29 protein-coding genes are annotated in these 40627 nt (G+C 62.3%); 8 read left to right on the forward strand and 21 right to left on the reverse strand.

Features of this window, described 5'->3' with window-relative positions; all coding sequences use genetic code 11:
- Positions 1 to 503: 503 nt before the first annotated feature.
- The 5 genes from D8U70_RS09050 to D8U70_RS09070 all read right to left on the reverse strand — a co-directional run bounded on the left by D8U70_RS09050 (position 504) and on the right by D8U70_RS09070 (position 5701).
- Positions 504 to 1013 carry a hypothetical protein gene (locus tag D8U70_RS09050; protein ID WP_024013039.1) on the reverse strand — a complete coding sequence of 170 codons (510 nt, stop codon included), beginning with the start codon at positions 1011 to 1013 and terminating at the stop codon, positions 504 to 506.
- An 8-nt stretch (positions 1014 to 1021) separates the two neighbouring features.
- A complete protein-coding gene (locus tag D8U70_RS09055) occupies positions 1022 to 1537 on the reverse strand; it encodes a hypothetical protein (RefSeq protein WP_130928668.1) in 516 nt (171 codons plus the stop codon).
- Complete coding sequence (locus tag D8U70_RS09060; RefSeq protein ID WP_038862158.1) at positions 1534 to 2187, reverse strand: hypothetical protein; 654 nt, start codon at positions 2185 to 2187, stop codon at positions 1534 to 1536. The genes D8U70_RS09055 and D8U70_RS09060 overlap by 4 nt, the downstream gene beginning before the upstream one ends.
- Positions 2188 to 2413: 226 nt before the next feature.
- Positions 2414 to 3709 (reverse strand): OprD family porin, encoded by a 1296-nt coding sequence (locus tag D8U70_RS09065; RefSeq protein WP_130928669.1) that lies wholly within the window; start codon positions 3707 to 3709, stop codon positions 2414 to 2416.
- 288 nt (positions 3710 to 3997) lie between these two features.
- Complete coding sequence (locus D8U70_RS09070) at positions 3998 to 5701, reverse strand: amidase (protein ID WP_130928670.1); 1704 nt, start codon at positions 5699 to 5701, stop codon at positions 3998 to 4000.
- Positions 5702 to 6010: 309 nt separating this feature from the next.
- On the opposite strand from D8U70_RS09070, the gene D8U70_RS09075 reads away from it, so the two are divergent.
- Together D8U70_RS09075 and D8U70_RS09080 are read left to right on the forward strand one after the other, a co-directional pair.
- The gene (locus D8U70_RS09075) at positions 6011 to 7126 is read left to right on the forward strand and encodes an AI-2E family transporter (protein WP_130928671.1); all 1116 of its coding nucleotides are present in this window, start codon (positions 6011 to 6013) and stop codon (positions 7124 to 7126) included.
- A 10-nt stretch (positions 7127 to 7136) separates the two neighbouring features.
- Complete coding sequence (locus D8U70_RS09080) at positions 7137 to 8750, forward strand: mechanosensitive ion channel domain-containing protein (RefSeq protein WP_071172514.1); 1614 nt, start codon at positions 7137 to 7139, stop codon at positions 8748 to 8750.
- A 3-nt stretch (positions 8751 to 8753) separates the two neighbouring features.
- Here the strand turns inward: D8U70_RS09080 and D8U70_RS09085 are convergent, their stop codons facing one another.
- The 6 genes from D8U70_RS09085 to D8U70_RS09115 form a co-directional block, all read right to left on the reverse strand.
- Positions 8754 to 10031 carry an OmpP1/FadL family transporter gene (locus tag D8U70_RS09085; protein WP_130928672.1) on the reverse strand — a complete coding sequence of 426 codons (1278 nt, stop codon included), beginning with the start codon at positions 10029 to 10031 and terminating at the stop codon, positions 8754 to 8756.
- Positions 10032 to 10117: 86 nt separating this feature from the next.
- Positions 10118 to 11620 (reverse strand): glycine betaine/L-proline transporter ProP, encoded by a 1503-nt coding sequence (gene proP, locus D8U70_RS09090; protein ID WP_024013032.1) that lies wholly within the window; start codon positions 11618 to 11620, stop codon positions 10118 to 10120.
- Between the two features lie 378 nt (positions 11621 to 11998).
- Positions 11999 to 13297: a carbohydrate porin gene (locus D8U70_RS09100; protein WP_130928674.1), complete on the reverse strand. Its 1299-nt coding sequence runs from the start codon at positions 13295 to 13297 to the stop codon at positions 11999 to 12001.
- Positions 13298 to 13394: 97 nt separating this feature from the next.
- Positions 13395 to 15800, reverse strand: a complete 2406-nt coding sequence (locus D8U70_RS09105; RefSeq protein WP_130928675.1) for a glucose/quinate/shikimate family membrane-bound PQQ-dependent dehydrogenase — start codon at positions 15798 to 15800, stop codon at positions 13395 to 13397.
- 349 nt (positions 15801 to 16149) lie between these two features.
- Positions 16150 to 17166 (reverse strand): NADP-dependent oxidoreductase, encoded by a 1017-nt coding sequence (locus D8U70_RS09110; RefSeq protein ID WP_130928676.1) that lies wholly within the window; start codon positions 17164 to 17166, stop codon positions 16150 to 16152.
- Between the two features lie 54 nt (positions 17167 to 17220).
- Complete coding sequence (locus tag D8U70_RS09115) at positions 17221 to 18009, reverse strand: SDR family oxidoreductase (RefSeq protein ID WP_130928677.1); 789 nt, start codon at positions 18007 to 18009, stop codon at positions 17221 to 17223.
- Between the two features lie 139 nt (positions 18010 to 18148).
- On the opposite strand from D8U70_RS09115, the gene D8U70_RS09120 reads away from it, so the two are divergent.
- Complete coding sequence (locus tag D8U70_RS09120) at positions 18149 to 18751, forward strand: TetR family transcriptional regulator (RefSeq protein ID WP_122746523.1); 603 nt, start codon at positions 18149 to 18151, stop codon at positions 18749 to 18751.
- Positions 18752 to 18756: 5 nt separating this feature from the next.
- Here D8U70_RS09120 and D8U70_RS09125 read toward each other — a convergent pair whose 3' ends face one another.
- Positions 18757 to 19158, reverse strand: coding sequence for a response regulator (locus tag D8U70_RS09125; protein WP_241150576.1), 402 nt, complete (start codon positions 19156 to 19158; stop codon positions 18757 to 18759).
- The gene (locus tag D8U70_RS09130) at positions 19155 to 20144 is read right to left on the reverse strand and encodes a response regulator (protein ID WP_130928678.1); all 990 of its coding nucleotides are present in this window, start codon (positions 20142 to 20144) and stop codon (positions 19155 to 19157) included. Before D8U70_RS09130 ends, D8U70_RS09125 begins: the two co-directional genes overlap by 4 nt.
- Positions 20145 to 20406: 262 nt before the next feature.
- Here D8U70_RS09130 and D8U70_RS09135 point away from each other — a divergent pair, with 262 nt between their 5' ends.
- The gene (locus D8U70_RS09135; protein WP_241664639.1) at positions 20407 to 25656 is read left to right on the forward strand and encodes an AAA family ATPase; all 5250 of its coding nucleotides are present in this window, start codon (positions 20407 to 20409) and stop codon (positions 25654 to 25656) included.
- A gap of 244 nt (positions 25657 to 25900) precedes the next feature.
- Here the strand turns inward: D8U70_RS09135 and D8U70_RS09140 are convergent, their stop codons facing one another.
- The 5 genes from D8U70_RS09140 to D8U70_RS09160 form a co-directional block, all read right to left on the reverse strand.
- Positions 25901 to 26377 carry an AraC family transcriptional regulator gene (locus D8U70_RS09140; RefSeq protein ID WP_110600507.1) on the reverse strand — a complete coding sequence of 159 codons (477 nt, stop codon included), beginning with the start codon at positions 26375 to 26377 and terminating at the stop codon, positions 25901 to 25903.
- An 88-nt stretch (positions 26378 to 26465) separates the two neighbouring features.
- The gene (locus D8U70_RS09145) at positions 26466 to 27578 is read right to left on the reverse strand and encodes an alkene reductase (protein ID WP_130928679.1); all 1113 of its coding nucleotides are present in this window, start codon (positions 27576 to 27578) and stop codon (positions 26466 to 26468) included.
- 171 nt (positions 27579 to 27749) lie between these two features.
- On the reverse strand, positions 27750 to 29984 hold the full coding sequence (locus tag D8U70_RS09150) for a molybdopterin cofactor-binding domain-containing protein (protein ID WP_130928680.1): 2235 nt from the start codon (positions 29982 to 29984) through the stop codon (positions 27750 to 27752).
- The gene (locus tag D8U70_RS09155; protein ID WP_130928681.1) at positions 29981 to 30454 is read right to left on the reverse strand and encodes a (2Fe-2S)-binding protein; all 474 of its coding nucleotides are present in this window, start codon (positions 30452 to 30454) and stop codon (positions 29981 to 29983) included. The genes D8U70_RS09150 and D8U70_RS09155 overlap by 4 nt, the downstream gene beginning before the upstream one ends.
- On the reverse strand, positions 30451 to 31731 hold the full coding sequence (locus D8U70_RS09160; protein WP_130928790.1) for a c-type cytochrome: 1281 nt from the start codon (positions 31729 to 31731) through the stop codon (positions 30451 to 30453). The genes D8U70_RS09155 and D8U70_RS09160 overlap by 4 nt, the downstream gene beginning before the upstream one ends.
- A gap of 285 nt (positions 31732 to 32016) precedes the next feature.
- Between D8U70_RS09160 and D8U70_RS09165 the strand changes: the two genes are divergently transcribed.
- The 3 genes from D8U70_RS09165 to D8U70_RS09175 all read left to right on the forward strand — a co-directional run bounded on the left by D8U70_RS09165 (position 32017) and on the right by D8U70_RS09175 (position 35858).
- A complete protein-coding gene (locus D8U70_RS09165; RefSeq protein ID WP_076562840.1) occupies positions 32017 to 33216 on the forward strand; it encodes an MFS transporter in 1200 nt (399 codons plus the stop codon).
- A 94-nt stretch (positions 33217 to 33310) separates the two neighbouring features.
- Positions 33311 to 34225 (forward strand): LysR family transcriptional regulator, encoded by a 915-nt coding sequence (locus tag D8U70_RS09170; RefSeq protein WP_130928682.1) that lies wholly within the window; start codon positions 33311 to 33313, stop codon positions 34223 to 34225.
- Positions 34226 to 34355: 130 nt separating this feature from the next.
- Positions 34356 to 35858: a sensor domain-containing diguanylate cyclase gene (locus tag D8U70_RS09175; RefSeq protein ID WP_130928683.1), complete on the forward strand. Its 1503-nt coding sequence runs from the start codon at positions 34356 to 34358 to the stop codon at positions 35856 to 35858.
- Positions 35859 to 35864: 6 nt separating this feature from the next.
- On the opposite strand, the gene D8U70_RS09180 is transcribed toward D8U70_RS09175, so the two are convergent.
- The 3 genes from D8U70_RS09180 to D8U70_RS09190 form a co-directional block, all read right to left on the reverse strand.
- Positions 35865 to 37403 carry a cryptochrome/photolyase family protein gene (locus D8U70_RS09180; protein ID WP_130928684.1) on the reverse strand — a complete coding sequence of 513 codons (1539 nt, stop codon included), beginning with the start codon at positions 37401 to 37403 and terminating at the stop codon, positions 35865 to 35867.
- Between the two features lie 194 nt (positions 37404 to 37597).
- Positions 37598 to 38719 (reverse strand): alkene reductase, encoded by a 1122-nt coding sequence (locus D8U70_RS09185; protein ID WP_130928685.1) that lies wholly within the window; start codon positions 38717 to 38719, stop codon positions 37598 to 37600.
- 102 nt (positions 38720 to 38821) lie between these two features.
- Positions 38822 to 39499 (reverse strand): type 1 glutamine amidotransferase domain-containing protein, encoded by a 678-nt coding sequence (locus D8U70_RS09190; protein ID WP_122692540.1) that lies wholly within the window; start codon positions 39497 to 39499, stop codon positions 38822 to 38824.
- A gap of 212 nt (positions 39500 to 39711) precedes the next feature.
- On the opposite strand from D8U70_RS09190, the gene D8U70_RS09195 reads away from it, so the two are divergent.
- Entirely contained in the window at positions 39712 to 40296 is a 585-nt protein-coding gene (locus tag D8U70_RS09195; RefSeq protein WP_016770670.1) for a TetR/AcrR family transcriptional regulator, read from the forward strand.
- Positions 40297 to 40627: the final 331 nt, after the last annotated feature.

The following is a 40627-nucleotide window of genomic DNA, read 5'->3' on the forward strand; positions in this document are numbered from 1 at the left end:
AGTGTGTATAAGAGACAGGGGTGGGTTGGGTGTTGGTTTGATCATGATAAAGCTCCTATTAAGTGGAGCCGTCAGGCACTGTCGCTAAACAGTAGGTGGCGGCTGTACGCAGGTTAGCGAACCGGTTATAGGCACCCGGCAGACCCGAAGGTCTCCCGCATACAGCCACCATAGCGCAGTCGCAGAATTGAACCTGCGACGAAGCATGGACCGCTGATGCACCTAATTAAGATCCGGGTCGCTAAACCCGATCGCTGATTCGTCAGCGACCGCACCACAATAGAACCCGCCCTCAAGGTGCACAAGCCGGCGGATTCTGGCGTAGCTGTAGGCAACGGCGCAAGGATTTGTAGCCTTGAGACCGTATCAGCAGGTGTCTTTTAAACAGCTTCGTTTAAATCGAAGAATTGCGCCGAACCTGATGGCCTCTTCGCGAGCAGGCTCGCTCCCACATTGCAATGCATTGCGCCGCAGTCCACCGCACCAGCCCACATCACCCAACCTTATGGTTGATACGGAATCAACTTGTCCCGGTCCATTTCCACCAACAACTGGTCGAGCATCTGCCGTTTGTTCTCGACCCCGGGAATCGGCACATACCACGTCATCACGCTCCAGCCTTCGCGGGAGTAGTTGTAGGTTTTGAGCAGTTGGCCATCCTTGAAGACCGAGCCGCGCAGGTTGTCCTGGTAGTGGTAGGGCATCGGGAAGGTGAACAGGGTGAAGACGTTGACCAGCGCCAGCCAGTTGACCTTGCCGTCGCTGGGTTCGGTGATCAACAGGCTGTAGCCGTTGCGGGTGTAACCGCCGTCGAGCATCGAGAACGCGCCGGTCTTTTTCAGGACGCTGACGGTTTCGCGCTGATGCTGCTCGTCGATGCGCGTATACGCCGGCCCCATGCCGAGCGTGACCGGCACGTAGGCCTGATCGGCATGGTAATCGAGCGGTTGCAAGGTGTTGGCGCAGCCGCCCAGCATCAGTGAGGCACAGAGCAGGCCGGCGACTTTTATCATCGCGCGGTTCATTGCGCGACTGCCGGGATCAGCCGGTCCTGCTGCACATCCTGCGCGAAGGCGCGGGCGATGCGGCCGAGGTTCTGTTCGCGCATCTCGCCGCCCTGATCCAATAGCCAGACGTATTTTTGAGTGATGTTGCGATAGGTGTATTGCTTCAGTCGCTTGTCACCCTGGTACACGGTGAATTCGGTTTGCGTATCGAATTCGTTCGACAGCGGCAGCAAGAACAACGTCGCGGTGCTCAGCAGAATCACCGGAAACGGCGGTAGGTGACGTTCCACATTGAGTTTGACCTTCACGTTGTACTCGTCAGCTTTACCGCTGCCGGTTTCGATAGTGCGGAACACACCGGTCTGACGCAGGTGGTTGCGCAGGCTGGAGCCGTTTTCCGGATCATCGACCATAACGTGAATCGGCTGCAGATAATCCTGAGCGTCCGTAAGCGTGCGCTCGGGCAAGGTGTTGGTCGCCGCGCAACCGGTCAACAGAGCAGCGGCGGTGAGGGCGATGATTTTTTTCATGGTTTGGCATCCACGGCAATACCCGGAATGGGGCCGGTGAAGATGTAGGGCTGAGCACGGTTGAGGTCGAGTTTCAGCGGTTGCAGCGTTGGCAATCCTGGCGCCAGACGTTGCGCAATCAGCGCATCGCGGGCGTTCTGATCACTCCAGCGGAACGCGCAGAAACCGGCTGTCAGGCAGAACGAGCGGAACTCGCCGATGTAATAGGCCTTGCCGGGTTCCAGGCGCATCGGCAGGTTGAATTTCTCCCGCGCCTCTCTCGAGGTGAAAACAGTGCCTAGCCCAGGTTGATAACGTGCGGAAAAGAACTGGAAATCATAGAACTCGTAATCGCCCGGCTTCAGGGGAAGCACGAATACGCTCGCTGCGCCGACACCGTCCTGAACATCCTGCGGCGTGGAGTAAGCGCCGGCCATTTTCCAGACGCCGGCCGCACCGTATTCGGAACCGCGTTTGCGGAAAAAGATTCGCTGGTTGTCAGCGGCTGATTGCTTGAGTGATTGCGGCCCGATTGAGCCAACGAGATAACTGACTGGCTCGCTTGCCTTGGGTTGCAAGGGTTCGCTGACCCAGGAAGCGCTTTCGGTAATGCAGCCGCTGAGCGTCGCGGCGAGCACGACGGCCGCTCCGAGTTTGAATAGCTGAAACATGTACATCCCTGAATCTGCTTGCGTTGATTGACTACAAACAGGAAGGTCAATCAATGCCTTCCTGGCTTGGCTTTTTATGCGGGGGCGCAGAATAAACGAGGTGATGGCACTTGGCTAGCCGCTGTAGGCGCTGCGGTACGCTGAAATCATTTGATTTTGATCTCAAGGAGCAAACTCATGGTTTGTGGCCGACGCAGGAACCTGTGGGCGGGTTGATCGTGTTACCTCAAAAACCCAACGGGTACTGAACGACCACGTAAATCCGGTCAATGTCATCCCCGGCCTGTGCCTCGTTGGCGCGGTGGGTGACGTGCGATAGCTGCACCGACAGATCCTTCGCGGCGCCGGATTGCACGACATATTTCAGGTCGATATCGCGTTCCCAGTGCTTGCCGCCGCTGCCTTGTTGCGGTTGATAGTCGCCGCTGTCGGCGTCGAAGGGGTTGTAGGCGCCGCCCTTGGGCGCGTGCGTTCCGTCGATGTGGCTGCCGCTGACGTAGCGGGTCATGAAGTTCAGGCCGGGGATGCCGAAGGCGCCGAGGTCGAGGTCGTAGCGGGCTTGCCAGGAGCGTTCGTTGGCGCCGTTGAAGTCGGCGTATTTGATCGAGTTGGCGAGGTAGATCGAGTCGCCGCCGACGAAATCGAACGGCGTGTCGCCATTGATCCGTTGCCAGCCGAGCATCACCGTGTGCGCGCCGAAGCTGTATTTGCCGGAAAGGCTGAAGGCGCTGTTGTCGATCTCGCCGGCCAGTGCGCGGCCGGTGTCGCGGGTGTGGTAGAGGTTGGCGTCGAGCAGCACGCCGGACTGTTTGAAGTGCAGATTGCCGTAATACTGGTGCCAGGTGTCGCTCAGTTCTGAGGCGTAGAGTGCGCCGCCGACCGGGCTGGAGCTGAACAGGTCGGCACCGATGAAGCTGATGCCCCCCGCTTCGGTGTTGGCGCCGTAGCCGTAGAAGTTGCCCTGGCCGGAAGAGCTGTCCTGGTTCTTGAATGCAGTGAAATGCCCGGCGACCAGATTGACGTTGTCGAGCTCGGCGCTGTTGAGCAAAAAGCCTGTGGCGTATTCCGGTTGCAGACGTTTGTCGGAGGTGTCGAAAACCGGGGTTTCTACGGTCATTTCGCCGAAAGCCAGAGTGGTGCGCGAGACCTTCAGCTTGAACGCACCGCCAGCGCTGGAATAGTTGTTTTCACTGCGACCATCGCTGTCGACCGGTAACAGACCGGTGCCGGAATGGCCCTTGCCGCCGTCGAGTTTCAGGCCGGCGAAAGCGTGCGCGTCGATGCCGAAACCGACTGTGCCCTCGGTGAAACCGGATGAGAAGTTGCCGATAAAGCCTTGTGCCCATTCCTGTTTGTAGTTTTTCCCGGAGGGCGTGGGCGAGCGGTAGTCGTTGCTGAGGTAGAAGTTGCGCAGCAGGACATCGCTTTTGGCGTCGTCGAAAAAGCCGCTGGCATGGGCGGTGCCGGTCAGACCGCAGAGCATGGCGAGCAGAGTGAGGCGGGAGGGGGCGCGGTTGATCATGGTCAGTGCCGGTGGTCATCAGGATGGCGCTGATGATCGGCGGATTGGCCTGGTAAGGATTGGGCCGGTGTGCTGAGTTGGCAGCCCTCACACCAAACCCTGTGGGAGCGAGCCTGCTCGCGAATGCGGAGTGTCAGTTAACGAAAATGCTGACTGACACAGCGCATTCGCGAGCAGGCTCACTCCTACAATTTGAGTCGGGGTAGTCAGGTAAAACTGTGGCGGCTGTCAGGCCGCCATCGCTGGCAAGCCAGCTCCCACAGAGATTGTGGGAGCTGACACAGTACATTAAGCCAGCGGCGGTGTACGCGGTGGGATCTGGCGTTTGCTGCCGGTGGATTCGAAGGCGGCGGCGAAGCGCAGCAGGTTCGAGTCGTCATAAGCGCGGCCGGCGAAGGTCAGGCCGACGGGCATGCCGATGTCGGCCATCACACCCATGGGCACGGTGACGGTCGGCACGCCGAGGTGGCGGATCGCGAGGTTGCCGTTGGCCACCCAGACGCCGTTGCTCCAGGCGATGTCGGCCGAAGCAGGATTGACATCCGCATCGGCCGGACCGACGTCGGCGACGGTCGGGAACAGCACGGCGTCGAGGCCGAGGTTATCCATCCAGTCTTCAAGGTCGATGCGTCGGGTCTGCTCCAGACCGCGCAAGCCATCAGGCACGGTTGGGATTTCATTCCACGGCGTGATGCCGCGCTCGGCCATGCGCACGTATTCGTCCATGCCGGCGGCCAGATCGCCTTCGCGGTTGGGCAGGGTGCCCGGGTCGTGCGGGAAGATCTTCGGCCCGTCGACGTCAACCAGACGATTGAGTTTCGGGTCGCCATTGGCTTGCAGGAAGTCGTCGAACGCCCAGGCAGTCAGATCCCACAGTTCATGATGCAGAAACTCTTTCGACACCAGCCCACGGGTGAACACGGTTGGCGCGCCAGGGCGGTCGCCCTCGCAGTTGGAAACCAGCGGGAAATCGGTTTCGATGACTTCGGCGCCAGCGGCCTCAAGGGCCTGACGCGCCTGTTTCCACAAATCGATCACGGACGCGCGGGTGTTGATGCGCTGACCGGTCGGGCCGCCAATGCCGGGGGCTTCGCTGGTGCCGGCGTGCGGATCGGCATTGATGTACATGCGCGGGATGGCGAAGCGTTTGCCGGCCAGGGCTTTGGCGTCGGCGGCCAGTTCACTGTACGCAGCCGGGCGCACTTCGCTGACGCGCGGGATCGGCACCCACGGTTGCAGGCGCCAGAGGTCGCCACGGGTGTCGGTATCTTCGGCGACGACCACGTCGAGCACTTCGAGCAGGTCGGCCATGGTCCGCGCGAATGGCACGACGACGTCCATGGTCGGGGTCAACGGCCAGTTGCCGCGCACCGAAATTACGCCGCGCGACGGGGTGTAGGCGCACAGGCCGTTGTTCGACGCAGGGCCACGACCGCTCGACCAGGTTTCCTCGGCCAGACCGAACGCAGCAAAACTCGCAGCGGTCGCGGTGCCGGCGCCGTTGGACGAGCCGGAGGCGAACGGTGCGGTGAGGTAAGCGGCGTTGTACGGGCTTTCAGCGCGGCCATAGACGCCGCGTTGCATGCCGCCATTGGCCATCGGCGGCATGTTGGTCTTGCCCAGGCAGATCGCCCCGGCAGCGCGCAGACGCTCGATGGTGAAGGCGTCGCGATGGGCAACCAGATCGGCGAACGCCGGACTGCCGGAGGCGGCGGTCAGGCCCTTGACCAGATAGCTGTCCTTGGCGGTGTAGGGGATGCCATCGAGCGGGCCGAGGGTTTTACCTTTGGCGCGGCGGGCATCGGAGGCGCGGGCTTCGTTCAGCGCTTCGGGGTTGCGCACGACGACGGCGTTGAGTGCGGTCGGGGTGTCGGCGCCATCGTAGGCATCAATGCGCGCCAGATAGGCTTGCACCAGTTCCACGGCAGTGGTCTGGCCGGACTCGAGGGCGGCGCGCAGTTGGGCGATGGAGACTTCGGTGACTTCGATCATGGGGTCACCTGTTGAGCGTGGATGTTCTGGGCAGGGGTTTTCATAGCGGTTCTCGTTGCACGGCTTGAAGCGACAAGGTCGGGACTGGCGCCTATTTAACACCATGCGGCGGGCGGAGTAATCGGTGGGGTGATGGTTTTGTTGGTAGATGGCCTGAGCATCCGTGCTGCCTGACCTTGCGCTTTCGCGAGCAGGCTCGCTCCCACACCGTGATGCGTAAAGCGATAATGCCGCGCCCCACAGGAAGACCAGCCGAACATGTTCTAGGCTCAGCGCATCCCGAATGCTGCACCGCTCAGGAATGTTGCCATGGAAGAAAAGCCGCTGATTGCCTTCAACAGTTCCAAAGCCTTGCTCGACGTGCTGATCCGCGCCGGGTTGATCGCGACCCTGATGCTGTTCTGCTACGACATTTTCCATCCGTTTCTCAATGTGATGCTGTGGGCGCTGATCCTCGCAGTCACGCTGTACCCGCTGAACCAGAAACTCGGCGCAAAACTCGGCAACCGCTACGGTTGGGCGGCGATTGTGCTGGTATTGCTGGGGCTGGTGATCCTGATGGTGCCGCTGAGCCTGCTCGGCGCATCCGTGGCCGATTCGGTGAAGGTGGGCATGCAAACCGTGGAAGCGGGGCAGTTCGAGATTCCGCCGCCACCCGCCAATGTCGCCGACTGGCCGCTGATCGGCGCGCCGTTGTATGGCATCTGGATGCACGCTTCGCAGGACCTGAGCTGGGTGTTCAAGGAACTGGCGCCGCACCTGACCAGTTGGGGCCGGGTGCTGTTGCATCAGGCCGCCGGCGTCGGCGCAGGCATCGTGGTGTTTGTCGTTGCACTGATTGTCGCTGGACTGATCATGACCCACGGCGAACGCGGCCATCGCACAGCGGTGGCGATCACCACGCGGATTTCCGGCCCGGTGCGTGGCCCGCAGATCGCGCAGTTGTGCACCTCGACCATTCGCGCGGTGGCGCAGGGCGTGGTCGGTATCGCCTTTATCCAGATGATCCTGATCGGTGTGGCACTGGTGATCATGGGCGTGCCCGCTGCCGGCGTGCTGGCGTTGATGGTGTTGCTGCTGGGCATCATGCAACTGCCGGTGCTGTTGGTTACCGTGCCGGTGGTGGTGTTCGTTTTTGCCCATGACGGCGTCGGTGCCGGCACGATCATTTTCGCCGTGTGGATGGTGATCGCCGGGCTTTCCGACAACGTGCTCAAGCCGATGTTGCTCGGCCGTGGCGTTGCCGTGCCGATGCCGGTGGTGCTGATCGGCGCGCTGGGCGGCATGGTCACCAGCGGCATCATCGGCCTGTTCACCGGGCCGGTGATCCTGGCGGTGGGTTATGAATTGTTCATCGGTTGGGTCTATCAGCCGGCCGACGTCAGCGAAGTGCTGGACGAAACCTCCCACGACAATCAGCCATAAGGAACGGCGCATGCGTAACAGGCTGATGGTGCTGGCGATGCTGCTGGCTGCAACACTGTGGTCCGGGCTCGGCCAGGCACTGGAAGACACCACGACAGCAACGGACGAAGCGGTAGAACTGAAAGTGGCCAACCGCAGCATCATGCTGTTTCGCGCGACCATTCTTGGCGAGGCGCCGGCGTCACGGGTCAAGCGGGCGAAGCGGGTGATCAGTGAAGCGCTGGAGGAAGACCCGGAGCTGAAAATCAGCACTGATTCGATCCAGAACAGTTACATGGTGCTGATCGGCAATACCCGTGCGTTCATCGTTGCACCGAAAGACGTCGATAGCCTGGCCTATTCCTCGGTGCAGGAAGCCGCCGAAGGCGCAGCGGAAAAACTGCGCCAGGTGGTCAACGAGACCCGTGAGGCGCGTAACGTGCAGATGATTGTGCGTTCGCTGGCGCTGGCGGCGGTGGCCACGCTGATCTATCTGGCGCTGCTGTGGTGCCTGTCGTGGCTGCGCCACAAGCTGTTGGCGAAACTGCCGGCGCTGATGGATCGCCACACCAAGGCGCTGAAGGTCGGGCGGGTGCAACTGATCGATTCGAATTTTCTCTACCCGTTGGTCAGCCGCTGTCTGTTGTTCCTGCGCTGGTTGCTGATCCTGCTGCTGTCCTACGAATGGCTGGGCTTTGTCCTGTCACGCTTCCCGTATACGCGGCCGTGGGGCGAAAGCCTCAACAACTATTTGGTGGAACTGGCCGGTTATCTGTTACAGGGCATCGTCGATGCGATACCGGGGCTGGGCGTGGCGCTGGCGATTTTCTTTATCGCCCGGGGCGTGACCGCATTTACCCGACGCATCCTGCGCCGGATGGCCGCGCCGGGGACGTTCAGCTGGCTCAACCATGAAACCCTGCAACCGACGCAACGCCTGACGGCACTGGCAGTCTGGCTGTTTGCGCTGGCGATGGCTTATCCCTATCTGCCCGGCGCCGGGACCGATGCGTTCAAAGGCTTGTCGGTGCTGATCGGCCTGATGATTTCCCTTGGCGCCACCAGCGTCGTCGGGCAAGCGGCGGCCGGATTGATCCTGACCTACACGCGGACTTTGCGCCCCGGCGAGTTTGTCAGGATCGGCGAGTACGAAGGCACTGTTACCGAGCTGGGCATGTTCACCACGCGGATTCGCACCGGCCTCGGTGAAGTGCTGACGCTGCCCAACTCGATGATCACCGGCACCGTGACCAAGAACTACTCGCGCACCGTGCAAGGTCCGGGCTACGTGGTCGATACGGTGGTGACCATCGGCTACGACACGCCTTGGCGTCAGGTCGAAGCGATGTTGCTGGAGGCGGCCAAACGCACGCCGGGCGTGCTCGAAGACCCGCCGGCGCAGGTGTTCCAGACCGCGTTGTCGGACTTCTATCCCGAGTATCGACTGGTGGCCCAGGCCATCCCTAGCCAGCCACGTCCGCGCGCGGTGTTGCTGAGCATGCTCCACGCCAATATTCAGGACGTGTTCAACGAATATGGCGTGCAGATCATGTCGCCGCATTACCTGGGCGATCCGCAGCAGGAAAAACGCGTGCCGCCGGAGCAGTGGTTCACCGCACCGGCGCAGGCGCCGAAGGATGAGTGATCCCTAGAAACGCCAGACCACGCCGCCGCCCAGCACATGCAGGGCGGCGTTTTTGTATTCGCCGGAGACCGAGCCGCCGGAGCGTGCTTTGGTCTGTTGCACGTCCATGTCGCCGAGGTAGATCAGCGTGTAGCTCATGTGCACGTCGACATCTTCCTGCAATGCATAGCTGACCCCGGTCGCCAGGCGCCACGCTTCGTTCATCGGGTTGTCGACGGTGCGATCCTTGTCATCCACTGCCGAGGAGTCGTAACCGAGGCCGACGTTCCAGCGCAGTTTCGGGTTGATCTGGTGCTGCGCGCCGATCGAGGCATGCCAGGTGTCCTTGTATTGCCGCTGCGCCGTTCTGGAAGTCGAGCCCAGGCCGGTATCGACTTCCACGCCGACCTTGCCGAAATCGCTCCAGTCCTGCCAGCCGAGGCTGCCGAGCAGCGTCCACTGCGGATCAAGCTGGTAGGACACGCTGGTGGTGACGGTCTGCGGCACGTTCATGTCGACGTTCAGCTGATCGGCGTCGAGACGGTTGAGCGCCAGACGCAGCAGCGGATTGGTGATTTTCTTCAGCTCGGGTTTGTCTTCGAATTTGAGCTTGATCTTGCTGGTCCAGGCCAGCCCGAGCTTTGTGCGCTCGTTGAGGTTGTAGAGCACGCCGACGTTGGCACCCGTGCCCCAGTCGGTGTCCTTGTAGCGCAACTGACCATCCTCGGCGTTGCCCAGACCGAGCACGTTATTGTTGACCGCCACTTCGGTGCGGAAGTAGCCAAGCATGAAGCGTGGGCCGAGGCCGACGGACAGGTCGTCGGTGATCTTGTAGGCATAGGTGGGCTGGAACGACACACCGATAATGGCCGACTCCTGAGCGAAATAGCGCCCGGCCCAGTCATCGTCGTAGTCCAGCGCCAGACCGAAATTGCCGTACATGCCGAAGCCGATCGAGGAGCGCTCATCGAGTTGATGGCTGATGAAGAAGCTGGAGCCGGGCAGGTACTTCAAGGCGTTGCCACCTTCGTTGCCGCCGAAGGTATTGGCGTTGTCGCGGGAGAAGCTGACGTCGCCGAGGATCAACTGCGCGTTGAAGTTGATCTGCGTGCCGGCCAGTTGGCTGATGCCCGCCGGGTTGGTCATCAGAATGCTCGGGTCGCTGGCCATGACCGCAGAGCCGGCGTTGGCCAGCCCGGTGCCTTCGTGGCCGGCCTCGTAAATCATGATGCCGCCGGCTTCGGCCTGGAGGCTGGCGAAGAGCAATCCACCAGCGACCGAACTTTTGATCAGCTTGAACATGTGAACTCCTTGAATGGCATGCAATCCGGTTTCAAGGCTAGCTCAAGCTCGGCGTGGCGTCGGACCGATTGCCGACGCCGCACTGATCAATCGATGCGCGGATGCTGGAGCGCCAGTTCCTTGCGCTTGGCTTCCAGCGCGGCGATTTCGGCATCGATGTCTTCGATTTTCTGCTCGATGTTGTCGTGGTGTTCTTGCAACAACTCCTTGGCCTCTTCGAGGTCGGAAGCCGCCGGGGCCGCGCCGCGCAAGGGCTTGTTGGCGGTTTCCTTCATGGTCACACCAGTGACCAGACCGACCACGGCGATGACCATCAGGTAATACGCAGGCATGTACAGATCGTTGGTGCTTTCCACCAGCCAGGCCACGGCAGTCGGGGTCAGACCGGCGATCAGCACCGAAACGTTGAAGGCACTGGCCAGCGCGCTGTAGCGGATGTGGGTGGGGAACATCGCCGGCAGGGTCGAGGCCATCACGCCGATGAAGAAGTTGAGCAGCACCGCGAGGATCAGCAGGCCGGAGAAGATCAGGCCGATGCTGCCGCTGTTGATCAGCATGAACGCCGGAATGGCGAAGATGAACAGGCCAATGCTGCCGACGACGATGAAGGGTTTGCGGCCGATCTTGTCGCTGATGAAACCGATCAGCGGCTGCACGAAGAGCATGCCGACCATGATCGCGATGATGATCAGCACACCGTGGTTTTCGCTGTAGTGCAGGTTGTGCGTCAGGTAGCTCGGCATGTAGGTGAGCAGCATGTAATAGGTGACGTTGGTCGCCGCCACTACGCCGATGCAGGTCATCAGGCTGCGCCAGTGTTTGGTTGCGACTTCCTTGAACGACACCTTCGGGCCACCAGCGAGGCCTTCGCGGTCGCCTTGTTCGAGTTTTTCCACGTGCTGCTGGAACGCCGGGGTTTCTTCCAGGGCGTGGCGCAGATACAGGCCGATCATGCCCAGCGGCAGGGCGAGGAAGAACGGAATCCGCCAGCCCCATTCTTCGAAGCGCTGTTCGCCGAGAATGGTTGAAATCAGCACCACGACGCCGGCGCCGAAGACGAAACCGGCGATCGAGCCGAAATCCAGCCAACTGCCGAGGAAGCCGCGCTTACGGTCGGGCGCGTATTCAGCGACGAAGATCGAGGCGCCGGTGTATTCGCCACCGACCGAGAAGCCTTGGGCCATTTTCGCCAGCAACAGCAGGATCGGCGCCCAGATGCCGATCGAGGCATAGGACGGAATCAGGCCGATGGCGAAGGTGCTCAGGGACATGATGACGATGGTCGCGGCGAGGACTTTCTGCCGTCCGTATTTGTCGCCGAGCGCACCGAAGAACAAACCGCCAAGCGGACGGATGAGGAAGGGCACGGAGAAGGTCGCCAGCGCGGCGATCATTTGCACGCCGGGATCGGCGCCGGGGAAGAAGACCTTGCCGAGCACATAGGCGACAAAGCCGTAGACGCCAAAGTCGAACCATTCCATGGCGTTGCCCAGTGCGGCGGCGGTGATCGCCTTGCGCATCTTGGCGTCGTCGACAATGGTGATGTCTTTCAAACCGATCGGTTTGACGGTGTTCTTGCGTGATTTCATTGCGCTGTTCCCGCTCGCTGATCCAGATTACCGCTGCGATGCCATCTCCATGATGGCGCCGGCTCTTCTGGCTCAGATACATGCGGACACGAAATAATTCACCGATAGGCTGGAATTAATTTCCTGCCCGCCGCAAATCCTCTGTATCCCGCTACGGCAGCGGCGAATCCAACTCTCCGACCTGACCCAAACCCCCTGTGGGAGCGAGCCTGCTCGCGAAGGCGGCGCTACATTCAACATCGCAGTCGCCTGACCCGGCGCTTTCGCGAGCAGGCTCGCTCCCACAGTGGTTTTGTGTTTTGCAGGGATTTTGCGCACGCCGCCAATCCTGTAGGAGTGAGCCTACTCGCGATGACGGTAGCCCTTTCACCACAAGGCTTAAAGCGCAGCCTTCACCTGCAACCCCACCAGCAGCGCATTATCGATGTCCTGCCCGGAGAACGCGCCCGGTTCGATGATGTATTGCAGATTCGGCCGCAGGGTCAGCCATGGGGTGGCCTGGTAGCCGTAACCCAACTCGATCAACTGTTCGGCACTGTCGAGATGCGGGAACGCAGCACCATTGGCCAGCGCGGCATTCTGCTGCACATCGCGGCTGCGCGGGTTCGGCACGGCGCGGCCATAACCCAGCGCCAGGGTGTCACGCGGGCGGTCTTCGAACGGTTTGTACAAAACCAAGCCGGTGCCGTACCACTTGCTGAACGGTGATGCCGCTTCACTGGCCGCCGAATACTGACCGAACGCATGCAGGCTGCGGCCCTCGGAGGTCGGCGAACGCCATACGGCCTGATCGATCAGCAAATAATGCCCGCCACGTCCGGACACTTCGTCGTCGCTGCCAATGCGTTTGACGTCGGAGCTGTCGTAGTAATAGCCGAGCTTGTACTCACCCGGCAGCTCGCCGGCGTGCTTGTACACCAGCTCGATCGGCACGACGGTGCCGGTGGTGTGCTTCGGCCCCAGATGCCAAGCGCGGCTGGAATTGCCGTTGCTCTCGGGGTCGACGTTGAACGCCGCCACACGCAGCTGCCAGGACGGCGACAGGTCGTATTTGACCCGCACGCCCAGACGCGCGTTGGGGTAGTTGGTCCAGCCGCTGCCGCCGGACATGTTCAGCGGGTGACCGCAGAAACCGGCGTTCATGAAGTTGCACAGAATGCCGCTGTCGAGGCCGCCGAGGTCGTTGCCCATGGCCATGTAGCCGAGCTTCACGTTCAGCGCCGGGGTGAACAGGCTGCGCTCATAACTCAGTTCAGTCAGGCGCGTGTACAGGCCGCCGTAGTTTTCCTGAATCGGCAGGCGGTTGCCGACCAGATCTTCCGAAGCGCTGTTGCCGCGCCGGTCGTTGATGGTCAGTTGCACTTTGCCGGCGTTGTCGACGCCGTAGAGTTTGCTCAGATCAAACTGCACGCCGAGCTTGATGTTCTGCGAGTAGCGCGCCGAACGGTGCAGGCCGCCGTCGGCGTTGTAAGCGGTTTCGCCGCTGTAATCGCCAGTGAACTTGATGCCGTCTTCATCGAGTTGATGACGCAAGCCGCCCCAGTCACCGGTCAAGGTGCTGCGGGTCAGCAGATCGGCATCGCTGGCGGCCAGCGCGGGGAGGGCAGTGGTGCAGCTCAGACCCAGCAACAGGCCAGTGGAAAGCTTGGTACGAGAAAAGCGAACAGCCGATGACATGTGAATCCTTCCTGCTGAAATCTTTAACGCAATAAAACGGCGACGCGGTGCTTTGGGGCACCGCGCGCTTGGGGGAGGTTGGTGGTGCGGCAGCGAGTTACGGCAGGGCGTAAGCCATCACGTAATCGCCACGATCGGTCGACTGGCGTGCGCCGCCAGCGGTGACAACGATGTACTGCTTGCCGGTCTTCGGCGAAACGTAGGTCATCGGGCCGCCCTGGCTGCCGACTGGCAGACGGGCTTTCCAGACTTCTTCGCCGTTGCCGCTGTTGAAGGCGCGCAGGTAGAAGTCCTGGGTGCCGGCAATGAAGATCAGGCCGCCCTGGGTCGACAGGGTGCCGCCGAGGGTTGGCAGACCGATCTTGATCGGCAAGTGCATGCGGATGCCCAGGGGACCGGTGTCTTCAACGGTGCCGACCGGAACTTGCCACGCGACTTTCTGGGTCTTCATGTCGATCGCGGTCAAAGTGCCGAACGGCGGCGCCTGGCACGGAATGCCGGCCACCGACAGGAAGCGGTTCTTGTTCACCGCGTACGGCGTGCCTTTGAGCGGCACAGCGCCCATGCCGGTGTTCAGCGCTTCGCCACCGCCAGCGGCCTGGCCTTTGTTCTGCGACGGGATCATCTGGATCCACAGACCCAGGCGCATGTCGTTGACGAAGATGAAACCGTGCACCGGGTCAGTGGAGATGCTGCCCCAGTTCATGCCGCCCAGCGAACCCGGGAAGCTCAGCGATTTGTCAGTACCCGGCGCGGTGTACAGGCCGTCGTAGCGCATGCTCTTGAAGTCGATGCGGCAGAGCAACTGGTCGTACGGCGTGGCGCCCCACATGTCCGATTCGGTCAGGTGCTGCGCGCCGATCTGCGGCATGCCCACGGATTTCGGCTGAGTCGGCGAGTACGGCTCGTTGGGGATGTTCGCGGCTTTCACCGGTACTTCCTTGACCTCGGTCAGCGGCTTGCCGGTGGCGCGGTCGAGCACATAGATCTGCCCGGCCTTGGTGCCGATGACCAGCGCCGGAACGCTTTGGCCGTCCTTGTCGAAGTCGATCAGGCTCGGCTGCATCGGCAGGTCGAAGTCCCACAGATCGTTGTGCACGGTCTGGAACACCCAGCGTTCTTCACCGGTGCTGGCGTCCAGCGCGAGGATCGAGGCGCCGTACTTGTGGGCCAGTTCGCTACGCTCGACACCATAGATGTCGGTGGACGAGCTGCCCATCGGCAGGAATACGGTGTTGGTCGCCGCGTCGTAAGACATCGGCGCCCAGCTGTTCGGCGTGCTGCGCACGTAGGTTTTGCCGTCGGCCGGCGCGTTGCGATCCTGCGGGTTGCCCGGGTCGAACGCCCAGCGCATGGTGCCGGTGATCACGTCAAAACCACGGATCACACCGCCCGGCATGTCGCTTTGCACGTTATCGGCAACACGACCGCCAACCACCACGGTGGTGCCGGCCATCAATGGCGCGGACGACAACTGATAGTAGCTGTCCGGAACATCACCCAGACCGGCCTTCAGATCGACCTGGCCGTTGTTGCCGAAACCCTGGCAGAACTCGCCGGTGTCGGCATCGACCGCGATCAGGCGGGCATCGATGGTGTTGGTCAGCAGACGACGCTGGCAGTTGGCAGCCGGCGCCGGTTTGGCTTCGATGATCGAAGAGTTGCTCGGCTGAGCGATGGTGACGGTGGCATCGAAATAGGCCATGCCACGGCAGCGCTGCCAGACTTTCGACTGGGCGTTGATCTGGTTTTTCCAGATTTCCTTGCCGGTGTCGGCGTCCAGCGCGATCAGGTTGTTGTGCGGGGTGCAGATGAACACCTTGTTGCCGACCTGCAGCGGGGTGAGCTGGTCTTCGGCGCCGTTGCCATCGCTCTCGGCGACGTCACCGGTGTGGTAGGTCCACGCGACTTTCAATTTGTCGACGTTGTTGCGGTTGATCTGGTCGAGCGCGGCGAAGCGGCTGCCACCTTCGGTGTTGCCGTAGTGCGCCCAGTCTTTCTGCGCCTTGGCCGGCTCGACCGGAGTCAGGCCCGGGCCAGTGCCAGTGGCGGCAACCGTAGGGTGGGCAACGAACATGTTACCGGCGGCAACCGCTACACCCACGGCGAGCACAGCGGCCACGGCATACGCGCCACGACCGGCAGCGCGGCCATTGGCGCGCGCCAGCAGCGGGTAAACCAGCGCGACGACCATGCCGATGGCGCTGAACATGAACAGCCGCGAGAACACCGGCCAGAACACCAGCCCGGCGTCAGCCACGGCCCAGATCGCGGTGGCCACGAGAAATGCGGCGAACAGCCAGGCGCCTGCAGTTTTCTTCAGGGCGATCAGCACACCGGAAACGGTCATCGCCAGACCGCCGACCAGGAAGTACCAGGAACCGCCCAGGCTGACCAGCTTCACACCGCCGACCGCGAGCGCCAGACCGAGCAGGGCGATGATCACGCCAAGGCCGACCAGAATGAACGTTGAAACGCCTGAGACGCGTTGACTGTGGTTCACATTGAAAGTCCCGTTTGAATGAAGCGCGGGATTATAGCGGTAACTAACCATTCAGTTAACCGCAGTTTTGCCATGAAAACGTGCACTTCTGTGAATCAAGCGTGGTGCAGGATGGGCAAAATGCAAGTTGAGAGGGGTTTCTCGACGTCTCGGCGGGGATGGCGAGTCGGGCTTGCAGTTGCAATGCACATATACAAACACCGCGTTGAATTCACCCCTCACCCCAGCCCTCTCCCCGAGGAGAGGGAGCCGATTGGTGGCTTCTCAGAACTTGTGTTCACCTCGGTATTGCAGGTTGGAATCACTCGATCAAACAACTCGGTCAGTTCCTTCTCCCTCCGGGAGAGGGCTAGGGTGAGGGGCTTTTGAGGATGGCCGCGATGGCAACCTTGCCCTTGGCCCGACCTTGTTCGACGTAGTGCAAGGCGTCAGCTATCTGATCGAACGCAAAGATGCGGTCAATCACCGGTTTGATAACTCCAGCCTCGATCAGTGCGGTGATCTTCTGCAACTGAACGCCATCGGCGCGCATGAACAGAAACGAATAATCCACCCCATGCTTGCGCGCCTTGCGCCGAATGCCACTGCTGAGCAGACGCATGACCAGGCCCAGCAGCCAGGACAAACCCTGCTCCCGAGCGAACTGCGCAGTCGGCGGCCCTGACAGGGAAATCAGATGCCCGCCCGGTTTCAACACCTTTAACGATTTCTCCAGCACATCGCCGCCGAGGCTGTTGAGCACCACGTCGTAGTCGCGCAGCTCAATGGCGAAATCCTGCTGCTTGTAATCGATCACCACATCAGCGCCCAGCGCCTTGACCCACGCGACATTCGCCGTGCTGGTCGTAGTCGCAACAAAAGCGCCGAGGTGTTTGGCCAGTTGAATGGCGACCGTGCCAACGCCACCGGAGCCGGCGTGAATCAGCACCTTCTGGCCTTTTTGCAGCCCGGCGACCTCGACCAGGGCCTGCCACGCCGTCAACGCCACCAGCGGCATGCAAGCCGCCTCGGTCATGGCGAGATTGGCGGGTTTCAACGCGATCGCTTGTTCGTCGACAGCGATGCGTTCGGCAAACGTGCCAATCCTGTTTTCAGGCGCACGCGCATAAACCTCATCGCCCGGCTTGAAACGCTTGACCGCCGCACCGGTGCTGAGCACCACACCGGCGACATCGTTGCCCAATATCAAAGGCATTTGATAGGGCAGGATCATCTTGAATTCGCCGCTGCGAATCTTCAGATCCAGCGGGTTGACGCTGCTGGCGCGCACTTCGATCAGCACGTCGTGGGCGCCAACCAGCGGTTCGGGCAGGTCGCCGATCCGGCCGTTCTGCTTGCCGTAGCGCTCGATGAAAAATGCCTTCATTGCGGATGCTCTTTCGGTAGAAACCCGCCGGCATAGCGGCGGGTCTGGATGAGGTCAGGCCTGAGTCAGATAACGTTGCGCCACCGCCGACTGGCGGATCTGCCCCAACAGCCCCTGCCGCGCGGTTTGCATGGCATCCCAGAGCTCGCCTTCGTGCAGCGGCGGGATGGTCACGACTTCGCGACGGTCGAAACCGACCAGCGCGGCATCGACCATATCGCCGACTTCCATGATGTCGGTGAGGGTGTTGATGTCGATACCGGCGCGGTCCCAGATTTCCGTGCGAGTGGCCGCAGGCAATACGGCTTGCACATACACGCCTTGTGGCGACAGTTCCAGGCTCAGGCCCTGGGAGAGGAACAGTACGAACGCCTTGGTCGCGCCATACACCGACATGCCAAACTCCGGCGCCAGGCCCACCACCGAGCCGATGTTGATGATCGCGCCGTCGCCGGCCTTGGCCAGACGCGGGGCGATCGCACTGGCCAAACGCACCAGCGCCGTGGTGTTGAGCGCGACCAGTTGCGCCACGCTGTCGGTGCTCTGCTCGATGAAGGTACCGGAATGCGCCGCGCCGGCATTGTTGACGAGGATACCGATGCGCGCGTCGTCACGCAGACGCGCCTCGACGGTTTGCAGGTCGCTCAGTTGCGTCAGGTCGGCCTGTAGCACTTCGACATTGACGTTGTGTTCAGCGCGCAAACCGGCAGCAAGGGTGTCCAGGCGCGCCTGGTCACGGGCGACCAGCACCAGATCGTGCCCGCGTTGGGCGAAACGTGCGGCGTAGACCGCGCCGATGCCGGTGGAGGCGCCAGTAATCAGAACAGTAGGGCGAGTAGTCATGGTGTGGGCTCTTTGTCAGTTGAAGACTGATTGCGGGCCTTTAGGATGATGATCCAAATCTAAACTGTCAACGGTTTTGATTATGGCCAACATCTATGTATCATCGGCCGATGAATTTTCAGCGCTGGAGGTATTCAACATGCGCGTATCCAAGGCTCAGGCTCAGGCCAATCGCGAGCACATTGTCGAAACGGCATCAGTGATGTTCCGCGAACGCGGTTATGACGGGGTCGGCGTGGCTGACCTGATGGCGGCCGCCGGTTTTACTCACGGCGGTTTCTACAAACACTTCGGCTCCAAGGCCGACCTGATGGCCGAAGCCTCGGCCAACAGCCTGGCGCAGTCCACGGCCGCCGCCGAAAGCATGAGCGTGGAGGATTTCATCGACGTGTACGTGTCGCGAGACCATCGCGACGGCCGCTCCACCGGTTGCACCATGGCAGCGCTGTGCGGCGATGCGGCGCGGCAGTCCGGGGACGTGAAAGCGGCGTTCGCTGAAGGTATCGAGCGCACGTTGCAGACGCTCGGCGAGAAATACCCGACCGCAGCGGATGCACCGCAAGGTGAGGGCCGAACCCGGATGATCGACCTGCTGGCCCGGGCGGTCGGGGCGATCATGCTGTCGCGCGCCTGCCCGGATGATTCGGCGCTGGCCGATGAGATTCTGGCGGTGTGTCACGCTTCGATGACTGAGTCGCTGCCCGCGATCGAAACTGCGCAAGAAGCCACGCAGGACAGCTGAAGCGATCAGTGTTGGCGGTGCAGGGCCTTGTCGAGTGCCGCCAGCAAAACCTCTTCTTCGAAGGGTTTGCACAGGCATTCAAACGCCTGGTAATGCCCGGACTCAGCCAGCGCCGCCTCGTCCCAATGGGCGGACATGCAGATCACCGGAAACTGTCGCGGCAGTTGGCGCATCACGTCGATGCCGGACAGGCCGGGCATGCGCAGATCCAGCAGCAGGCAGGCGATTTCGGCGAAGTCGGCTTCGGCGAGAAACGCTTCGCCACTGGCATAAACCTGCGCGCGATAACCGACCGAACGCAGCAGATTCGACAGGCTTTTGCGCACCGACGCGTCGTCATCGACGATGCAGACAATCGTCGGTCGGGGGTTCTCGATCGCCGTCGGACGACCCGCCGGGGCGCTCACGACAGGCTCGATGGGCCAGGCGAAGGCGCAGCGCTGATCAGTCCGTAGAGTTCGACGAGGTTGACCAGCGAGCGGGTCTGCATCTTCGCCATGATGTGTTTGCGATGAACCTTGGCGGTCACTTCACTGGTGCCCAACTGGTTGGCGATCTGTTTGTTCGACAGGCCACCGACAATCAGCGGCAGCACCTCGCGCTCACGCGGTGTCAGCTGCGCCGCCAATTGCCGCACGTGCTGAACCCGTTGCCATTGATTGAACGCCGTCGCGGCGTGTTGACGGGTGCTGCGCAGAATGCCAAGCAGTTCATCGTCATTGAATGGCTTGGTCAGGAACTCCACCGCGCCGGCCTTCATCGCCTGCACCGACATCGGAATCGTGCCGTGGCCGGTCATGAAGATCACCGGCCACGGCAAGCCGCGCTCGTTCAGCGCCGCCTGCAATTGCAGGCCTGTGGTTTCGGGCAGGCTGACGTCGAGCAGCAGGCACGCCGCGCCGCTGGCGATGTCGGCCTCGAGCAGTTCTTCGGCGGACTGGAAAATCCGGTGCTCGATGCCTTCGGCGCGCAACAAGCGGCTCAATGCGCTGCGCACGCAGGCCTCATCGTCAACGATGAACACCGGCACCGATTGCGTATCGACCAACGGCGGCTGCGCCACCATCGGCGCCGAGGCCAGGGCGTTGAACACGGGCAGTTTGGGTTCGCGGTCTTTCAATAATCGGTAACCTCGACGGGCAACCGTCTGGATGATTTCTTTTTCCCCGAGCAGTTTGCGCAGCGAGGAAATCTGCACTTGCAGATTGTTCTCTTCGACGACGATGTCCGGCCACACCTGATTGATCAGCTCGTTCTTGCTGACGATGCGCCCATCGGCCTGCATCAGTACCGAAAGTATTTCGAACGCCCGCCCTCCCATGCGCAAGGGCCGGCCATCGAGAAAGGCTTCGCGCCGTTCCAAAGAAATCGTGGCTTGGCCGAGTCGGATCATGCGGGCCTCTGCGTTGCGGTGAGAAGGACAGGGCGCGGGCGCCGGGTTATCAGGTTCGTACGCTAGGGGACGGCCTGGCATAAAGCAATTATCCCGAGGGATAAGACGTGCGCTTGTATAGCGCAAGAAACAGCCGCGCAAGGCTCTGGACGGCCATCTTGAGGCTGCAGACGGACATCAGCGCAGCGGCTGGCCCTCTGGCAAAAAAACGCTGGGTATACTTCGCCACCAGCCTGAATCCCATTTCCAGCGGTGAATGCGTATGCCCGGCCAGCCATCCTCCTCTGCAATTTCCCGCGTGGCCGATGCGCCGATGCTCGATGAAGCATGGCTGGAGAGCTGTCGGTTCAGTCTGCTGCGCCGTGACCATGAACTGACCTGGTTCAGCCTCGAAGACAGCCACTCGGGCCAGAGCTGGTTCGCTGTGCGTGCGCCGATCCAGCGTCCGGCGCTGTGCCAGCGGCTGGAGCGCGATTTCCATTTGCAGTTGCCTTCGCAGTGGGCGCTCAACCCGCTCGCGCTGATTCGCTCGGCGGACGGGCCGGTGTTGGTCTACCCGCAATGGGGCGCGCCGCTGGCTGGACTGATCGACGCCGCCGGCTTACCACTCGGACGGGTGCTGAATATCGCCGTCGCCGCCGCGAATGCGCTGGTCCACTCTCGCCATCCGGAATCACCGCAAAACCCTGTGGGAGCGAGCCTGCTCGCGAAAGCGTCATTCCGGCCGACATCACCCTTGACTGACCCACCGCTTTCGCGAGCAGGCTCGCTCCCAAAGTGTTCTTTATTGCCTTGGCATCTGCTGGTCGATGCTGACGACAGCGTCAGGCTGATGGGCTTTCACACCCACGCGCAGGAAACGCCGGCGACCGAACTGCCGAGCCTGGAACACTGGCCTTATCTGGCGCCGGAACAGCTGCAGGGCGACGGCGTCGATTCCGATGAGCGCAGCGACGTCTATGCGCTGTCGGCAATCATCTACGAGGCGCTGACCGGACGCCCGCCGCTGATCGCTCGCGACGCCTCGCAATGGTTGCATGTGCACGCCGCCGTCGAGCCTTTGTCGCCAGCGCAATACCAACCCGACCTGCCGCAAGGCATTTGTCACGTGCTGCTCAAGGGCCTGGCCAAGGAGCCGGACGCGCGCTATCAAAGCATCGAATCGCTGGCCGCCGATCTGACCTGGTGCCTGCGGCAATGGCAGAAAAAAGGCCAGATCGAAGCGTTCCGCCTCGGTGCCTTCGACGCGCGGGCGACGGCCACGCGCGGCGATGTGCTGTTTGGTCGTGATGACGAACGTCAGCAGCTGCTTGAACAGATCCAGCGCGTGCGCAGCGACGGCATCGCTCGCGTGCTGCTGGTTGCCGGCGCACCGGGAGCGGGGAAGTCGACGCTGATCCAGCAAGTCCTGCGTAGCCAGGCACCCGGTTATTGGGCCAGCGGCAAGATCGAACTGCTGAACAATGACCGGCCTTTCGCGCCGCTGGCGCAGATTTTTCAGTCTCTGATCAGCCAAGTGTTGACCAAGCCCACACTGGCCTTGCAGGCCTTGGCCGAGCAACTGCGCGAAACCCTCAAGGGCCGTGGCCGCTTGCTGCTGGACCTGGCACCGGAAGCCGAACTGCTGATCGGCGCCACCGCCGAACTGCCGAACATGCCGGCGCGCCACGCCCTGGATCGGGTCAATCGGGCGCTGCTCGATGTGCTCGAAGTCTTTGCACAACCGGGGCATCCGCTGCTGCTGTTTATCGACGACTTGCAGTGGGCTGACGACTCGACGCAGGCGTTTCTCAAAGCCTTTATCGGCCGACCGACGCGGCATCTGCTGCTGGTTCTGGCGTATCGCGAGGGCGAGTTGACGGAGCATCCGGGCGGCTGGCTCGATGAGATGCGCAGAGCACCCGCGCTGCCAGTCAGTGACCTTCGACTAGGGCCGCTGTCGGTGCAGGCCGTTGCGCAACTGATGGCGGTCGAACTCGATGCTGACGTCGACAACCTCGAGGCGCTGGCCCGCGTCGTGCATTTCAAAACCGCCGGCAATCCGTTGTTCGTCAGCCAGGTGGCGCGCGCGCTGGTGGACGAGCGTCTGCTGCGTTTCGACGCGACGACGCGGCGCTGGGTGTGGAATCTGGCCGAAGTGAACGGCTATCGCTACGCCGACAACGTGGCCGAATTGATGGTGCAACGCTTGCTGCGTCTGCCGGCCAGTGCCCGTGAAGTGTTGCGCACCGCGGGTTACGTCGGTGGCCGCTGTGACGAAACGCTGTTGGGCGATTTGCTGGGGGACGATCCGGCGCAATTGCTGCGTGACGTGGATTATCTGGTCAGCGCCGGATTTCTCCTGCGCGAGCCGGGCCAACTGGTGTTTCCCCACGATCGAGTATTGGAAGCCGCCGCTGCGCTGACCGCACCGGCCGGGCGCTCGGCTGAGCATGCGCGCATCGCTGCCGCCATGCTCGATCAATGCGGCGAGCAGCGGCAGGCGCGGGTCTTCGACATCGCCAGTCAGATTCAGCGCAGCGCCGGCAATGCGCTGCAAGCGCCTCGACGCGCTGAGTTCATCCAGTTATTGCTCGAAGCTGCCGAGCGCGCCCGCGATAGCGCCGCTGTCGAGCAGGCCGTGGATTATCTGCGCAGCGCCGAGGTATTACTTGGCGACAACGGCTGGACGCAGCTCTACCCGCAAGCCTTCGCGGCGCGCTGGCTGGCAGCCGACTGCGCGATGTTGCTGGCGGATCTGCCCGGCGCGCAACAGCGTCTCGACGACTGTCTGGAACACGCTGCCACCGTGCTGGACCGGGCGAAAACCTACCGCCTGCGCGCCAGCCTGCGCACCTTGCATTCCGATTACCACGGCGCAATCGGCGAAGCGCTGGCCGGTCTTGTGTTGCTCGACATCGACCTGCAGCGACACCCATCGAAGGCGCAACTGGGCGAAGCGTTCGAACGGGTTCGGCAATTGGTCGGTGCGCGACGGATCGCTGAGTTGACGGCGTTGCCCAAAGCCAACGAGCCGCGAATCGAAGTGGCCATGGAACTGCTGAGCACGCTGATCGCCTCGTTCTTCGTGCAGGACGACATTGCTTTTTTGCACCTGGCGAAGATGGTCGAACTGACTTTGCTCCATGGCACCACGCCGAGCAGCGGCTACGGTTTTGCCTGGTACGGCGTGATGATCGCCGACCGTTATGGCGAATATCTGGACGGTGTTGCTTTCGCCGAACTGGCGCTCGATCTGACTGATCTGCACGGCTATGAGGCGGGGCGCACCGGCACGCTGGTGGCGCTGGATCAGGTCAGCGCGTGGACCCGGCCGATGGCTTACGCGCGGCAGAAGGCTTTCGCCGCGTTTGAGTGCGGTCAGGCCGGCGGCGATCTGGGCATGTCGTGTTACGCCTGCAACCACATCGGCTCCGATCTGCTGTTCATGGGCGAGCCGCTGCCAAACGTGTTGAACGAGCTGGACGTCGGCCTGAGTTGGGTGCGGCAGTTTCACTACATCGACATCGAGCGCATTCTGCTGGCGCAACAGGCGTTCGCCAGCGATTTGCGCAATGGGCCTGAGCCTCGTTCGATCGCAATGCTGGATGCTTTGGAACATGACCGTTTTGGCCCGCTGCATCGCGACCGCGTTTCACAGCCGACGCTGTTGTGGATGTGGTTGTATTCGGGCATGTCGGCGTTCTATTTCGGTGAAGTGCGTTACGCGTTGCGCCGTTTCGAAGACGCCGAGGCGTTGACGTGGTCGCTGCCGGCGCACATTGATCTGGCGCATTACTACCTGTTCTACAGCCTGGCACTGGCCAGTCCCGAGGCGCCGGGCTCTGTTGCCGAAAAACTGCAGAAACTGGAGCAGCAACGGCAGCGTTTTCTGCCATGGGTCGAGCTCAATCCTTCGACCTTCAGCAACAAACTGCTGCTGATCGAAGGCGCGATGGCCCGCGTGCGCGGCGAAGGGCTGGCCGCCATTCGCTGCTTCGACCAAGCGCAAATCGCGGCGGCCGCTGCCGGATTTATCCATGAGCAAGCACTGGCACATGAACAACTGGCCGTGGTCTGCCTGGCCAACGGCCTGGTCTCCGGCACGCATCATCACCTGCGTGTTGCGCGCGACTGCTATGTGCTGTGGGGCGCTGAAGCCAAGGCGCGCCACCTCGAAGCCCAGCATCCGTTTCTCGCCCACGAGCATTCCCTGGAAGCGGGAACGCCGGTGACGCGGGTGCGCCTTGACCTGGAAGTCGGCATTGAAGCGGCACGCGCGGTCTCGCAAGAGGTGTTGCTTGATCGGCTGGTGGAGACCTTGATGAATCACTTGATGATTCAGGCCGGTGCCGATCGCGGCGCGCTGCTGTTGGTCGCCGAGGGTGAGTTGCAATTGGCCGCTGCCGCGCATGTCGAGGCGGGCAACGTGCGGGTCAGTCAGGACAACGATCGCTCGCTGGAGCAGATCGCGCCGGTTTCAGTACTCAATTCGACCATGCGCACGCGCACGCCGCTGGTGCTCGACGATGCCCGCGCCGACTGCCCGCAAGCTTACAGCGCCGACTTGCGCGAGCGGCAGACGCGCTCGCTGATGTGCCTGCCGTTGCTCAAGCAGGGCGCGCTGATCGGTCTGGTGTATCTGGAAAACAGCCTGGTACCGAAGCTGTTCAGCGCCGAACGCCTGACCATGCTGGAAATCCTCGCCTCGCAGGCAGCGGTGTCGCTGCAGACCGCACGGCTCTACGCGCAACTGGTCGAAGACAACCGCTTGCGCGCGCAGATGGAAGCCGACTTGCGCAGCTCGCGGGCGGAACTGGCGCGCAACTCGCACCTGAAAATGATGGGCGAACTGTCGGCCTCGATCGCCCACGAAATCAGCCAGCCGCTGCTGGGCATTTCATCGAACGCCTCGGCCAGTCTGCGCTGGCTCAAGCGCGACACGCCTGATCTCGACGAGGCTATTCAGGGACTCGAAGACATCCGCTCCGACAGCGCCCGTGCCACCGAGATCGTCCAGGCCTTGCGCGCATTGGCCAGGCAGGCGCCGTTGCAACGATTGCCGGTGTCGATTGACGCGTTGATCGGTGAGGTCGTGCAACTGACGGCGAGCGATTTGCACAATCGCGGGGTGAGCTTGCACACGCAACTCAACGCTGCTGACCCGGTGCTGGGGGATCGGGTGCAGATCCAGCAGGTGATCTACAACCTGATCGTCAACGCGCTGGAAGCAATGGCTGGGCAGGGCGTGACTGACGGGCGCCTGGTGATTGAGTCGACGCTGTCCGATGGGCAGGTCTGCGTGGCTTTTCAAGACAACGGGCCGGGGATCGCCGAGCATCAGCGTGAAGAAATTTTCGATGCGTTCTTCACCACCAAGGGCAGCGGCATGGGCATGGGCCTGGCGATTTGCCGAACGGTGATAGGCGCCCATGGCGGGACGTTGCGCGTGGAAGACAGCGAAGAGGGCGCGCGGATCTGCTTCAGACTGCCGCTTGCGCCGGACGCCAGGATCAAAAGCCCCTCACCCTAACCCTCTCCCGGAGGGAGAGGGGACTGACCGGGGTGTTTGGGGGAGATACGCCGACGTGAAAGTCCGAGTTGAACTCAGGACTGGAAAAACACCAAATCAGCTCCCTCTCCTCGGGGAGAGGGCTGGGGTGAGGGGGGAGTTCACCGCCGTACCAACGCCGACCACCAGCGCTCTACCGCAAAAAAAAAGCCGCGAAAAATCGCGGCCAAAAGGGAGGAGTGAACAAAACCCTTTGAAATCCGACTCAGGGCCGCAGTTCCGTCAAGCGCTGGCCCATCGTCGAATTCAGCAACCCATCGCTGAGCCGCCAAACATCCGCATCCACCGGCGCCACCCGCGCTCCGCACATCAGTTGGCGCCAGACCTTCGGCGGCATTCCCACCATGCGCCCGAAGGTGCGGGTGAAGTGCGAGTGATCGGAAAATCCGCATTCATAAACAATCTCGGTAATCGCCATCGAGGTCAGCAACAGCCCTTTGGCTTTGTCGATCTTCATCTTCAGCATCCATTCCTGAGGTGAGCAGCCGGTGACGATCTTGAACGCCCGGGAAAAGTGGCTGCGTGAAAGATTGCAATGTTCGGCAATCTCGCTGACGCGCAGGCTGCGGCTCAGATCGTGCAGCATGTAGGCCTTGGCGCGGCGTTCCTGCCAGCCGGACAGTGCGCCCAGTGGGCGCGCCAGGTGGCAGGAAGGGTCTGACTTCACCGATTGCGGGTTCATGGCGGCTCTCCTGATCGATGGGCAAAGTCTGGCCGCAGGCTTTATTTAAAGTCCTTAAACAAACCTTAAAAGTTATGAAGCCCAAGCCTCAGGCGTGAAACGGGTAATCGACGTAACCACGCTGATCGCCGCCGAAGAAGCTGCTCGGATCCGGCGTGTTCAACTCAAGCCCGTCGTGCAGCCGACGCGGTAGATCCGGGTTGGCCAAAAATGGCCGGCCAAAAGCAATGATGTCGGCGCGATCGGCGTTCAGCGCCTGTTCGGCGGACTCGGCGTCGTAACCGCCAGCGAGGATCAGCACGCCGTTCCAGGTCTGGCGCAGCTGGGCAATGATCGCGTCCCAGCGCGGGTCGAAGTTTTCGTCCTTGACCGTGCCGACCATGGCCGGCTCGACCAGATGCAGGTAGGCCAGATTCCACTGGTTGAGCGCCGCGACCAGATAACCGAAGGTCGCTTCAGGCGTGTCATCGCCCATGCCCATGAAGCGGCCCATCGGCGTCAGACGCACGCCGACGCGCTCGGCGCCGACTTCATCAGCGACGGCGGCGACCACTTCGAGCAGAAACCGCGCACGGTTTTCCACGTTGCCGCCATAGGCGTCATCACGCTGGTTGCTGTTGCTGTTGAGAAACTGGTCGAGCAGATAACCGTTGCCGGCATGGATCTCCACGCCGTCCATGCCAGCGTTCAACGCGTTGCGCGCAGCGCGGCGATAGTCGTCGACGATGTCGGCGATCTCCGCCGTTTCGAGGGCGCGCGGCACTGGCACATCACCCCATACGCCGTTGCCTTGTTCATCGACGATAAAAGTCTTGCCCGGCACAGGCAGGGCGCTCGGCGCCACCGGCAAACCGGCGTCCGGCTGAAAGCTTGGGTGCGAGACCCGGCCGACGTGCCACAGCTGCATGAAGATCAGACCTTCGGCCTCGTGCACCGCCGTGCTGACTTCGCGCCAGGCCTGCACTTGCGCATCGGTGTAGATCCCCGGCGTCCACGCATAGCCCTGGCCTTGCTGAGAAATCTGCGTGGCCTCGGTGATGATCAGCGCGGCACTGGCGCGTTGGCGGTAGTACTCGGCGTTCATTGCGGTCGGCACGTCGCCCGGTTGGCCGGCGCGCGAGCGGGTCAAGGGCGCCATCGCCACGCGATGGGCAAGGGTGTAAGGGCCGAGTGCGATAGGTTGAAACAGGCGACGGGTCATGGGTAGCTCCGGATTTTGATGAGTAGGGTTCAAGTGCGGCAGCCAGGTGCCGCGCGCTGTGCAGGTAACTTAACCGGGGGTGGCGGGGCTGATAATCCGTGGCCGGCGCTACGCAGTTTTGCGCGCAACGCAACGGCACCCGCGCTCATCGCTGATGAACGCGGGCGTGGTTCAGGCGGGTTGGCTCGAGCGAGTCAGCGGCAGATTCAGCCAGCGCCGGCCGGTGGCATTGCTGACCGCATTGCCGAGGGCAGCAGCCATTGGCCCTTGGACGATTTCGGCAGCACCGAGGAAGGGTTCGCCCGGTTGATCAAGCAAATGCACGTCGACTTTTTTCGGCAATTGCGTAAAGCGCAGAATCGGATAACCGCTCCAGTCGTAGCTGCGAATGCCGCCGGCGTCGTAGGCGACTTTTTCGTAGAGCGTCCAGCTTGTCGACTGGACGATGCCGCCCTCGACCTGATTGCGCAGGCCATCGGGGCTGACGATCTGGCCAACGTCGACCGCCGTTACCACATGATCGACACGGATCTCGCCAGTCTGCGGATGCACCCGCAGTTTCACCGCGAGGGCGCAGTAACCCATGATGTTCTTGTAGCGGGCGAAGGCAAAACCGATTCCCGCGCCGGGTTCGCTGCTCTTGTGGGGCCAGCCGATTTCGTCACGCACGCGCTCAATCACAGCCCGGGCACGTGGGTCGCGCAGATGCGCCAGGCGCAACGCTACCGGATCAAGGCCAGCCTTGATCGCCAACTCATCGATACCCGCCTCAATGGCGAAGATGTTGATGTGCGCACCGAGCGAGCGCATGGCCGAAGTGCGGAACGGCATGGTGGTGACGAAATTCATGTTGATCCGCGTCGCGCCCAGTTCATACAGCGGCACCGCGTTGCGATCGCCGTCACCTTCGGGCTGGGCGATCGGCACCGAGGGCGCCGAGGTGAAGGGTTTCGCCAACAGGCGTGCCGGCAGCAGGCGACCAGCGTTGACGATGCGTTCGTTGTGCGGCGTGGTCCACAGCTCGTAGTTCCAGTCCTGCAAACGGCCCTGACTGAGGCCGGCATCGACTTCGGTGACCATCGCCGAACTGTACGGCTCCCAGAGATTTTCCTGCTCGCGCATCCATTGCACCCTGACCGGCGTGCCCGGCAGGCGCATGGCGATCAGCGCGGCATCGGCGGCGGCATCATCGGCGCCGTTGTGGCCGTAGCAACCCGAGCCTTCGGTATGAATGCAGCGCACGCGGTCCGGCGGCAGCCGCAGCATTTCGGCGATACCGGCGCGCAGCGGATAGACGCCCTGGGTGTGGGTCCACACTGTGAGCACGCCGTCGTTGAACCAGGCCACCGCACAGGACGGGCCGATCGAACCGTGCATCAAATATTGCTTGGTCACCCGCGCTTTGAAACGCGTTTCGGTCGCGCCGCCGGGATTGCCGTTGTTGCTGATCGGATAGCGCTTGGAGGGCAATTGCTTGAGCAAATCATGAATCCCGGCGGCTTCGGGAATCGCCTCGCCGCCACTCCACTTGGCACTTTCCATGCCGGCGCGCATGGCCTTGATCGCTTGCCACTCATCATGGGCGACCACGGCCAGATAGTTGCCGTCTCGAATCACTTTGACCACGCCGTTCAACGCCTCGATGGACGCGGCATCGAACGCCTGTAACGTGCAGCCGGGACGCGGCGGGCGAATCACCCGCGCATGCAGCATGCCCGGCAGGCGCATGTCCTGGACGAACGCCGCGCCGCCGCTGACCTTGGCCGGAATGTCCAGGCGCGGCAGGTTGTGGCCGATCAGTTTGAAGTCGGCCGCCGCCATCGCCGGTGATTGCGCCTTGGCGTACTGGTGCACATCGACATGCCTGACCGCGTCGGCATAAGCCATGCGCTGGCCGGTCGGCCCTTCGATGATGCCGTCGCGAGTGCTCAGTTGCACAGCGTCGATTTGCCAGCTGCGCGCGGCGGCGTCGACGAGCATTTCTCGCACCTGCGCGGCAGCGTTGTACAGCGCGGTGCCGCTGTCGAAAATGCTGTGGCTGCCGGCGGTGTAGCCTTCGTTGGGCGTCAGCGCGGTGTCGGCGGTGAGCAAGTTGATCGCGCTGGCCGGCACCTGCAACCGCTCGGCAGCAATTTGCAGCAACGCGGTTTTCACCCCGGTGCCCAGTTCGACCTTGCCGGTGTACACGGTGATGCCGTCGGCGCCGATGCGAATCCACGCGTCCAGGTATGGGTTGGTGCGCAGGCTGCCGGGCAGGTCGGGGGCCAGCACCACGGTGCCAAGGGTGTCGACTTCGGTGTCGGCCAAGGCACGCCGCGCTACCGGCATCAGCGTGAAGGCCATGAGCAACGCGCCGCCACGCAGGAAGGCCCGGCGGCTGGGGTTCAAGCCGTTTGCTTCACTCATGTCAGGCTCCCGTTATGCCCGGCCACCTGTTTGATCGCCTCGATGATGCGCAAGTGCGTGCCGCAACGGCACAGATTGCCGGCCATGTGTTCGCGGATGGTTTGTTCGTCCGGGTGCGGGTCACGTTCGAGCAACGTTTGCGCGCGCATCAGCATGCCGGCGATGCAGTAACCGCATTGCGCGGCCTGCTTGTCGATAAATGCCGCCTGCAACGGGCCGGGTTTCTCTGCGCTGCCGAGGCTTTCCACGGTGCGTATCTTTTTTCCTTCAAGGCCTGCGCACGGCGTGAGGCAGGCGAACACCGGTTGGTCGTCGACGATCACCGTGCACGCGCCGCACTGGCCCAGGCCGCAGCCGTACTTGGCGCCGTTGAGGTTCAAGTGATTGCGCAGCGCGTACAGCAGCGGCATGTCCGGTTCCAGCTCCAGCGCTTGGGCGGCTCCATTGACGGTGAGAGTGATCTGGCTCATTTCGTCTCCTGACGTAACGCTTCAATAGTGGAAGAAAGGTCGGCCCATGGCTGATCGGGTCTGGCTTGCTCGCGCAAGTACGCGGCGAGTGCGCCGAGCTGGGCGTTGTCGAGGCTGGCGGCGAACGGCGGCATCACCGGGCCGGGGGCGCCGGGAATGGCGGGCACGCCTTCAAGCACGGTCTTGAGAAAGTTGCGCGGGCTGGCCGCTTGCAGCGCCGAAGTGCTTGGCAGGCCTGGGCGGCCGTCGATTTCACGCATCGGCGCGGCGGGTGCGTGACATCCGGCGCAGGCGCTACTGAAGAGCAGGGCGCCGCTGCTGTGATCCGCTGGACTGCTCGGCGACCTTTGCGCGGTGGTTTCGCTCACCGCGTGCGGGTTTTGCAGGCTCAGCAGGTAGTCGGCAATCGCCTCGGCTTCACTGGCCGGCAAGCGCGCCAGACTCAGGCTGACCGGGCGCATCGGGCCGGCGGGTGTGCCGTGGCCATCGACGACATCGGCGCGCAGATAGCCGACCAATTGCTCGCGATTCCACGGATTGGCGCGCTGCCCGAGGCCGACCAGGGCCGGCGCTTCCCAGCCATCGACGCTGCCGCCCTGCAGATATTGCGAGGATTTCTCCGCGCCAATCAGGTTCAGCGGCGAATGGCAGCCGGCGCAGTGGCCCGGGCCGTCGACCAGATAGCGTCCGCGATTCCATGCCGCGCTGTGTTCGGCCAGCGGCGTCAGTGGCTCGCCATGCAGAAACAGCAGGTTCCAGAACGACACCAGCGGGCGGATGTTCATCGGGAAATTCATCTGGTTCTGCCGCGCCGGGGCGTGTACGGCGGGGCCGCTCATCAAGTAGGCATAGGCGTCGGCGATGTCTTCGGAGCTCATGCGCCGGTAGTGCACGTAAGGAAAGGCCGGGTAGAGAAAGTGGCCGTCGCGGGCAATGCCTTCGCGCATCGCCCGCTCGAAGGCCGGCAATGACCACTCGCCGATGCCGGTCTGCGCATCCGGGGTGATGTTGGTGCTGTACAGCGTGCCGAACGGCGTCACCAGCGGCAGCCCGCCAGCCAGGTATTCGCCGCCGGGGCGGGTGTGACACACCGCGCAGTCGCCGGCCTCGACCACTCGTGCGCCGCGTTGCAACTGCGCAGTATCGAATGACGTCGGCCGTTTGATTGGTGCGATCGCCGGGCGCCACATCAGCGCGACGGCGGCGATCAGGCCGAGCACCGCGAGCACGCCGACGCTGATCCACAGGGTTCTGGATTTGAGCAAATGGCTGTTCATGGTCGGCAGAAAAACGCGGCGGACAGTGGCAGGACGAGTGCAGTGCGGGTCATGGAAACGCTCCTTGTAGCAGCCGGGGAAGGGCGCCGATGCGGACGTCAGCGCCAGGGCCAAAGCGTAGAGAAGACCCTTGCAGCGGAGAATCACCGGCCCGCGCAACAGCGCGTTGCGCCACAAGCAACGTTGCGCGCCACGCATCAGTGCGTTGCCAGTGGCACGGATTCTCGCCCCCGCCGGCTGACCGTAGCCTTGGCACAACTTTCCCGAACTCAACGAGGTGTCACCATGCTTACGGGCAACCCTGCCGTTGCGGCCCCGGCCGAACAGCCTGCTTCACTCTCCGGCCTGATGGTCGCGTTTCTGGCATTTTGCTGCGGCGCGGTCGTCGCCAACCTGTATTACGCGCAGCCCATCGTCGAACTGATCGCGCCGCAGATCGGCCTGTCCAGCGCCAATGCCAGCCTGATCGTGTCGCTGACGCAGTTCGGTTACGCGCTGGGCTTGTTGCTGCTGGTGCCGCTGGCCGACCTGATGGAAAACCGCCGTCTGGTGGTCGGCTTCACCCTCGCTGCGAGTGTCACGCTGCTGTGTGCTGGCCTGACTCATTCGCCGTCGCTGTTTCTGCTGCTCTCTTTGCTGATCGGCCTGACCTCGGTGGCGGTGCAGATTCTCGTGCCGTTGGCTGCGCATTTGGCGCCGGAAGCCAGCCGGGGGCGCGTCGTCGGCAATATCATGAGCGGCCTGCTCTTGGGGATTCTGCTGTCGCGGCCGCTGTCGAGTCTGTTGGTTGAAGTGTTCGGCTGGCGCGGGGTGTTTTACAGCGCGGCGGCACTGATGGCGGTGATCGCGTTGATTACCGCTGTGGCACTGCCGCGCCGGGTGCCGACGCACAAGGCCACTTATGTCGCGTTGATCGGTTCGGTGTTTGCCCTGGCCCGGCGCTTTCCTGTGTTGCGCCAGCGTTCGCTGTATCAGGGTTTGCTGTTCGCCAGTTTCAGCCTGTTCTGGACCCTCGCGCCGATTGAGCTGATGCGTCACCACGGTTTCAGCCAGGCGCAAGTGGCGATCTTCGCCCTGGTCGGTGCGGTGGGTGCGATTGCCGCGCCAATTGCCGGGCGTCTGGCCGATGCCGGGCACGGTCGTCGCGGTACTTTGGTGGCGTTGCTGCTGGCGCCGCTGTCGCTGTTGATCGCTGCGCTGCCGGGCAGTGGTTATGTGTGGCTGGTGGTGTGTGCGGTGCTGCTGGATTTTGCCGTACAACTGAACATGGTCCTCGGCCAGCGTGAGGTCTACGCCCTCGACCCGCACAGCCGCGCACGCCTGAATGCGGTGTACATGACCAGCATTTTCGTTGGCGGCGCCCTCGGCTCACTGGTCGCCAGCCCGCTGTATGAACACTTCGGCTGGAACCTCTCGGCCGTCGCCGTAGCGGTGTTGCCGGCGCTGGCGCTGGCGTTGTTCCTGAGTCGCAAGGCTGATGGCTGAGGTCGCGATGAGGCCCGGCAAGCACGACGATACAAGACGTGTGGCGGGCGCTGATGCACAATCAGCGGCGTTCCCTCACCACCGGATCCCGCTTATGGACAAGTTGCTGGCCTTGAAGATGTTTGTTGAAACCGTGCGCTGCGGAGGCTATTCCTCGGCGGCGCGCAAGCTTGGGATTTCGACGTCTTCGGTGACACGGCAAGTGGCGGGGCTGGAAAACGAGTTGGGCGCCAGCCTGCTCAATCGCACCACGCGCAATACCAGCGTGACCGTCGCTGGCCAGACCTATTTCGAGAAGGCCGTGGCCATTCTCGATGCCATCGACGAAGCCGATGCGGTGGTCGCCGATCGTGGCAGTGATGCCCAGGGCCGCTTGCGCATCAGCGTGCCGGTGGAGTTTGGCCGGCGACTGATTGCGCCGCACCTGAGCCGCTTGCTTGAACGCCATCCCGGGCTGGAGATCAGTCTGTCGCTGAGCGATCAGGTCAGCGATTTGCTCAGCGAGCAGATCGACGTTTCAGTGCGGCTCGGCTCGACGGTAGTCAGTGAGGACATCGTCAGCAAACGCGTCGGCCACTTTCAGCGTTGGATTGTCGCCAGCCCGGATTATCTGGCGCGCAGCGGCGTGCTCGAACATCCGCGGGATCTGCTCGAGCATCAATGCCTGCGTTTCGATTACGGCGGCAGCCATCACCACTGGACCTTTCAGGGCGACGAAGAGCCGATTCAGCTCAACGTTGCGGGTCGCCTGCAAAGCAACAACGCCGACATCCTGCGCGAAGCCGCGATTGGCGGTGGCGGGGTGGCGCTGCTGGCCGACTGGCTGGTGCGCGATGACGTCGCCGCCGGGCGCCTGACGCGCTTGCTTGAGCACTACGAGGTCAATCCCGGCAGTGCCAGCAGTTGCATCAACGCGCTGTACTTGCCCAACCACCGTGGTTCGAGCCGGATCAACGTGTTCATCGATTTTCTCGTGGAAATCCTCAAACCCGCCGCACCCGCTGCTTAGCACTGCACACTCTGTTGCTGCAGCCGCTGCACACTGCTTGTATGCTTGCGCCCCGGAACACGTGGCCGCCGTGAGTGCCGACGTTCGAATGATGGCTGGAATGGATACCGGACTTCCTTAAGGTACTGACGTGAAGCGTGATACTCGCCTTGTAATGCTCCTGCTGCTGGTGATTGGCTGTTCCCTGACTTCGCTGACGATCTGGAAAGTCTGGTCTTCGCGCGAGCGTGCGCTGGCCGAGGTCGATGTGCATGGCCTGAACCTGACCCAGGCGCTCAACACCTACACCGAAGGCATCGTCCGGCAAAGCTCGCTGCTCTTGCTCGGGCTGGTCGAGCGTCTGGAAACCGAGGGCAACGGCCCAGCGCAGATTCAGCGCATCCAGAGCCTGATCGACCGCCAGCAGCCGCTGATGCCCCAGCTCAGCGGCATCATCATCTATGACCGGAACGGGCATTGGCTGATGTCCTCCAACCGACCGATTCCGGAGGGCGCCAACAGCAGCGACCGCGCCTATTTCATTCACCACCGTGAAAACCGGAGCCGCGAGCCGTTCATTGGGCCGCCGATCCAGAGCCGTGCCAATCACGAATGGGTGGTGACCATCAGTCGGCGCTTCAATGACGCCGGTGGCCAGTTCGCTGGCGTTGTAGCAGTGACGCTGGGGGTGGAAAACTTTCTGCGCGTGTTCGGCAAGCTCGACGTTGGCCAGGACGGCGCGATCGGTCTGTCGTACACCGATGGCACGCTGCTGGTGCGCTACCCGTTCCGCGAGCAGGACATGGGCCGCAACTTCTCCAAATCGCCGATTTACGCCAAATACCTCGTTGACCGCTCGGTCGGCACTGCCTCCTACACCTCCAGCCTCGACGGTGTCGAGCGGCTGTACGCGTTCCGCAAAAGCGAAACGCTACCGCTGATCACCACCGTGGCCCTGGGCAAGGACGAAGCGCTGGCGGCGTGGCGCATCGAAGCGGCGCTGTCGGCGGTGGTGGTGATCGGGCTGCTAGGGCTGACCGGGTTGATCGGCTGGTTCCTGATCCTTGATATCCGCCGCCGCACCGAGGCTGAAGAAGCCTTGCGCGATGCCCAGCAGCAGCTGCTTGCGTCCAATCGACAACTGGAATTGCTGGCGCTGAAGGATGCGCTGACCGGCCTGGCCAACCGCCGCTGTTTCGATGAAACGCTGACGGTGGAAGCGCGGCGCGCGCAGCGTGACGGGACCTCGCTGGCCTTGCTGATGATCGATATCGACCACTTCAAATTGTTCAACGATGCCTTGGGCCACGTCGCCGGCGACGCCTGCCTGCAAGCGGTCAGCAAGATTCTTGAAGGCTGCGTGCGACGCCCCTCGGATCTGGTCGCGCGTTACGGTGGCGAGGAAATGGCGGTGATCATGCCGGCCACCGACAGCGCCGGGGCGACGGTGGTGGCGCAACTGATGCTCGAGCGCTTGCAGCAGGCGAACATCGCCCACCCGGGCAGTCCGTTTGCTCGGATTACGGTGAGTATCGGTATGGCGGTGGGGACGGGCGCTCAGCTGGATTCGCTGCCGGCGTTGATCCAGACCGCCGATCAGGCGCTGTACCGCGCGAAAGCGGGGGGGCGCAACGGGATGGCCGGGCAGGCCTGAGACGCACTAGAAAGCTTCGCCGCTATCCAGTTTCGCCAACAGCATTTGTCCGCGTTGCCACAGTGCATCCTGCTTGGCCAGCGGCATGCGGTCGAGGTTCTTGTACATCATGCCCATGCGCTGATTGCCGCGCAGGATATCGCCGTGGCGCATGAGGAAATGCCAGTACAGCGCGTTGAACGGGCAGGCATCGTCCGCGCTGCTTTCCTTGACCTTGTAGGCGCAGTCGCCGCAGTAATCCGACATACGATTGATGTATTGGCCGCTGGCGCAGTAAGGCTTGGAGCCGAGATAACCGCCATCGGCGTGCATGACCATGCCGAGGGTATTGGGCAGTTCGACCCAGTCGAAGGCGTCCATGTAGATCGCCAGATACCACTCACAGATTTCCTTCGGCGCAATCCCGGCGAGCAAGGCAAAGTTACCGGTGACCATCAGGCGCTGAATGTGGTGGGCGTAGGCATGTTGCAGGCTTTGGCCGATGGCCTGGCGCATGCAGTTCATCTGTGTCTGCCCGGTCCAGTAGAACTCCGGCAGCGGACGCGAGTTGCCAAACACGTTGCCCTCGGCGTAGTCCGGCATCTTCAGCCAGTACACGCCGCGCACGTATTCACGCCAGCCGATCAGCTGCCGAATGAAGCCTTCGGCCGCGTTGAGGCCGATGCTCCCTGACCAGTAAGCCGCCTCGACATCGCTGCACAGCTGGCGCAGATCGAGCAGGCCGATGTTCAGCGCGGCACTGATCCGCGCGTGAAACAGGAACGGTTCGTCGCTGGCCATGGCGTCCTGGTAATCACCGAAGCCGGCCAGCGCATAGTCGAGAAAGTATTGCCACAGGGCCTGTGCATCGGCGTGGGTCACCGGGTAATTGAAGTCATCCAGCGTGCCGTAATGCGTGGCGAAGCGCTCGCCGACCAACGCCAGCACCTCTTGGGTGATTGCGTCATTGGCGAAACGTGCCGGGTAGGGCGGTTTGGCGTGTTTGGGCAGCGCCTTGCGATTCTCCGCATCGAAATTCCACGCACCGCCGACCGGCGTACCGTCCCCGTTCAGCAGCAGCCGACTCTTGCGCCGCATCTCACGATAGAAAAACTCCATGCGCAGCTGCTTCTTGCCGCTGGCCCAATGGGAGAACTCTTCGCGGGAGCAGAGGAAGCGGCTGTCTGAGTGCCAGTGCACGGGCAAGCCCGAATCTTTGATTGACTGCTCAAGGCGCCAGTCGCCGCATTCTGTGATATGAATCTGTTCGGCGCCGGTGAGGGTTTGCCAGCGCTGTAGTTCGCCGGGAATTGAGCCGCTGTTGTTCGGGTCATCGAGGGTGACGTACTGGACGCGGAAGCCTTTATCGCGCAACGCATCGGCAAAGTGGCGCATGGCGCTGAAGATCAGAGCGATCTTTTGCGGATGATGGGCCACGTGGGTCGCTTCCTCCATGACCTCGACCATGAGCAGCAGGTCGTGCTGGGGATCGAGTGGCTGCAGGGACGCCAGGTCGAATGACAGCTGGTCGCCGAGGATCAGGAGCAAGCGGTGGGCAGGGGGCATGGAGCAAAGTCCGGTTGGCGATTCGAACTCCAATAGTTATACAGATTGTTTGATATGTATAGGTTTGGCGGCCACTGACATCCTATTGTGGGAGCGAGCCTGCTCGCGAAAGCGTCCTGTCAGTCAATACAAATGCTGACTGACCCACCGCCTTCGCGAGCAGGCTCGCTCCCACAGGAACTTGTTTTGGGTTCTTAGGCGGGGTAGGTCGGATAGTCGATATAACCCTCGGCACCACCGCCATACACCGTCGCCGGATTCAATTGGTTCAACGGCCAGTCATTGGCAATCCGCGCCGGCAGGTCCGGGTTGGCCATGAATGGTCGGCCAAACGCGACGAGATCCGCCAGCCCCGACTCAAGCAATTGCGCCCCGGTTTTGGCGGTGTAGCGACCGGCATAAATGATCGCGCCGCTGAACGTGTCGCGCACGGCCTGGCGAAAGGTCTGCGGCATGGCTGGCGCGTTGTCCCAGTCGGCTTCGGCGATCGACAGGTAGGCGATGCCGACGTCTTCAAGAATCTTGATCGCGGCAATGTAAGTTGTGTGCGGATCTTCCTCGACCAGGCCCAGGTATGTCCGCGCTTCATCGGTTGTAGTGAACAACGGCGCGAAACGCACACCGACCTTGTCCTTGCCAATGCATTCGGCGACGCCGGCCACCACTTCGCGCAAAAAGCGCAAGCGATTGTCCAGCGAGCCGCCGTATTTGTCGGTGCGCAGGTTGCTGTGGGCGGAGATGAACTGGTTGACCAGATAACCGTTGGCGCAGTGCAGTTCGATGCCGTCGAAACCCGCATCCATCGCGTTGCGCGCGGCCTGGATGTACAGCTGAATCAGTTCCTGCACTTCATCGGTGCTCAACGCGCGCGGAGCGGACGGGGGCACCAGTTCACCGGCACCGGGCGCGGTTTCGATGAACACGCTGACGCGATCCGTGGCGACCGCAGAGGCCGACACCGGCGCATCGCCGTTGGGCTGCAACGCCGTGTGCGAGACCCGACCGACATGCCAGAGCTGGGCGAAGATCACGCCATCCACCGCGTGCACCGCCTCGGTGACTTTGCGCCAACCGGCGATCTGCTCCGGCGTGTGAATGCCCGGCGTCCACGCATAACCTTGCCCGCGCGGTTCGATCTGCGTGCCTTCGGTGACCAGCAAACCGGCACCGGCGCGCTGCTGGTAATACTCGGCCATCAACTCGTTGGCGACATTGCCCGGCTGCGTGCTGCGCTGGCGGGTGAGAGGCGGCAGGACGATGCGGTTTTTCAGGGTGTGGTTGCCCAATTTAGCGGGCGTGAAAAAAGCGTTATTCATGGAGTAAGCCTTGAATCTGATTAGACCAGTCGACTATTGACTGGGCAAAAAAACAACGCCGGGCGGTACGCACGCGGCGTTGATCGGGTTGGAGCGAGGGATTCAGCCGAGCATCTTCAACAGCTTTTCGGCAACGGCGGCGGAGCTGGCCGGGTTCTGGCCGGTGACCAGTTGACCGTCAGCGACCACATGCACCTGCCAGTCGGCGACTTTCGAGTAACGCCCGCCCAGACGCTGGAACTCGTCTTCGATGAGGAACGGCACCACGTCAGTCAGACCAACAGCAGCTTCTTCGGCGTTGGTGAAACCGGTGACGTCGCGATCTTTGACGATCGGCTGGCCGTCAGCGCGCACCACATGACGCAATACGCCGGGTGCGTGGCAGACAAAACCGTGAGGTTTGTTGGCGCGGTCGAAGGCTTCGATCAGCGCGATCGAGGCCTTGTCTTCGGCCAGATCCCACAACGGGCCGTGGCCGCCTGGGTAGAACACGGCATCGAAATCTTCGGCCTTCACATCAGCCAACCGGCCAGTAGTGGCCAGTGCCTGTTGTGCGGCCGGATCAGCGCGGAAGCGATCGGTTTCGGCAGTCTGCGCGCTTGGCTCATCGCTTTTCGGATCGAGCGGCGGCTGGCCGCCGGCGGGCGATACCAGGGTGACGTCGGCGCCGGCGTCCTTGAAGGCAAAGTAGGGCGCGGCGAACTCTTCCAGCCAGAAACCGGTTTTCTTGCCAGTGTTGCCGAGTTGATCGTGGGAAGTCAGAACCATCAAGATTTTCATAGAGCACCCGTGGGTTGGTCTGGCATCGGCAGAAGGCGAGGGATTCGCTTGTTGTCGGTGCCGCATGAATTTGTGTGTCGGGGCGCAGCATAGTTTCCAATTAGACCAGTCGTCTAGTAATTTTTTCAGAAAATGTTTTTGCCCGTCGGTTATGGCAAACTCCCGGTCCTGAAAACTATACGACTGGTCTATTGTCTGGAATTTTGCGCACCATGAAGCCGACCTTTGACGACACCCGCCAACACTTGCTCGACACCGGCCACCGGATGATGGCCGAGAAGGGCTTCACCAGCGTCGGCCTCAACGAGATCCTGCAGACCGCCGGCGTGCCCAAGGGCTCGTTCTATCACTACTTCAAATCCAAGGAGTTGTACGGCCAGGCGCTGCTCGAGGATTACTTCGTCGACTACCTCGCCGACATGGAGCGCCGCCTGACATTGCCTGGGCTGACGGCCTTCGAGCGTTTGATGGATTACTGGCAGGGCTGGCAGAACCGCTGCACCCTCGAAGGCCACGGCGATGAATGCCTGGTGGTGAAACTCAGCGCCGAAGTCGCCGACCTGTCCGAATCAATGCGCCTGACCTTGCGCGACGGCGCCGAACGCATCGTCGCGCGCATCACCGAATGCATCGAACAAGGCCAGACCGACAAAAGCCTGCCGGAGGGCGATGCGCGGAAGTTGGCAGAGACGCTGTATCAGCTCTGGCTCGGCGCGAGCCTGCTGAACAAATTGCAGCGCACCGGACAGTCGCTGGAAACCTCGATGGCGATGACCCGGCAGTTGTTGCAAGTCTGAGCCTCGCCGCAGATCCCTTTGGGAGCGAGCCTGCTCGCGAAGACGGCGGCACATTCAACATCTTCATTGCCTGAGCCAATGCATTCGCGAGCAAGCTCGCTCCCACAGGTTTTTGCGGCGTGTGCCAAATCCCGGCGACACGCAAAATCCAGTGTGGGAGCGAGCTTGCTCGCGAAGAGGGCGGCACATTCAACATCTTCATTGCCTGACCCAATGCATTCGCGAGCAAGCTCGCTCCCACAGGTTTTTGCGGCGTGTGCCAAATCCCGGCGACACGCAAAATCCAGTGTGGGAGCGAGCTTGCTCGCGAAGAGGGCGGCACATTCAACAT

Origin of the sequence: Pseudomonas sp. Sample_20 (assembly GCF_004307585.1) — a bacterium.
GTDB classification, from domain to species: domain Bacteria; phylum Pseudomonadota; class Gammaproteobacteria; order Pseudomonadales; family Pseudomonadaceae; genus Aquipseudomonas; species Aquipseudomonas atacamensis.

Excerpts from the sequence above, each read along its gene's own strand:
- D8U70_RS09050 (WP_024013039.1), bottom strand. The coding sequence starts at position 1,013 with ATGATAAAAGTCGCCGGCCTGCTCTGTGCCTCACTGATGCTGGGCGGC.
- D8U70_RS09055 (WP_130928668.1), bottom strand. The coding sequence starts at position 1,537 with ATGAAAAAAATCATCGCCCTCACCGCCGCTGCTCTGTTGACCGGTTGC.
- D8U70_RS09060 (WP_038862158.1), bottom strand. The coding sequence starts at position 2,187 with ATGTTTCAGCTATTCAAACTCGGAGCGGCCGTCGTGCTCGCCGCGACG.
- D8U70_RS09065 (WP_130928669.1), bottom strand. The coding sequence starts at position 3,709 with ATGATCAACCGCGCCCCCTCCCGCCTCACTCTGCTCGCCATGCTCTGC.
- D8U70_RS09070 (WP_130928670.1), bottom strand. The coding sequence starts at position 5,701 with ATGATCGAAGTCACCGAAGTCTCCATCGCCCAACTGCGCGCCGCCCTC.
- D8U70_RS09075 (WP_130928671.1), top strand. The coding sequence starts at position 6,011 with ATGGAAGAAAAGCCGCTGATTGCCTTCAACAGTTCCAAAGCCTTGCTC.
- D8U70_RS09080 (WP_071172514.1), top strand. The coding sequence starts at position 7,137 with ATGCGTAACAGGCTGATGGTGCTGGCGATGCTGCTGGCTGCAACACTG.
- D8U70_RS09085 (WP_130928672.1), bottom strand. The coding sequence starts at position 10,031 with ATGTTCAAGCTGATCAAAAGTTCGGTCGCTGGTGGATTGCTCTTCGCC.
- proP (WP_024013032.1), bottom strand. The coding sequence starts at position 11,620 with ATGAAATCACGCAAGAACACCGTCAAACCGATCGGTTTGAAAGACATC.
- D8U70_RS09100 (WP_130928674.1), bottom strand. The coding sequence starts at position 13,297 with ATGTCATCGGCTGTTCGCTTTTCTCGTACCAAGCTTTCCACTGGCCTG.
- D8U70_RS09110 (WP_130928676.1), bottom strand. The coding sequence starts at position 17,166 with ATGAAGGCATTTTTCATCGAGCGCTACGGCAAGCAGAACGGCCGGATC.
- D8U70_RS09115 (WP_130928677.1), bottom strand. The coding sequence starts at position 18,009 with ATGACTACTCGCCCTACTGTTCTGATTACTGGCGCCTCCACCGGCATC.
- D8U70_RS09120 (WP_122746523.1), top strand. The coding sequence starts at position 18,149 with ATGCGCGTATCCAAGGCTCAGGCTCAGGCCAATCGCGAGCACATTGTC.
- D8U70_RS09130 (WP_130928678.1), bottom strand. The coding sequence starts at position 20,144 with ATGATCCGACTCGGCCAAGCCACGATTTCTTTGGAACGGCGCGAAGCC.
- D8U70_RS09135 (WP_241664639.1), top strand. The coding sequence starts at position 20,407 with ATGCCCGGCCAGCCATCCTCCTCTGCAATTTCCCGCGTGGCCGATGCG.
- D8U70_RS09140 (WP_110600507.1), bottom strand. The coding sequence starts at position 26,377 with ATGAACCCGCAATCGGTGAAGTCAGACCCTTCCTGCCACCTGGCGCGC.
- D8U70_RS09145 (WP_130928679.1), bottom strand. The coding sequence starts at position 27,578 with ATGACCCGTCGCCTGTTTCAACCTATCGCACTCGGCCCTTACACCCTT.
- D8U70_RS09150 (WP_130928680.1), bottom strand. The coding sequence starts at position 29,984 with ATGAGTGAAGCAAACGGCTTGAACCCCAGCCGCCGGGCCTTCCTGCGT.
- D8U70_RS09155 (WP_130928681.1), bottom strand. The coding sequence starts at position 30,454 with ATGAGCCAGATCACTCTCACCGTCAATGGAGCCGCCCAAGCGCTGGAG.
- D8U70_RS09160 (WP_130928790.1), bottom strand. The coding sequence starts at position 31,731 with ATGAACAGCCATTTGCTCAAATCCAGAACCCTGTGGATCAGCGTCGGC.
- D8U70_RS09165 (WP_076562840.1), top strand. The coding sequence starts at position 32,017 with ATGCTTACGGGCAACCCTGCCGTTGCGGCCCCGGCCGAACAGCCTGCT.
- D8U70_RS09170 (WP_130928682.1), top strand. The coding sequence starts at position 33,311 with ATGGACAAGTTGCTGGCCTTGAAGATGTTTGTTGAAACCGTGCGCTGC.
- D8U70_RS09180 (WP_130928684.1), bottom strand. The coding sequence starts at position 37,403 with ATGCCCCCTGCCCACCGCTTGCTCCTGATCCTCGGCGACCAGCTGTCA.
- D8U70_RS09185 (WP_130928685.1), bottom strand. The coding sequence starts at position 38,719 with ATGAATAACGCTTTTTTCACGCCCGCTAAATTGGGCAACCACACCCTG.
- D8U70_RS09190 (WP_122692540.1), bottom strand. The coding sequence starts at position 39,499 with ATGAAAATCTTGATGGTTCTGACTTCCCACGATCAACTCGGCAACACT.
- D8U70_RS09195 (WP_016770670.1), top strand. The coding sequence starts at position 39,712 with ATGAAGCCGACCTTTGACGACACCCGCCAACACTTGCTCGACACCGGC.